55 protein-coding genes and 1 other annotated feature (1 of these 56 running past the window's edge) are annotated in these 57,671 nt (G+C 55.8%); of the genes, 22 read left to right on the top strand and 33 right to left on the bottom strand.

Going from position 1 to position 57,671, the window contains the following annotated elements; genetic code table 11:
• The 6 genes from IAE27_RS24160 to IAE27_RS24135 all read left to right on the top strand — a co-directional run.
• Positions 1–252: the end of a fimbria/pilus periplasmic chaperone gene (locus IAE27_RS24160; RefSeq protein ID WP_181879935.1), read on the top strand. 432 nt of this gene lie to the left of the window's left edge; only the last 252 of its 684 coding nucleotides appear in the window; the start codon falls outside the window, past its left edge; its stop codon occupies positions 250–252.
• A 71-nt stretch (positions 253–323) separates the two neighbouring features.
• A complete protein-coding gene (locus IAE27_RS24155; RefSeq protein ID WP_200092903.1) occupies positions 324–2,951 on the top strand; it encodes a fimbrial biogenesis usher protein in 2,628 nt (875 codons plus the stop codon).
• A 13-nt stretch (positions 2,952–2,964) separates the two neighbouring features.
• Positions 2,965–3,492 carry a fimbrial protein gene (locus tag IAE27_RS24150; RefSeq protein WP_200092914.1) on the top strand — a complete coding sequence of 176 codons (528 nt, stop codon included), beginning with the start codon at positions 2,965–2,967 and terminating at the stop codon, positions 3,490–3,492.
• Positions 3,493–3,504: 12 nt separating this feature from the next.
• Positions 3,505–4,005: a fimbrial protein gene (locus IAE27_RS24145; protein ID WP_032728434.1), complete on the top strand. Its 501-nt coding sequence runs from the start codon at positions 3,505–3,507 to the stop codon at positions 4,003–4,005.
• A 17-nt stretch (positions 4,006–4,022) separates the two neighbouring features.
• Positions 4,023–4,928 (top strand): fimbrial protein, encoded by a 906-nt coding sequence (locus tag IAE27_RS24140; RefSeq protein ID WP_004103588.1) that lies wholly within the window; start codon positions 4,023–4,025, stop codon positions 4,926–4,928.
• Positions 4,915–6,372 (top strand): EAL domain-containing protein, encoded by a 1,458-nt coding sequence (locus IAE27_RS24135; RefSeq protein ID WP_185939909.1) that lies wholly within the window; start codon positions 4,915–4,917, stop codon positions 6,370–6,372. The genes IAE27_RS24140 and IAE27_RS24135 overlap by 14 nt, the downstream gene beginning before the upstream one ends.
• A gap of 38 nt (positions 6,373–6,410) precedes the next feature.
• On the opposite strand, the gene IAE27_RS24130 is transcribed toward IAE27_RS24135, so the two are convergent.
• Both IAE27_RS24130 and IAE27_RS24125 read right to left on the bottom strand, forming a co-directional pair.
• On the bottom strand, positions 6,411–7,739 hold the full coding sequence (locus IAE27_RS24130; protein WP_023321262.1) for a 6-phospho-alpha-glucosidase: 1,329 nt from the start codon (positions 7,737–7,739) through the stop codon (positions 6,411–6,413).
• Positions 7,740–7,750: 11 nt separating this feature from the next.
• Positions 7,751–9,286, bottom strand: coding sequence for a PTS transporter subunit EIIC (locus IAE27_RS24125; RefSeq protein WP_200092902.1), 1,536 nt, complete (start codon positions 9,284–9,286; stop codon positions 7,751–7,753).
• Positions 9,287–9,545: 259 nt separating this feature from the next.
• Between IAE27_RS24125 and IAE27_RS24120 the strand changes: the two genes are divergently transcribed.
• The gene (locus IAE27_RS24120) at positions 9,546–10,244 is read left to right on the top strand and encodes a GntR family transcriptional regulator (RefSeq protein ID WP_070556794.1); all 699 of its coding nucleotides are present in this window, start codon (positions 9,546–9,548) and stop codon (positions 10,242–10,244) included.
• A 118-nt stretch (positions 10,245–10,362) separates the two neighbouring features.
• Here the strand turns inward: IAE27_RS24120 and IAE27_RS24115 are convergent, their stop codons facing one another.
• The 4 genes from IAE27_RS24115 to IAE27_RS24100 all read right to left on the bottom strand — a co-directional run bounded on the left by IAE27_RS24115 (position 10,363) and on the right by IAE27_RS24100 (position 13,676).
• Positions 10,363–10,701 (bottom strand): DUF1869 domain-containing protein, encoded by a 339-nt coding sequence (locus tag IAE27_RS24115; RefSeq protein WP_004113900.1) that lies wholly within the window; start codon positions 10,699–10,701, stop codon positions 10,363–10,365.
• 1 nt (position 10,702) lies between these two features.
• Positions 10,703–11,035, bottom strand: coding sequence for a DUF1971 domain-containing protein (locus IAE27_RS24110; protein ID WP_004103600.1), 333 nt, complete (start codon positions 11,033–11,035; stop codon positions 10,703–10,705).
• Positions 11,036–11,245: 210 nt separating this feature from the next.
• A complete protein-coding gene (locus IAE27_RS24105) occupies positions 11,246–13,168 on the bottom strand; it encodes a putative bifunctional diguanylate cyclase/phosphodiesterase (protein WP_004103601.1) in 1,923 nt (640 codons plus the stop codon).
• A gap of 10 nt (positions 13,169–13,178) precedes the next feature.
• Positions 13,179–13,676, bottom strand: coding sequence for a molybdopterin-dependent oxidoreductase (locus IAE27_RS24100; protein WP_004103602.1), 498 nt, complete (start codon positions 13,674–13,676; stop codon positions 13,179–13,181).
• Positions 13,677–13,979: 303 nt separating this feature from the next.
• Here IAE27_RS24100 and shiA point away from each other — a divergent pair, with 303 nt between their 5' ends.
• Together shiA and IAE27_RS24090 are read left to right on the top strand one after the other, a co-directional pair.
• On the top strand, positions 13,980–15,314 hold the full coding sequence (gene shiA / locus IAE27_RS24095; protein WP_064344233.1) for a shikimate transporter: 1,335 nt from the start codon (positions 13,980–13,982) through the stop codon (positions 15,312–15,314).
• Positions 15,315–15,323: 9 nt separating this feature from the next.
• On the top strand, positions 15,324–16,055 hold the full coding sequence (locus tag IAE27_RS24090) for a lipoyl protein ligase domain-containing protein (RefSeq protein WP_064370720.1): 732 nt from the start codon (positions 15,324–15,326) through the stop codon (positions 16,053–16,055).
• Here IAE27_RS24090 and IAE27_RS24085 read toward each other — a convergent pair.
• The gene (locus IAE27_RS24085; protein ID WP_016809173.1) at positions 16,048–16,965 is read right to left on the bottom strand and encodes a LysR family transcriptional regulator; all 918 of its coding nucleotides are present in this window, start codon (positions 16,963–16,965) and stop codon (positions 16,048–16,050) included. The genes IAE27_RS24090 and IAE27_RS24085 overlap by 8 nt on opposite strands.
• Before the next feature lie 113 nt (positions 16,966–17,078).
• Here IAE27_RS24085 and IAE27_RS24080 point away from each other — a divergent pair, with 113 nt between their 5' ends.
• Positions 17,079–17,468 carry a tautomerase family protein gene (locus IAE27_RS24080; RefSeq protein WP_200092901.1) on the top strand — a complete coding sequence of 130 codons (390 nt, stop codon included), beginning with the start codon at positions 17,079–17,081 and terminating at the stop codon, positions 17,466–17,468.
• Here IAE27_RS24080 and IAE27_RS24075 read toward each other — a convergent pair.
• The 6 genes from IAE27_RS24075 to IAE27_RS24050 form a co-directional block, all read right to left on the bottom strand.
• Complete coding sequence (locus IAE27_RS24075) at positions 17,465–18,469, bottom strand: LacI family DNA-binding transcriptional regulator (RefSeq protein WP_032744789.1); 1,005 nt, start codon at positions 18,467–18,469, stop codon at positions 17,465–17,467. The genes IAE27_RS24080 and IAE27_RS24075 overlap by 4 nt on opposite strands.
• 123 nt (positions 18,470–18,592) lie before the next feature.
• On the bottom strand, positions 18,593–19,534 hold the full coding sequence (locus IAE27_RS24070) for a sugar phosphate isomerase/epimerase family protein (protein WP_004103608.1): 942 nt from the start codon (positions 19,532–19,534) through the stop codon (positions 18,593–18,595).
• Positions 19,531–19,980, bottom strand: coding sequence for a PTS sugar transporter subunit IIA (locus IAE27_RS24065; RefSeq protein ID WP_070556796.1), 450 nt, complete (start codon positions 19,978–19,980; stop codon positions 19,531–19,533). Before IAE27_RS24065 ends, IAE27_RS24070 begins: the two co-directional genes overlap by 4 nt.
• A 23-nt stretch (positions 19,981–20,003) precedes the next feature.
• Positions 20,004–21,014, bottom strand: coding sequence for a Gfo/Idh/MocA family protein (locus tag IAE27_RS24060; protein WP_004113905.1), 1,011 nt, complete (start codon positions 21,012–21,014; stop codon positions 20,004–20,006).
• Positions 21,015–21,035: 21 nt separating this feature from the next.
• Positions 21,036–22,460, bottom strand: coding sequence for a sugar porter family MFS transporter (locus IAE27_RS24055; protein ID WP_016809178.1), 1,425 nt, complete (start codon positions 22,458–22,460; stop codon positions 21,036–21,038).
• A gap of 377 nt (positions 22,461–22,837) precedes the next feature.
• Positions 22,838–23,575, bottom strand: a complete 738-nt coding sequence (locus IAE27_RS24050) for an HPP family protein (protein ID WP_004103617.1) — start codon at positions 23,573–23,575, stop codon at positions 22,838–22,840.
• Positions 23,576–23,761: 186 nt separating this feature from the next.
• Between IAE27_RS24050 and IAE27_RS24045 the strand changes: the two genes are divergently transcribed.
• Entirely contained in the window at positions 23,762–24,871 is a 1,110-nt protein-coding gene (locus IAE27_RS24045; protein WP_200092900.1) for an adenosylhomocysteinase, read from the top strand.
• A gap of 210 nt (positions 24,872–25,081) precedes the next feature.
• Here IAE27_RS24045 and IAE27_RS24040 read toward each other — a convergent pair whose 3' ends face one another.
• The 8 genes from IAE27_RS24040 to dacD form a co-directional block, all read right to left on the bottom strand.
• The gene (locus IAE27_RS24040) at positions 25,082–25,234 is read right to left on the bottom strand and encodes a hypothetical protein (RefSeq protein WP_196550150.1); all 153 of its coding nucleotides are present in this window, start codon (positions 25,232–25,234) and stop codon (positions 25,082–25,084) included.
• Positions 25,235–25,481: 247 nt separating this feature from the next.
• A complete protein-coding gene (gene cobS, locus IAE27_RS24035; RefSeq protein WP_200092899.1) occupies positions 25,482–26,222 on the bottom strand; it encodes an adenosylcobinamide-GDP ribazoletransferase in 741 nt (246 codons plus the stop codon).
• Positions 26,223–26,265: 43 nt separating this feature from the next.
• On the bottom strand, positions 26,266–26,493 hold the full coding sequence (locus IAE27_RS24030) for a bifunctional adenosylcobinamide kinase/adenosylcobinamide-phosphate guanylyltransferase (protein WP_196550151.1): 228 nt from the start codon (positions 26,491–26,493) through the stop codon (positions 26,266–26,268).
• Between the two features lie 188 nt (positions 26,494–26,681).
• Positions 26,682–27,017, bottom strand: coding sequence for a DUF496 family protein (locus IAE27_RS24025; RefSeq protein ID WP_004103624.1), 336 nt, complete (start codon positions 27,015–27,017; stop codon positions 26,682–26,684).
• 168 nt (positions 27,018–27,185) lie between these two features.
• Positions 27,186–28,244: an FUSC family protein gene (locus IAE27_RS24020; protein ID WP_004103626.1), complete on the bottom strand. Its 1,059-nt coding sequence runs from the start codon at positions 28,242–28,244 to the stop codon at positions 27,186–27,188.
• Positions 28,245–28,340: 96 nt separating this feature from the next.
• A complete protein-coding gene (gene sbmC, locus IAE27_RS24015; RefSeq protein ID WP_023321266.1) occupies positions 28,341–28,814 on the bottom strand; it encodes a DNA gyrase inhibitor SbmC in 474 nt (157 codons plus the stop codon).
• Between the two features lie 126 nt (positions 28,815–28,940).
• Positions 28,941–30,377, bottom strand: a complete 1,437-nt coding sequence (locus IAE27_RS24010) for a capsule assembly Wzi family protein (RefSeq protein ID WP_200092898.1) — start codon at positions 30,375–30,377, stop codon at positions 28,941–28,943.
• A gap of 153 nt (positions 30,378–30,530) precedes the next feature.
• Positions 30,531–31,697 carry a serine-type D-Ala-D-Ala carboxypeptidase DacD gene (gene dacD, locus IAE27_RS24005; protein ID WP_032745156.1) on the bottom strand — a complete coding sequence of 389 codons (1,167 nt, stop codon included), beginning with the start codon at positions 31,695–31,697 and terminating at the stop codon, positions 30,531–30,533.
• Between the two features lie 180 nt (positions 31,698–31,877).
• On the opposite strand from dacD, the gene sbcB reads away from it, so the two are divergent.
• Positions 31,878–33,302, top strand: coding sequence for an exodeoxyribonuclease I (sbcB, locus tag IAE27_RS24000; protein ID WP_200092897.1), 1,425 nt, complete (start codon positions 31,878–31,880; stop codon positions 33,300–33,302).
• 105 nt (positions 33,303–33,407) lie between these two features.
• Here sbcB and fusA read toward each other — a convergent pair whose 3' ends face one another.
• Positions 33,408–35,510, bottom strand: coding sequence for an elongation factor G (gene fusA / locus IAE27_RS23995; RefSeq protein ID WP_200092895.1), 2,103 nt, complete (start codon positions 35,508–35,510; stop codon positions 33,408–33,410).
• 235 nt (positions 35,511–35,745) lie between these two features.
• Here fusA and IAE27_RS23990 point away from each other — a divergent pair, with 235 nt between their 5' ends.
• Positions 35,746–36,057, top strand: a complete 312-nt coding sequence (locus IAE27_RS23990; protein ID WP_004103633.1) for an ArsR/SmtB family transcription factor — start codon at positions 35,746–35,748, stop codon at positions 36,055–36,057.
• 251 nt (positions 36,058–36,308) lie between these two features.
• Here the strand turns inward: IAE27_RS23990 and IAE27_RS23985 are convergent, their stop codons facing one another.
• The 4 genes from IAE27_RS23985 to IAE27_RS23970 all read right to left on the bottom strand — a co-directional run bounded on the left by IAE27_RS23985 (position 36,309) and on the right by IAE27_RS23970 (position 39,708).
• On the bottom strand, positions 36,309–37,667 hold the full coding sequence (locus IAE27_RS23985) for an APC family permease (RefSeq protein ID WP_004103635.1): 1,359 nt from the start codon (positions 37,665–37,667) through the stop codon (positions 36,309–36,311).
• Positions 37,657–37,719, bottom strand: a complete 63-nt coding sequence (gene yoeI, locus IAE27_RS30005) for a membrane protein YoeI (RefSeq protein WP_096335043.1) — start codon at positions 37,717–37,719, stop codon at positions 37,657–37,659. The genes IAE27_RS23985 and yoeI overlap by 11 nt, the downstream gene beginning before the upstream one ends.
• A gap of 235 nt (positions 37,720–37,954) precedes the next feature.
• Complete coding sequence (locus tag IAE27_RS23975) at positions 37,955–38,845, bottom strand: LysR family transcriptional regulator (RefSeq protein WP_115239414.1); 891 nt, start codon at positions 38,843–38,845, stop codon at positions 37,955–37,957.
• Positions 38,846–38,883: 38 nt separating this feature from the next.
• Positions 38,884–39,708: an SDR family oxidoreductase gene (locus IAE27_RS23970; protein ID WP_004103637.1), complete on the bottom strand. Its 825-nt coding sequence runs from the start codon at positions 39,706–39,708 to the stop codon at positions 38,884–38,886.
• Positions 39,709–39,883: 175 nt separating this feature from the next.
• On the opposite strand from IAE27_RS23970, the gene hisL reads away from it, so the two are divergent.
• The 9 genes from hisL (at position 39,884) to hisIE (ending at position 47,118) form a co-directional block, all read left to right on the top strand.
• Positions 39,884–39,934: a his operon leader peptide gene (gene hisL, locus IAE27_RS23965; RefSeq protein ID WP_009654477.1), complete on the top strand. Its 51-nt coding sequence runs from the start codon at positions 39,884–39,886 to the stop codon at positions 39,932–39,934.
• Positions 39,910–40,032 (top strand) — a sequence feature (His leader region). (Overlaps the previous gene by 25 nt.)
• Positions 40,033–40,077: 45 nt before the next feature.
• Complete coding sequence (gene hisG, locus IAE27_RS23960; RefSeq protein ID WP_004113925.1) at positions 40,078–40,977, top strand: ATP phosphoribosyltransferase; 900 nt, start codon at positions 40,078–40,080, stop codon at positions 40,975–40,977.
• A gap of 39 nt (positions 40,978–41,016) precedes the next feature.
• Positions 41,017–42,321: a histidinol dehydrogenase gene (gene hisD / locus IAE27_RS23955; RefSeq protein ID WP_200092893.1), complete on the top strand. Its 1,305-nt coding sequence runs from the start codon at positions 41,017–41,019 to the stop codon at positions 42,319–42,321.
• Entirely contained in the window at positions 42,318–43,379 is a 1,062-nt protein-coding gene (gene hisC, locus IAE27_RS23950; RefSeq protein WP_023329852.1) for a histidinol-phosphate transaminase, read from the top strand. The genes hisD and hisC overlap by 4 nt, the downstream gene beginning before the upstream one ends.
• A complete protein-coding gene (gene hisB / locus IAE27_RS23945; protein WP_024274442.1) occupies positions 43,376–44,443 on the top strand; it encodes a bifunctional histidinol-phosphatase/imidazoleglycerol-phosphate dehydratase HisB in 1,068 nt (355 codons plus the stop codon). Before hisC ends, hisB begins: the two co-directional genes overlap by 4 nt.
• Positions 44,443–45,033 carry an imidazole glycerol phosphate synthase subunit HisH gene (gene hisH / locus IAE27_RS23940; RefSeq protein ID WP_004103646.1) on the top strand — a complete coding sequence of 197 codons (591 nt, stop codon included), beginning with the start codon at positions 44,443–44,445 and terminating at the stop codon, positions 45,031–45,033. Before hisB ends, hisH begins: the two co-directional genes overlap by 1 nt.
• Positions 45,033–45,770 carry a 1-(5-phosphoribosyl)-5-[(5-phosphoribosylamino)methylideneamino]imidazole-4-carboxamide isomerase gene (gene hisA / locus IAE27_RS23935; RefSeq protein ID WP_016809191.1) on the top strand — a complete coding sequence of 246 codons (738 nt, stop codon included), beginning with the start codon at positions 45,033–45,035 and terminating at the stop codon, positions 45,768–45,770. The genes hisH and hisA overlap by 1 nt, the downstream gene beginning before the upstream one ends.
• The gene (gene hisF / locus IAE27_RS23930) at positions 45,752–46,528 is read left to right on the top strand and encodes an imidazole glycerol phosphate synthase subunit HisF (protein WP_004113932.1); all 777 of its coding nucleotides are present in this window, start codon (positions 45,752–45,754) and stop codon (positions 46,526–46,528) included. Before hisA ends, hisF begins: the two co-directional genes overlap by 19 nt.
• Positions 46,522–47,118, top strand: a complete 597-nt coding sequence (hisIE, locus tag IAE27_RS23925; protein WP_004103655.1) for a bifunctional phosphoribosyl-AMP cyclohydrolase/phosphoribosyl-ATP diphosphatase HisIE — start codon at positions 46,522–46,524, stop codon at positions 47,116–47,118. Before hisF ends, hisIE begins: the two co-directional genes overlap by 7 nt.
• A gap of 41 nt (positions 47,119–47,159) precedes the next feature.
• On the opposite strand, the gene IAE27_RS23920 is transcribed toward hisIE, so the two are convergent.
• The 7 genes from IAE27_RS23920 to rfbK all read right to left on the bottom strand — a co-directional run.
• The gene (locus IAE27_RS23920) at positions 47,160–48,275 is read right to left on the bottom strand and encodes a glycosyltransferase family 4 protein (RefSeq protein WP_200092891.1); all 1,116 of its coding nucleotides are present in this window, start codon (positions 48,273–48,275) and stop codon (positions 47,160–47,162) included.
• 9 nt (positions 48,276–48,284) lie between these two features.
• On the bottom strand, positions 48,285–49,430 hold the full coding sequence (locus IAE27_RS23915; RefSeq protein WP_016809192.1) for a glycosyltransferase family 4 protein: 1,146 nt from the start codon (positions 49,428–49,430) through the stop codon (positions 48,285–48,287).
• Between the two features lie 65 nt (positions 49,431–49,495).
• Positions 49,496–53,134 carry a glycosyltransferase gene (locus tag IAE27_RS23910; RefSeq protein WP_200092890.1) on the bottom strand — a complete coding sequence of 1,213 codons (3,639 nt, stop codon included), beginning with the start codon at positions 53,132–53,134 and terminating at the stop codon, positions 49,496–49,498.
• Between the two features lie 2 nt (positions 53,135–53,136).
• Positions 53,137–54,417, bottom strand: coding sequence for a class I SAM-dependent methyltransferase (locus IAE27_RS23905; protein ID WP_070557341.1), 1,281 nt, complete (start codon positions 54,415–54,417; stop codon positions 53,137–53,139).
• The gene (gene wzt / locus IAE27_RS23900) at positions 54,417–55,631 is read right to left on the bottom strand and encodes an O8 family O-antigen export ABC transporter ATP-binding subunit (protein WP_115239409.1); all 1,215 of its coding nucleotides are present in this window, start codon (positions 55,629–55,631) and stop codon (positions 54,417–54,419) included. Before wzt ends, IAE27_RS23905 begins: the two co-directional genes overlap by 1 nt.
• Positions 55,631–56,425 carry an O8 family O-antigen export ABC transporter permease subunit gene (gene wzm, locus IAE27_RS23895; RefSeq protein ID WP_026055979.1) on the bottom strand — a complete coding sequence of 265 codons (795 nt, stop codon included), beginning with the start codon at positions 56,423–56,425 and terminating at the stop codon, positions 55,631–55,633. The genes wzt and wzm overlap by 1 nt, the downstream gene beginning before the upstream one ends.
• Position 56,426: 1 nt before the next feature.
• The coding region (rfbK, locus tag IAE27_RS23890; protein ID WP_200092889.1) for an O9 family phosphomannomutase RfbK at positions 56,427–57,671 on the bottom strand (1,245 nt) is incomplete at its 5' end.

Genomic DNA, 57,671 nt, shown 5'->3' with positions numbered 1-57,671 from the left:
CCGCCGGATCAGGCTGCGGAAAAGCTGAAATTTCGCCGCGGCGCAGGCACGCTTACGCTGATCAACCCCACTCCCTACTACCTGACGGTCACCGAACTCAACGCCGGTACCCGGGTGCTGAAAAATGCGCTGGTTCCGCCGATGGGTGAAGCCAGCGTCAGCTTACCCGCCGATGCGGGTCGCGAGATTACATACCGGACGATTAACGACTACGGCGCGCTGACTCCGCGGATGAAGGGCGCGACCCAATAACTGACGGGAGACCCATTCTCCCGGAAATAAAAATAAGAACTGACAGCCGGGCGACTTTTACCGGAGGGACTATGTCACATCTGAAATATGGACTCGACCACCTGGGCTCCCGGCGTGTTACTCCAGGAGCTGCTCGCGCATTTGCGCAGATCCCCCTTGCCCTTTTGCTGGCCTCACCGGCTTTTTACGCGCAGGCAGAACTCTATTTCAACCCACGTTTTTTAGCGGACGATCCCGCTGCCGTGGCGGATCTGTCCGGTTTTGAAAAAGGCCAGGAGCTGCCGCCGGGTACCTACCGCGCGGATATCTACCTCAATGACGGGTATATGGCCACCCGCGATATTACCTTTAATGTTGATGAAAAAGGCCACGGACTGGCACCCTGCCTGACGCGCGGACAGCTGGCCAGCATGGGCGTCAACACGTCCGCCATTACCGGTATCGATGTGATGGCGGCAGATGCCTGCATACCGTTAACCGAAATGATCAAAGACGCCACCACCCGCTTTGATGCCGGGCAGCAGCGGCTGTACCTGACCGTACCCCAGGCGTTTATGGGCAACCGCGCCCGCGGCTATATTCCGCCCGAGCTCTGGGACCACGGGATTAACGCCGGGCTGCTTAACTACAACTTCACCGGCAACAACGTCCATAACGACATCGGCGGCAGCAGCAACTACGCGTACCTGAACCTGCAGAGCGGGCTGAATCTCGGCGCCTGGCGTCTGCGCGATAACACCACCTGGAGCTACAGCAGCAGCGGCAGTTCGTCGACCAGTGAAAATAAATGGCAGCATATCAACTCGTGGCTTGAACGTGATATTACGCTACTGCGTTCGCGCCTCACGCTGGGCGACAGCTACACCAACGGCGACGTCTTCGACGGTATTAACTTCCGCGGCGCGCAGCTCGCCTCCGATGACAACATGCTGCCGGACAGCCAGAAGGGGTTTGCCCCGGTTATCCACGGGATTGCCCGTGGTACCGCTCAGGTGTCGGTGAAGCAGAACGGCTATGAGATCTACCAGAGCACGGTGCCCCCCGGCCCGTTCACCATCAACGATCTCTACTCCGCCGGCAACGGCGGCGACCTGCAGGTGACCATCAAAGAGGCCGACGGCAGCAGCCAGGTTTTCACCGTCCCTTACTCGTCCGTGCCGGTGCTCCAGCGCGAGGGCCATACCCGCTATGCGGTCACCGCCGGGGAGTACCGCAGCGGCAGCAATCAGCAGGAAAAACCGAAGTTCTTCCAGGGAACTTCGTTGCACGGTCTCCCGGCGGGCTGGACCCTGTACGGCGGCACCCAGCTGGCGGACCGCTACCGCGCCTTTAACCTCGGCGTCGGCAAAAACATGGGGGAGCTGGGGGCGCTGTCGCTGGATATCACCCAGGCCAACGCCACCCTGCCCGATGACAGCGAACATCAGGGGCAGTCGGTGCGTTTCCTCTATAACAAGTCGCTGACGAATACCGGCACCAACATTCAGCTGGTGGGCTACCGCTACTCGACGCGCGGCTATTTCAGCTTCGCCGACACCACCTACAACCGGATGAGCGGCTACAACGTCGAGACCCAGGACGGCGTGATTGAAGTGAAACCGAAGTTCACCGATTACTACAACCTCGCGTACAACAAGCGCGGCAGGGTACAGCTCAGCGTCACCCAGCAACTGGGGCGTACCGCCACGCTCTACCTGAGCGGCAGTCACCAGACCTACTGGGGAACCGGTAAGGCCGACCAGCAGCTTCAGGCCGGGCTTAACGCCGCCGTCGACGATATCAACTGGACCCTGAGCTACAGCCTGACCAGAAACGCCTGGCAGCAGGGGCGCGACCAGATGCTGGCGCTTAATGTCAATATTCCGTTCAGCCACTGGATGCGCTCCGACAGCAAATCGGCGTGGCGGCACGCCAGCGCCAGCTACAGCATGTCCAACGATCTGAACGGCAGGACCACCAGCCTTGCCGGCCTGTACGGCACGCTGCTGGAGGACAACAACCTGAGCTACAGCGTACAGACCGGCTACGCCGGCGGCGGCGATGGCAACAGCGGCGGCACCGGATACGCGGCGCTGAATTTCCGCGGCGGCTACGGTAACGCCAACGTCGGCTACAGCCGCAGCGACGGTATCAAACAGCTCTACTACGGCCTGAGCGGCGGCGTGCTGGCCCACGCTGACGGCGTCACCCTGAGCCAGCCGATGAACGACACGGTCGTGCTGATCAAAGCCCCCGGCGCGGATGGCGTGAAGGTAGAAAACCAGACCGGGGTACGGACCGACTGGCGCGGCTACGCCGTTCTGCCCTACGCCACCGAATACCGGGAAAACCGGGTGGCGCTGGACACCAATAGCCTGGCCGATAACGTCGATTTGGACGATGCGGTAGCCAGCGTAGTACCGACCCACGGCGCAATTGTCCGCGCGGAATTTAAGGCGCACGTCGGGCTCAAGCTGCTGATGTCGCTCATCTATAACGGGAAGCCGGTTCCCTTCGGCGCGCTGGTGACCTCTGACGACAGCCAGGGCAGCAGCATCGTCGCCGATAACGGCCAGGTCTACCTGAGCGGGATGCCGCTGGCGGGCAAGGTGCGGGCGAAATGGGGCGAGGGTCCGAACGCCAGCTGTGAGGCCAGCTACAGCCTGCCGCCGGAAAATCAGAACCAGACGCTGAGCCAGCTCTCCACGGAGTGCCGCTAAGGAAACCATGATGATGAGAAAAACCCTGTATCTGTTGAGCGCCCTCGTCTCGCTGGCGGCCAGCAACGCCGGCGCGGCGGACAGTACCATTACTATCAGCGGCTACGTTCGCGATAACGCCTGCGCCGTGGCGGGTGAATCAAAAGATTTTACCGTCGATCTGATGGATAACGCCGCAAAGCAATTCCATGCGGTTGGGGCAACCACGCCGCTGGTCCCCTTTCGTATTGTGCTGTCGCCCTGCGGTAGCTCGGTTACCGCGGTGAAGGTCGGCTTTGTTGGCGTTGCCGACAGCATCAATAGCGATCTATTAAAGCTCGACGGCGGGGCTTCGGCGGCGGCGGGGATGGGCGTGCAGATCCTTGACGCGCAGCAGACGATGCTGCCGCTCAACGCAGCCTCATCGGGCATAGCCTGGACCACGCTGACGCCCAGCCAGCCCAACACCCTGAACTTTTATGCCCGGCTAATGGCCACCCAGCTACCGGTCACCGCCGGGCACGTTAATGCAACCGCGACCTTCACGCTTGAATTTCAGTAACCGGAGGCTGAAATGAAATGGACTCATGCACCCTGGCTGCTGGCGGTAATGATGGCCTTCGCCAGCGCCCCCCGCGCCGCCGACGTGACCATTACCGTTAACGGTAAAGTGGTGGCTAAACCCTGCACGGTCTCCACCGCTAACGCCACCGTCGATCTCGGCGATCTTTATACCTTTAGCCTGGTCTCCGCCGGTTCTTCCTCACCCTGGCACAGCGTGGCGCTTAACCTGAGCAACTGTCCGATCGGCACCTCGCGGGTCACCGCCAGCTTTAGCGGCACGGCGGACGCCACCGGCTACTACAAAAACCAGGGTACCGCCGGCAACATCCAGCTTGAGCTGCAGGACAATGGCGGCACCACGCTGAACACCGGCGCGAGAAAAGAGGTCCAGGTGGATGACGCCACCCAGTCCGCCAGCTTCCCGCTACAGGTCAGAGCGCTAACGGTCAACGGCGGCGCTACCCAGGGAACGATTCAGGCGGTGATTAACGTCACCTATACCTACGCCTGAGCCAGGAGAACAGAGTAATGAAAAAGATAATCCCCCTTCTGATGACGCTGCTGCTGGCAGGCTGGTCGTTTAACGCCTGGTCTTTCGCCTGTAAAACCGCGGCGGGCGTGACCATTCCCATCGGCGGCGGCTCGGCGAACGTGTACGTAAACCTTGCGCCGGCGGTCAGCGTCGGGCAGAACCTGGTCGTGGATCTTTCGACACAGATTTTTTGTCATAACGATTTTCCGGAAACCATGACCGATTACGTGACCCTCCAGCGCGGATCGGCCTATGGCGGCGTGCTGTCGAGCTTTTCCGGTACCGTCAGGTATAACGGCACCAGCTACCCGTTCCCCACCACCAGCGAAACGGCGCGGATGACCTACAACTCGATAGTCGATAGACCCTGGCCTACCGTTCTCTATCTGACGCCCGTCAGCAGCGCAGGTGGGGTCGCCATTTCCGCCGGTTCGCTAATCGCTGTCCTGATCCTGCGCCAGACCAATAACAAGGATAACGACGACTTCCAGTTCGTGTGGAACATATACGCCAACAACGATGTCGTGGTGCCAACCGGCGGCTGCGACGTTTCTGCTCGCGATGTGACGGTGACGCTGCCGGAATATCCCGCTTCGGCCGCCATTCCGCTAACGGTTTACTGCGCGCAAAACCAGAACCTGGGCTACTACCTCTCCGGTACTACGGAGAACGCGGCCAATTCGATATTTACCAATACCGCATCGGCCTCTCCGGCCCTGGGGGTTGGCGTTCAGCTGACGCGCAACGGCAGCGTCGTTCCCGCGAATACCACGGTGTCGTTAGGCAACGTGGGAACCTCGGCGGTCAGCCTTGGCTTAACCGCCAACTATGCGCGCACCAGCGGACAGGTGACCGCGGGTAACGTGCAGTCAATTATCGGGGTGACTTTTGTTTACGAATAACCTCCCGGAGAGTGACGGCATCCTGTCGCCCTGTTCGCTGGTCACAGAGGGCCTGGTGCGGTTGATGGAAGACGGGGGCGCCCGGCCCGTGGTGTTAACCTCAGCGTCACCGACGCTGCCCCCTGACGTACGCCGTCTGGTGGTGTTTCTCCCTGAATCCCCTGTTCGGCTACTCTCAACCCTGAAGCGTGCCGCTATGCTGCTGGAACAGTCCGCAACGCCGCTACCGATGCTGTTTCTCAGCCGCAGCCCGGCCAGTTGGCTATGGTCCACCCTGCTACACCAGGTCGCAGAGCGGCGTCAGCTTTCCGCGGTGCGGGCGGCCGCCTCCGACCTCCCGGTCCCCTGTCTGGCGGCGCTACTGCGCGACGTCATACCCGAGGGATATCCTTCCCTTGAACAGCTGGCAGATGAAGAAGCGCGGGCATTGGGTAAGCGCCCTGCCGGGCTAACCCGGCCGGAGCTGAACGCCATCCTCGGTTTGCTCTGCGGATACCGCGCCAGCGATCAGGCCAAACGCCGCGGCATCAGCCACAAGACGCTCTACAATCAAAGAACCGCAGGATTGAAAAAAATGGTGGAACACCACCCGCAGATGGCCGCCCGCTTTCCCGGCAGTCAGATAAGAGAACAGAAAAGCGAGCCCATCGCCGCCCTTTGCGCTTTCGAGCGTGAATTTGTCCATGCAATCCATAGTCGACAAATTTTCCCGGTTTTCCAGCCCATAACCGATGAACATCGTCAGCTAAGGGGGATGGAGATCCTTGTCCGCTGGCGCCGGAACGGCAGCGTTTTGTTTCCCGCTGATTTTTTACCGCAGCTACGCTCGGAATATGCGTGGCTGGTGCTCACCGCGTTTGTGCTGCAGGAAGCCGTGCAGAATATCAATCTGTACAGTGGTGAATTTTATTTCGCGGTGAATATTCCCGCGGCTGTCGCCAGCAATGAAAACCTGATTCGCATGATGGAAACCGCGCGCCAGCAGCTGCGTCAGCCGCAAATATCGCCGCGGCTGGTGCTGGAGCTTGCCGAAAATGCCGACCTCAGCCGCCACGGGAAAATAGCCGGAAATATGGCCCGGCTACAGCAGCGCGGCTTCCGAATTATGCTTGATGACTGCTTCTCGCAAAGCAGCGTGCTGTTCCCGGTGCGGGCGTTGACGTTCAACGCCTACAAGCTGGATATGGGCATCATCAATGATATGCAGCGCGATGCGCACGCCCTGGCGCTGATTAAAAGCCTCATCTACTACTGCCGGCTGATCGGCAGCCGCTGTATTGCCGAAGGCGTAGATAGCCTGGAGAAATTCAACAAACTGAAAGCGCTGGGAGTCGACCATTTTCAGGGAAACGCCATCTCGGCGCCGGTTGACAGAGAAAACGTGGCGGAGGTCATACAGCAACTCTCCGGCGAAGCGGAGTATCCGTCCGGCATCGCAGTGTAGGTAACGCCCGATGAAATACATCGGGCGTTAGCAGCACTTTAGCTCAGCTCCGGCCAGTAACCACGATTGGCCTCGATCAGTTCATCGAGAATAGCTTTCGCAACCGACGCGCTCGGAACCGTTTTGGACAAGGTCAACGCCTGCCAGAGCTTTTGGTAGCTTCCTTCAACCCAGGCGTCGACAACCAGTTTTTCCACCGCCACCTGCTGCTCCATCAGCCCCTTTTGAAACAGCGGTATTTTCCCCATCGCCAGCGGTTCGGGACCGTTAACGCCGACCAGGCAAGGCACTTCAACCATCGCGGTCTCGTCAAAATTCGCGATAGCGCCGTTGTTCTCTACAATCAACAGCATTCTTTCTTGGGTATTAAAGGCGATGGCGCAGGCGAGATCGACAATAAAGGTGGCATGCGCCCCGGCATGGAAATGCGCCGCTTTGGCGCTCCGCCGGGCGACAATGTCTTTCGCCATATCGAATACCTCTTTCTCTCTCCCGGCCATCACCTCATTCGCGCGCGTAAAGTTCGGGTCCGAGTGGGCTACCTCGTAGTCGGCATAAAAATAGTATTTTAGGTAGGTATTGGGCAACGTGTCCGTATCCAGCGCAAAGACGTCCTTCACCTTTTTGAAGGTCTCAATCCAGCTTGGCGCTTTGTGCTGAAAATCCTCTTTCGGACTGCAATACCCCAGCTCAGACACATGCTTTTTTAACGTCGGCATTAAATCATTACCGGCCTTATCGGTAATGCTGGTCCACCAGCCGAAATGGTTGAGGCCGAAATAACGCACGTTCATCTCTTTACGTGATTTCAGACCAAGGATATCGGCGAATAATCCTTCAATTGCCACCGGCATATCGCAGATATTAATAATTTTAGCCGCTGGCCGTAATCGACGAGTGGCCTCGGCAACGATCGCCGCCGGATTGGAATAGTTGAGCATCCACGCGCCGGGGGAGTACGTTTCCATATAGTCAACCAGTTCAAGTACCCCGGCAATGGAACGCATACCATAAGCGATACCGCCAGGGCCACAGGTTTCCTGGCCAATCACGCCATGCTTAAGCGGTATTTTCTCGTCCTTTTCGCGCATCTCATAGAGGCCGACGCGAATATGGGCCATCACAAAATCAACGCCGGTAAAAGCTTCCTGCGGATCGGTGGTGTAGCTAAAAGCCACTTGCGGATAACGTTCAGCCACCAGAATCGCGCAGGCTTCACCGATCACGCGCTGGCGATCGTGATGATTATCATAGAGACGAATTTCGCTCAGCGGAAATCTGTCCATATTTTCCAGCAGCATCATAATAATCCCTGGAGTATAGGTACTGCCGCCGCCAGCTATCGTAACAACAAATTTATTTTGCATCTTCCACCTCATTATTCATGTACATCTAAATAGCGATCCACAGCATTACGGATTTTATTCACCCCTAAACCATAAATAACCTGAACGTGATTACCTTTGATAATGACGCTGGTACCGCCGCTGGTTTTCAGAATATGTTCCTGAATTAATGCCGGATCCCGCACGTCAACCCGAAGTCGGGTAAAACAATTGCCGACAGAACACACATTGTCTTTCCCGCCAAGCCCCTGAATGACCTGTTCACCGGAAGTCTTGGCTGGGGCACTTGCGCTCGCCGCTCGGCTTAGCGCCTCATCCTGTTGTTCCTGGCCTGGCGTGCGCATCCTGAAACGCAGAATCAGGAATTTACCGATAAAATACATCGCCGCTGTTTCCGCTAACCCCAGGGCGACAAAAACAGGCCAGCGCGTCAGATGGGCTCCCGCCGGTATGTTATAAACAATAAAATCGATAATGCCGTTGGTTGCGCAGACCCGAACATCGAGCAGCCACGCCAGCATCTGGAAAAAGCCATCCACTAACGAATAAACCAGCCATAACACCGGTGCGGTGAAGATAAATAAAAACTCAAAAGGTTCGGTTATCCCGACGAGGAAGGAGGTCACAATCAGCGGGATAAGCGTGACTTTCAACTTTTGTTTATTTTCAGGTTTCGCCGTCTTATAAAAGGCCAGGGCCATTCCGGCCGTGCCAAAAATTTTGACCATTCCATAGGTCAGGAATCGCGCCGAGTCGCTTAACGCTCCCCCGGTGTTACCGGCAATTTCAGCGAGGAAAATGGGCTTTGCTCCGACTATCGTCTGCCCATCAATTAACAGCTGTCCGCCAATAGAGGTAAAAACGAAGGGTGACCAAATGAGATGATGTAAACCGGTCGGGATAAGAAAACGATTGAGAAAACCATACAGAAAAACGCCGGCGGCGCCGAAAGTTTTCATGACGCCGGTCAGCGCCGATATACCGTGTTCAACAATTGGCCAGAAATAGACCGTGGCGATGGCAAACACGCCGACCAGCGGGATCATTACGATCAGAACCAGCTTACTGTTGCCATACATTGAGAATGCGCCGCGAAACTCGATATCGACAAAGCGGTTATGAATGAAAGCCATCGCGCAGCCCAGAATGATGCCAAGAAACACGCCCATATCGATGACCTGGAAACCGAAAATAAAGGTTTGCCCGCTGCCGTAAAGCTGCGCGTTGCTGCTCCCCTCAACAAGCCGCCCGGTCAGAGTAAGCCAGCTATTGTTGGCCGCCAGGTACATAAACCAGGTCATTGCGGCGACAAACGCGGCTTCCGCTTTGCGAGTTTTTGCCAGCCCGCTCGCCAGACCGAGGCAAAAGAAGAAGCCAAGATTGTTCATGATTGCCCAGAGCATACTGGAAACATATTTCCCCAGCAGGAAAAGCGAGCTGTCTTCTGCCACCCATAATTTATTGGTGGTCATACTGAGCAACGCAATCAATAGACCCACAACCGGCAGATATAAAACCGGCCCAATCATCGCCCTGGAAAAATCTTGTAATTTTTTTACCCCGACCATCCTCTTCCCCTCTCCTGCTTATCGACTGCCAGCGCTCAGAACTTGCGAATCAGCCTATGCGCCAGAGAGGATTAATCAGAGGAGATAAAGCGTCATCTGTGATGAAAGTCATATATCTTCGGAAGTAATAGATATATAAATAAAAACAAATAACTAGATGACCAGTTTATGAACACCTTGCGAATAAAAATATTAAATATAAAAATCATATAGTTACATTTATTCCCCAACAATTCACTTCGCTATGAGACATCTATAAGTGATATACAAATCCATTGCCGAACGGCTGAAAAATCGCATCAACAGCGATGAGTTTGAAGTCGGAGATGCGTTACCGAGCGAGAAAGCGTTAGCCAGCGAGCTACAGGTATCAGTGATGACCATCCGCAAAGCGCTAACGCTGCTGGAAAGGGAAAAATTGATCGTCAAACGCCACGGCAGTGGTTCATACGTTGCGCGAAAGAGCAATTATCACGGCGGGGAGCTTGATGGGTTCAACTATCAGATGCATATCGTTGGCGAGACCAACTATCGCAACAAGGTCATCGAGTTCACTATGCTCGATGCGCCTCTGGCCATCGCACAACAGTTAAAAATTGAGCCCGGAGAAAAAGTCTATTATGTCAGGCGCATTCGGATGATTGATGACGTGCCCATTCTGATAGAAAACAGCTATATACCGGTAGCGATTTTCCCATGGCTTAGCATCGGAAATCTGGAAAGGTCAAAATTTAACTACTTCAAGAAGGAGTGCAACATCACCATTCTGGAAAGCCACCGTAGCTATTCCCCGATTCTGGCCACCCGCGAACAAGCGGAACTCCTGCAGGTTGCGCAAAACAGCCTGCTGCTACGCGTGCAATCGATCAGCTATGCGCAGAATAATCTCATCGTCGATTTATCCGATATTTACCAAAATACCAATAAATACAATGTAAAACATATCACTCGCCGTTGAAGGATAGTTAAGCCCGGAGTTTCGGCTTCTCCAGCGGCGCGTCTCTCAGCCGTGATGCCCGCCAGCAGGTCTGCGGCAAGGTTGCGAAGCGGCAGCTGGCGGTTCGGCTCCGTTACGCTTACCAGCCGCAGACGTTAGTCTCTTCGTCGGACTCGTAGCCGCGCACGATATTAATCAGATCTTTTACCGCATCGGCAGCCGTCTGCGGATCCTGCAATTCAGCCAAAGTTGCAAATTCACTGTCGACCGACACGCCATTATTATTGTTGGTTACCGTTACGATAAATCCCTTATCCCCGGCGTTATCCACTGAGAGATCAGAAATAAGCTCAGCGATGGCCTGCGCCGCGATATCAGGCACGTACAGGGCCATGGGTTTAAGATACACTTTTTCTTTTTTATCTTTATTATTGCCGTTGATTACCGCTAACGCATAACCTTTATTTTCACTGTTCATATTATCCCTCGATAAGAATTTTAGGATCAACGTAAAAGTCGACGTTAAATACGGTGTCTTCCGTTAACGCCTCAATGCAGTGCCATTTTTCGGGTGGGAAAACGCCAAACTCCCCTTCAGCAATGGTCAGGGTTTCGACCGGATCCGGGCTGGTCTCATCAGCGTAGCCCAGATAGCGTATCGCGCCGCGCATCACCGACAGTCGTGGGTAGACGCCCTGCCGGGTGCCCGCGTCCAGATGCCGCTTCCAGATCGACGCTGGCGCCGTCTCTTTTGTCCACAGCGGGGTGCTACGGGTATGCACATAGTGGGTCGGGATGATGATTCGCTGCATGATTCTGCCTCTCTTTACGCCCGCTGCACGGGGCCGAAAACAGGAAGATATGTTGCATATCATATACCCCTTTTAATCACTGAGGGTATTATTTTTGGTCAAAATCGTTTCCTCCCTCTATTTCTACCCATTAGGGATTAGACCACTTACTAAAATAAATACGGGCGAATTCAGCTACGCTAAAGTCGCCCGCAAATAAACACAAATGACTTATTTCCCTGCTGAAGTAAGCGGCCCCGGTTTACCGATCAAATAGCCCTGAACCAGATCACAACCTAATTTTCGTAACGACTTCAGCTGTTCTTCCGTTTCGACGCCTTCTGCCACAATTCGCATATGCAGGCTTTTACCCATGCTGATGATCAGGCGCACGATATCCAGATCGTCTTGCTGATGGGGGATATTAATAACAAATGATCGATCGATTTTTATCTTATCAAACGGGAAATAGCTTAAACGCGAGAGCGACGAATAGCCGGTACCAAAGTCGTCAATAGAGATCTGCACGCCAAGCTCACGCAGCTGGCTCAGGATCTCTAACGAGCGGGTATTTTCATTAAATACGTCAGACTCGGTAATTTCCAAATCCAGCCGATACGGATCCAGCCCGGTTGTTCTTAAGATAGTTACCACGGTATCGGTCAGTGAACTGTTCATTAACTGAACCGGCGACACGTTAACCGACACCTTGAGCGGCGACGACCAGCTGGCGGCCGCTTCACAGGCGGTTTTTAATACCCACTCGCCCAACGCATTAATCAGGCCGATTTTCTCCGCCACCGGGATAAATTCCGTCGGCGGAACGCTGCCGCGTAGCGGATGAAACCATCGAACCAGCGCTTCATAGCCGTAGATTTCACCATTCATGGCATCGGCAATCGGCTGATAGTAAACCCTGAACTCCCCTCTCTCGAGCGCTTGCATCAGGTCATCTTCGAAAGATTTATTCTCCTGCTGGCGCTGAAGCATACCGGGGCGGAATATCTGGACGTAACCGGAGCCCTCTTTTTTCGCTTCATACAGCGCCAGGTCGGCGCATTTGTATAAATAGTCGGTGCGGCTTTCTCCGTCAGAGATGACAATCCCGATACAGGCACCGATCTGAATCTGCGAGTCGTAAATCTGATACGGCTGGCTAATCTTTTCCCGGATCACCGTTGCCCGCTCCAGCGCCATCTCTTCGCTAAGATCGTGGGTCACCAGAGCAAATTCGTCTCCCCCCAGCCGGTACAGCGTTTCTGACGTTTTACGAAAAAATGAGAGACGGCTGGCCAAATCCTGCAATAGCTTATCTCCGGCGTCATGACCCTGCGTGTCGTTGACGTCCTTGAAATTATCCAGATCGAACAACATAACCACCGCCGAGCCGTGATAGGGCCGCACCTGGTTAACCACCTCCTGCAGGCGTTGCCAGAAAGAGAGCCGGTTGGGCATCCCGGTCAGCGAATCATGATAGGCATCGTACTGCAGCCGACGGTTTTGCACCTGTAGCTTTTCTTTGGAAGCCTGCAGATCGGTAGCCAGTAATTTCATCCGCACGTGAGCGCGACGCAGGGTGTTATTCTGCTTCAGCATCAACATCCCGAGCGTGATACAGAGAATAATCAGCAGAATAGAAATGGCCGAATAGATGTAATAGAGGTTCTGTATTTTATCGTGGGTGAGATTAACCAGATTAAAATCCTGGGCGAGAGAGGTGGACGCGAGCGAGGTCAACGGCCCGTCCAGGGTGCTCATCTCTTGTAACATCAGCTTTAGCTGTGCTGTCGTCATGGTATCCAGCTGCTTATCCAGCCGGTCCAGAAGAGTAATCAGGCTGTCAACTATCGCCTTACGATGAGGATCTTTGCCGATAAACTTTCCCAAATCACCCTGCTGCAGCAGCGCAATCTGGCTCATCATGATTTCCAGACGCAGGCGCACCTCATCGTGGTCGCTTCCCTTTACCTCCAGTCCCATCGCACTCAGTCGCGCCTCAAGACGCATGTACTCGGAGACTATCTGGGAAACGGACCACGAATCAGTATAACGGGTTAATTTTTGCAGCTCACTTTGCCGCTCATGGACCAGATAAGTAATGTAACCGGTCACAATGAAGAGCGACAAAATAATGGCAGTGAGTATTCGATTCAAGATCAAACCCTTACTCAATTATAATCTTCGAAACCTGCCATGCCGAACGGGAATAATAAATCTGATTCTGCAATTCCGGGCTACTGTCGTAGGGATAAACAATAAATAAAGGCCCTTTATCACGAATGCGCATATATTCGCCGTTCATTTTTAAAGCCAAAATTACGGGAAATTTATGAAAGTCATCGATAGGAACAATGGTGGTGTAATCATTCAGCGCCAGCACCCGCGCCGACTTGCCTTTGGCACCGACTAAATCCATGAGTTTACTGAGGGAAACGCCGTCAAAGCGAACCTTTCCCGAATACCACGGGGTGGTTGTTACGATCGTTTCCATGCCCAGTTTTTCCAGTGCCGCCACATCAAAAACGGCGGTATCGCCCTCATTCGTATTAGTAATCAGGCCGGAAATAGTTAAAACGGGTTTACCCACGGGCGCCGGCAGTTTTTCTGCAAAAGCGGAAGGCAAAACCATGACACAAAATAAAGCTGCAAAAATTAAACGCATTTAACTCACCCTTCCGAAATTGGAGACTTGTTAATTGTAAACCATTTAAGTCATTTCTTAAAAGGTGTCCTCAGCGGGTACAAAAATTTAAATTAAACACAATAAGCCAAGTCCTAAGCTCGCATTCCTGTTGGCCCAGCCGGGCTGCACCCGGCCGGTCAGGCAAACGCTTAATGCCTTTAAACACGCAGAGCAGGTAAAAATCTTTTCACTTGCCCTTCTGCGCGGTAGTCTCAGGACAGGCGCGAATTCGGAAAGCGTCTCATTCCAATAATTAGAAACTCAGCAACAGACAGGACAGGTATGGAATCAACGTTAATTTCTCAGGGCCCCGGCAAGGAGGCATGTTCACTCAACCGCGCCCGCAGAGCGGCCTGGGGCAGCTTCGCCGGGGCCGTGGTCGACTGGTACGACTTTCTGCTCTATGGCATCACCGCCGCGCTGGTATTTAACCGGGAGTTTTTCCCGCAAATCAGCCCGGCAATGGGTACCCTCGCCGCGTTTGCCACCTTCGGCGTCGGTTTCCTCTTTCGCCCGCTGGGCGGCATTATCTTCGGTCATTTTGGCGATCGCCTCGGGCGCAAACGCATGCTGATGATGACGGTGTGGATGATGGGGATCGCTACCGCCTGCATCGGTCTCCTGCCCTCGTTCAACCAGATAGGCTGGTGGGCGCCAGTTCTGCTGGTTCTGCTGCGCGCCGTACAGGGTTTTGCGGTGGGCGGAGAGTGGGGCGGCGCAGCGCTGCTGGCGGTTGAGAGCGCGCCGAAAAATAAGAAAGCGTTCTACAGCAGTGGCGTGCAGGTGGGTTATGGCGTCGGATTGCTGCTCTCAACGGGGCTGGTGTCGCTGATAAGCGCCTGTACCACCGATGCGCAGTTCCTTAGCTGGGGCTGGCGTCTGCCGTTCTTGTTTAGCGTCATGCTGGTGCTGGCGGCGCTCTGGATCCGCAACGGCATGGCGGAATCTGCCGAATTTGAACAGCAGCAGCGCGAACAGCAGCAACAGCCGCAGAAAAAGCGTCTGCCGGTAGTAGAAGCGCTGTTCCGCCATCCGGGCGCGTTCTTAATGATTATCGGTCTGCGCCTGTGCGAACTGCTGACAATGTATATCGTTACCGCCTTCGCGCTTAACTACTCCACGCAGAATCTCGGTCTGCCGCGCGAGCTGTTTCTTAACATTGGCCTGCTTGTCGGGGCTATCAGCTGTCTGACGATCCCCTGCTTCGCCTGGCTGGCGGATCGCTTTGGCCGACGCCGCGTCTATATCACCGGAGCGCTGATCGGCACCCTCAGCGGTTTCCCGTTCTTTATGGCGCTCGAAAGCCAGTCATACTTCTGGATCCTGTTTTTCGCGCTCATGCTGGCGAATATTGCGCACGACATGGTGGTTTGCGTCCAGCAGCCGATGTTTACCGAAATGTTCGGCGCCAGCTATCGCTACAGCGGGGCCGGAGTGGGATATCAGGTCGCCAGCGTCGTCGGCGGCGGTTTTACGCCGTTTATTGCCGCCGCTCTGGTCACCCTATCCGGAGGCTCCTGGCATAGCGTTGCGATTTATTTGACCGTAGGTTGCCTGCTATCTGCCCTTACGGCGATGCTGATCAAACCTTGTCGCCACGGCGATGAACCGCTTTAAGGAGTTACCATGATTCAGGAGCCCTGCTGGCCGCAGCGCTTTCATCACCAGCAGCTGCCGCTTCACTACTGCGCCGATCCGACGCTTGCCGAGCAGCCGCTGTTTGACCGGGCACGCGACGGGGAAGCGGTGGCCCAGCTCTGGCAGGCCCCGCAGGGATTTGTGGTGCCGGGAAGCTATCGCAAATTTGCCGAACTCCCGGCGGTAAGCGATCAGTTTGCCAGCCGGGGATGGCCGGTCTGGCAGCGCCGCTCCGGCGGCGGCCTGGTCCCGCAGGGGCCGGGAATTGTCAATCTCAGCCTGGCCTGGCCGGTTTATCACTCGCTGGGCGAAGCCGCAGAGCCGATTTATCTTTTCCTCTGCGGCCTGTTGCAGCGTACGCTTTCAACCTTTGGCGTAGCCAGCCACTTTCAGGCAGTCAGCGGTTCATTTTGCGATGGTCGCTATAATCTGGCCTGCGGCGAAGGCGGGCAGGTGCGAAAAATAGCCGGCACGGCCCAGTACTGGCGCCCCATGCCGGCAGGACGGGGCCATGTGGTCCTCGCGCACGCGGTGATCCTGCTGGACGTCGAGCTGCAGGCTGCCCATCGGGCGGCCAATGATTTCGAAGCCCGGCTCGGCAGCGGACGGGTATACCGCGCCGAGAAAACCGTGACGCTTGCCGAACTTGTGACACAACCAGCCGATTTGCTCCCCCGCTTTCGCGAGGCGCTGGTGCAGGAGTTACAGAATATTAGCTGAAGGTCGTCTTCAGATAGCGGCTAAAGGTCTCTACTGCCCGCGATACGCGCGGCGCATAGGGGCGAATAACGTAGAGACTTTCCGCAAACACATCCACCGGCCGCCATTCCGGCAAGAGCTCCTGTACCAGCCCGCGGCCAATCGCCTCCCTGGCGCTAAAATCCGGCAGTAAGGCAATTCCCAGCCCCGCCAGCACCGCATCGCGCAGGGATTCGCTGTTATTGGTGGCGAAGGGTCCCTGCACCTTAACGCTCACCCGCTCATCGTTGCGCTCGAAGGTCCAGTGCGGGCTTTGCGGCCCGCGCGGGTAGGTCAGGCATTGATGCTGACGCAACGCGTCAGGCGAATCGGGGCGACCAAAGCGGCGAATATAGTCCGCCGAGGCGACCACCAGGGTTGCCGTACGGCACAGCGGCCAGGCTACGTGGGTCTCCGGCAGCAGCTCGCGACGACAGTGGCGAATGGCAATATCAAACCCTTCGCTGGCGAGCGACACCAGCCGATCGGTCACCTCCAGCTGCAGATGAAGCTGCGGGTGCTGATGCAGAAAAGGCGTGATGGCCGGAACCAGCTGCTGTCGAGAGAACGCCACCGGCGCGGTAAGGCGCAGCGTTCCGCGCAGCGGGCCGCCCTCATCGTCGCAGGTGCCGGTAAAAATCTCGCGGATCTGCCCAAACGGTTCGTTTAGTTCCGCCACCAGCCGCTGGCCATCTTCGCTTAGGGTCACGCTGCGGGTGGTGCGGTGCACCAGCGTCTTGCCGGTGACTCGCTCCAGTTCGCTTATTTTCTGGCTAATGGCGGACTTGCTGACCGCCAGCTTTTCCGCGGCGCGAGTATAGCTTTTTTGCTCCTCCAGTACCGTCAGCCAGTACAGGTGGGTCCAGTAAATGTCCGGGCGGATTTCGCTCATCATGATTGTTCACAGAGAAAAACAATGAGTTCAAATATAGCGGTTTTTACCGACTTCAGCACGAGGTAGCATCTCTTTCACCGAGGTAAATCCGACAATAAGGACCATCTGCTATGCCATTACTGACGTTTGATATCATTGAAGGACGCAGCGAAAACGAGATCAAAACCCTGCTGGATGCGGCACATCGCGCCGTTGTGCAGGCGTTCAAGGTGCCAGAGCGTGACCGCTACCAGATTGTTCACGAAAACAAAGCTCACCATATGATTATTGAGGATACCGGGCTGGGGCTGACGCGAACCCGGGACATAGTGGTGGTGAGGGTTTATACCAGCCCGCGCAGCGAAGCGCAGAAGCAGCTTTTTTATGCCACTCTGCAGGCTGAGCTTGAGGAGCACTGCGGTCTGAGCGGCGAGGATCTCATGATCTCGGTAATCAGCAACCACAAAGGGGACTGGAGTTTTGCTCACGGCGTAGCGCAGTATATTACCGGCGACCTTTAGCCCTGCCGACGATGCGACTGGCGCACGATGGGCTCCCCGGTGCGCCACGTCGCCGTCGGCCCTTCAGCAGCATCAATGAGCCGATTCAACGCCTCTTCCACCAGCCGCTCGCGTCGCTGATCGTAGGTCGTTAGCTGCCATTCCGGCGCCGCCGCCTCATCGATATTATCGAAACCGACGATACCCATCGTTAAATCGCGCTCGCGCAGCGCCTGAAGCGCGCCTATCGCCAGAATATCGTTTTCACAAAACAGGGCATCTACTCTTTCGCCTGCGGGCGTCGCGTCCAGATAGTCACTCATCGCCGCATATCCCCGTGTACGTAAATACTGGCCGGCAACCAGCAGAGTATCAAGCCGGCAGCCTGCCTGCTCCAGCGCCGCTTCGTATCCTTCCATCCTCATTAAATGGTGGGAAGCGGTATCCGGACCCTTCATATAGCCAAAAGTGCGATGCCCCTGCGCCAGTAGCAGTTCAGCAAGCTGTTTTCCGGCAAGCCGACCATCGATATTGACCACCTGGATTTCCGGATGATCGGTATTACGGCCAATCTGCACCAGCGGAACGCGATGAATTTCAGTGGCAATCGCGATAAGTTCCGGTGTCAGCACCGTGGCCATAAACAAGATACCGTCAACCTGGAGCTGGTAAGCCAGCGCCATCGCTGTGCGGGTGTTTTCTTCGTCGGTGACGTTAATCACCAGCGCCATGTAGCCGCGATTCTGCAGCTGGCGAGTCACTTCGTTAAGCAGCAGCACCATGTTGGGATTGCGTAACTCGTCGACCGCCACGCCAATAATATGCGTTTGCTTTTGCGTCAGGCTACGCGCCAGTAAATTTGGTCGATATCCCAGAATATTAGCGGCTTTCATCACCTCTTCCCGGGTTTTGGGCTGGATGGAGGCCCCGGGGGTAAATGCCCGGGAAACCGTCCATTTGGAGACGCCAGCGAGTAATGCAACGTCGCTGGCGGTCGCTTTTTGTCGTTTTGGGGCGCTCATACTCGGTTTTAACGTTCCTGATAAAAAACATCCAATAGAACGTAAAATACAGCAAGATAGAATCCGCTCAACAAAAAACGCGCCGCGTTCTCCCGCCCCCCGGAGGGAAAACGCGGCCCGTTGTCACTGACTTAATGTGGCGTTGAGGGCATCAATCGACGTCCGTAGCCCTGCTTCAACGCTCATCGTCAGGTCCTCCATCTCCAGCGACACATAACCGTTATATCCGGTCATGCGCAGCACCGAGAAGAACTCTTTCCACCACTTCAAATCCTGTCCACAGCCAACCGCCACGTAGTTCCAGGTGCGGGTTTTGGTCTGCGTGACCGGCTGGTATTCCAGTAAGCCGTCGACATCCGCCAGCCCGCGTTCAATACGCGCGTCTTTACCGTGGACGTGATAAATCACCCCTTCAAGCTTACGGGCTGCGGCAATCGGGTCTGCACCCATGGCGATCAGATGCGACGGATCGAGATTCATGCCGATTATGTCGCCAACCGCCTCACGCAGGCGCAGCAGCGTGCTCGGGTTGTAAACCAGCTGGCTGGGGAATTCCTCGAGAGCAATCTGTTCGATACCGTGTTCAGCCGCATGGCGGGTAAAAGCCTGCCACCAGGGAATAGCAACCTCGTTCCACTGGTAATCGATCACGCCTGGCATATAGTCCGGCCAGGAAACCGTCGAGGTGATCCAGTTAGGGATTTTATCGTCCGGCCCGCCGCCCGGCAGGCCGCTCATCATGACAATCTTTTTCACCCCCAACTTTGCCGCCAGCTCGACGGTACGATAGCTGCTGGCGGTATGCTTCTCGCCCAGCGCGCCGGGGGCCAGCGGGTTACCCGAACAGTTCAGCGCAACGATCTCCATTCCGCGCTTTTCCAGTTCTCCGCGAAACGCCGCCAGCGCTGCCGAAGAAGCCAGCAATTCTTCAGTTTTAACATGTGGACAAGGCGACCAACCGCCTGCGGTCATTTCCACGCCCGTAATGCCGTACTGCTTGACGCGATCGAGCATTTCCGGGAACGCCAGGCCGGCGAGAACATCGGTACAGAGTGCCAGTTTCATATTCTATCCTTCTTAAATGAGTGTCCTTCGAGGATCTGCATAAACGCGTCTTTGCTGTCGGCGCTGGCCAGCAGCGTGGTTTTCACTTCGTCATCAAGCAGGTCTGCCAGATCCGCTATAACATCAATGTGTTCATTATTTTTTGCCGCCACGGCGACCACAAGGAAAGCCACTTTCCCCTCCCCCCAGCCCACGCCATCCGGGAACTGAAACAGCTGGAAACCGGTTTGCCGCACCAGGTCGATCCCCTCTTTGCTACAGTGGGGCATCGCCACTCCCGCCCCGAGCCAGGTAGAGAGCGCCTTTTCGCGATCCACCATCGATTCAAAAAAACCCTCGCTGACGTAGCCGCTGGCCTGCAGGGAATCCGCGGCAATATGCAGCGCCTTTTTCTTTGAATTCGCCCGACAGCCAATAAAAATATCTTCTGGTTTCAGCGTTAACATGCGCCTCTCCCTTCGTTAATGGGTCAGCGGTAGAGCGCCGGACACTCCGGCAGAGAGACCGCGTGCTTTTCGCCATCCTTCAGCGATGCCAGGCCAGCATCGCATACCATCGCCACGACAAATCCGTCCCACGATGATGGCCCGCTCATCTCCGCCCCCAGGTTTACCCGGTCAACGAAATTCTGCACCTCGCGATCGTAGGCGGTGGCGAAACGTTCCATACAGGTTTTGGGGATAGCGCGGCTATAACCCTGTGCCGAACGGACGGTGGTGAGAGCCTGTTCGGTCAATGCGCTAATGGCATTTTCGCCAATCACTTCACAGCGAATGTCGTAACCATAATCGCAGTTAACAAACAGCTCATCATCAATACGTACGCCGGATTCGGTTTCAAAAATCACAATCAACGGATCCTGCAGATGCGCGCAGGCTCTGCGCGTTTTCTTCTGTGGTTTATCGACGCGTACCGAAACGATATTTTCGTTAAGCAGATAGCGGATAATATCGATCTCGTGGGTCGCCGAATCGTTAATCGCCATCTCCAGGGTGTAGCTTTCTGGCACGGAGGCGTTGCGATGTGCGCAATGGATGAGCAATATTTCCCCCAGTTCACCGCTATCCAGAGTCGCTTTAAGCTGGTTGTACCCTGGGTCGAAACGGCGCATAAAACCCAGCTGCAGCATACGTTTGCCGTAGGCCACTTCAGCATCAATAATCGCTTTGGCTTCATCCGCGGTTGGGGTCAGCGGCTTTTCGCAAAACACCGGTTTACCTGCCTTGATGGCCGCCAGAATTTGTTCTTTATGGACCGGACCAATAGAGCAAATAAAGATCGCATCCACGTCGTCCGATTGAATCATTTCGACCGCATCGTAATAGGGTTGAGCGCCATATTCGCGGGCAATAGTGTCGGTAACATTACGATTGATATCGCAGACGGCGCTGACCCTGGCGTTCTGAATCACCGTCTGAAAACGCTGGAGATGATCGCGCCCAATCATACCTAAACCAATTAAACCGATATTAACTGTCATATATTCCTCCATGTCGCTAAATCAGAATCTGAATTTTTGTTCAATTTGTTCAAGGGTTAAGCCACGGGTTTCCGGCAGGAACTTCACCAGCAGAATCAGCATTATGACGTTGGTTACCGCGAAGAAACCGAAGGTCATTCCGCCGCCGTAGCTGTTGAGTAAAATCGGGAAAATAGACTGAATGATGAAGTCAAATATCCATAAACCGAATACCGCAAAACCCATACCCAGACCGCGCATCCGCAGCGGGTAAATTTCCGCGAGCATCAGCCAGAACACCGGTGCGATCCAACCCTGCATAAAGGTCAGAAACATCAGCATCAGGGCAAGGATGATGTAGCTGGCGCCGGTAAAGTTGGCGTGCAAGCCACTGACGCCATCAACGGTTTCCATATGGAAGAAGAGCTTGAACGAGAGACCAATCAACACCAGGCTAAGGGTGACGCCGATCTGTCCGGTAAAGAACATTTTCCGTCGGGAATGCCTGCCAATTAACAGCATCCCTAGTAGCGTGGCCAGAATAGACACGACGCCATTAGCCACGGCGCCGGTCACCGCCGCCGCATCGCCAAGTCCGGTGGCTTTCAGCACCGTCGGCGCGTAGTACATAATGGTATTCACGCCGGTTACGCGCGTTGCCAGCACAATCATCAGCCCGATCAAAATCAGCTGCAGCACCCATTTTTTCTTCAGCTCGTCAACAAATCGGCCATGGTTGATGCCAATCTGACTCACCTGCTGGATATCGCGGATCTCCTGCTCCACCTCTTCAGGCCGACGAATCGTTTTCAGCACCGCAACCGCTTTGTCTATTTGCCCCTTACGCACGAAGAAGCGCGGAGACTCCGGCATTACCAGCATTCCAATCCACAGCAGCGCGCCGGGCAGCGCCGGAATAGCCAGCATCAGCCGCCAGTTGTGCGACATGTCGGGATAGAAATTGACGATGGAAGCGTTGACGGAGTAAGCGAGAAACTGCCCGGTGACGATCATCAGTTCGTTGACCGTCACCAGCCGTTCACGCTGCGCGGGCCGCGCCAGCTCTGAAATATAAATCGGCACCGTCACTGACGCACAACCAACCGCCAGGCCGAGGATAAAGCGGGCGATTATCATCGACGACATATCCCACGCGACGGCGGTACCGAGGGCGCCAAAGATAAAAATCACCGCTACCCACAGAATATTTTTCCGCCGCCCCTGGCGGTCGGACAGCCAGCCGCCGCCAACGGAGCCGATTGCCGCGCCGAATAATAAAAACGATGTCACCAGCCCTTCCTGCAGAGGAGTGAGGCCAAGATCGTTCTTCATGAAAATCAGCGCGCCGGAAATAACCCCGGTGTCATAGCCAAAACACAGCCCACCAATGGTTGAGACGAGGGTTATTAATCTGATTTTCTTATCATTATCTGTTTTACGACTTTCAGTTATCACATGATCGGTCATTTTGTTGTCCTGTCAGGGATGAGCGTTCTATCGTTTTGTTTTTATGAATAAAAAGATCACATTGCCGATCCAGATACGGCAGGTTCTGGCATCAGGAATACATTTGCACCTTTTTGCACCCGGGTGCATTATTTAACAACTTGTTATACTCTCACGGATTAAAAAATCCATAACAAGTTATTTTGAAATATTCATTTCGTTAAGGGCGTCAACTTTTTGCTCATTGAATGGCCAATTTTGTCGATCGCAGTCACGATCCGCAGAGCTTGCCGCTTTCGGGGGGAGCAAAATGCGTGGTTCAGGCTAATGGCTGGGGAGGAAGGCTATACGAAGGGGAACCCGTGGATTAATCCGCGTTCCCCAGAGAGCCAGGGACGTCAGGATCGCTGGGCGCTGGCGATACGCTGTCTGGCTTTTTGTTCAATATTTTCCAGCAGCTCCTGCACGTCGTCTTCATCAATGTCGAGAAACTGACCGTCCAGCAGGGCCGCATGAATATCTTCGCGCGTCACGGATATGCCCAGCGGCACCGCCTCCGCTTTCGCCTTCACTTCCTCCGCCGCCAGCGGATGCGGGTAGCGCCGTCCGACCAGGTTATTAAAAACAATGGCCAGCATCGCCAGCATCAATGAGTTGAGTAACACCGGGGTCAGAACAAAGTGATAGCCTTCGCTCTGTATCCCCGCCCCGCCGAGGATCGCCGTTAACGCCACCGCTCCGCCCGGCGGATGCAGGCAGCGCAGGAAATACATGCCGGCGATCGCCAACCCTGCCGCCACGCCGCAGGCCAGCGCCAGGTTCGGGATGGCGATTCCCACGGTCACGCCAATCAGCGCTGAAAGGACATTACCGCCGACTATCGACCACGGCTGGGCCAGTGGACTGCTCGGCACGCCAAACAGCAGCACCGCCGACGCGCCCATCGGGGCGATAAACCAGATATTGACCTCGCCTAATAACCAGTGGCTAAACATACTGGTGACCGCCAGCCCCGTCCCGGCGCCTATTGACGCCAGAACGATATGTTTTCTGGCGACCGGTAACGCGTGCGGCTTAAGGCGGCCAAGGAAAATGCGGATCCGTGAAAAGAGCGATCCGGGTAAAACGCTTAACATCGTGCAGCTCGCTTACGTCATAATAAGAACTTATGTTTCATTTTCTTTTTTTAACCTTATTTTAACAACCACACCTTTATCGCGGTTTTTCGTTATTCATTTTGTGAATGTAAAAAAGGCGCGCGCTACGTTAAAATCGCCCTTACGTCTGGGTATCAGTACTCTATGGATTGAAGGTCAAATACGTTGAATAACAAGATAAAATTAGAGAAAGAAATCGCATGGGCCAGCCAGAATATGCCGCGTACGCTTCGCCAGGTCGCCGCCCTGCCCGACCTCAGCCAGGTTCGTCTGGCCTGCTGTATGCACCTGGATATGAAAATGATCCCACTGGTGCAGAGAATTCTGGAAAAAGGGGCGAAGGTTTTCCTGACCACCTGTAACCCAACCACGGTGCAGGATGATGTGGTCGCCTGGCTGGTTGAGCGCGGCGCTGAGGCTTGCGCATGGCGTGATATGAGCGATGCCGACTGGCAGCAATCGTGGGAAAAAGCGATTGCCTGGCAGCCGACGCATCTGTGCGAAATGGGCGCGGATATAACAACCCTACTGCATCAGCGCGGGGAGTTCGGCAATGTTGTCGCCGGGCTTGAAGCGACAGGCTCTGGCGTTAGCCGCCTCGGCGATATTCGGCCCGGCTATCCGATTTTTAACTGGGATGATTTGCCGGTTAAGGAAGGTCTGCATAACCGTCATATGGTCGGCCTGACCGCGTGGCATACCTTCTTCCAGACGACCCACCTGACCCTGCATGAGAAAAAAGTAATGGTCATCGGCTATGGTCTGGTCGGCCAGGGGGTTGCGGCGGCGGCGAAGGCCTTCGGCGGCCAGGTCATGGTGGCGGAAATCGACCCGGCACGGAGATTACAGGCTGCCTACGACGGCTGGCACGTTGTTGAATTACAAGAGGCGATAGCTTCGGCGGACGTGGTGGCCACGGCTACCGGCGGCAAAAAAGTCGTTAACAGCCAGGCGCTTGATAAATGCAAAGATGGAGTGTTTATCCTCAACGTGGGTCACGTGGCGGAAGAGATTGATTGCGAGTACCTGCACCAGTTCAGCCATGAAGAGGTCATGCCCTATATCAACGCTTACCGGATGGGCCAGAAAACGATCTATCTGATGGCGAACGGTTCAATGCTCAACCTGACCGCGGGTTTTGGCGATAGCCTGAACGCCTTTGACGTCACCCTGGCGGTGATGGCCAGCGGCATCCAGCATATTGTGACCGACGGTATGACGGTGCCGGCAGACGTTTATCTGCTGCCGCAAAGCGTATGGCAAAAAGCGCTCTAAGCACATGCGCTGAGTAATTTTCCCGGAGGCGGCGCGCTGCGCCTGTCCGGGCTACCGGTCCGCAGACAGCGGTGAACTTGTAGCCCGGCTAAGCGCAGCGCCACCGGCAAGAAGCCACGCCGCTCCCTCACCTCAGCACATCCTCCGCTGGCGGTGCGAGCGCCTTGTCCGGGTTACCGGTCCGCAGACTGCTGTTAACCCGTAGCCCGGTCAGCGCAGCGCTACCGGGAAGAAGCCACGCCGCTCCCTCACCTCGGCACATTCCCCGCAGGCGGCGCGATGCGCCTTGTCCGGGTTACCGGCCCGCAGACTGCTGTTAACCTGTAGCCCGGCTAAGCGCAGCGCGAGCCGGGAAGAAATCATGCCGATCCCTCACCTCAGCACATCCTCCGCAGGCGGCGCGATGCGCCTTGTCCGGGTTACCTGCCCGCAGACTACGGTGGACTTGTAGCCCGGCTAAGCGCAGCGCCACCGGGAAGAAGCCACGCCGCTCCCTCACCTCAGCACATCCTCCGCTGGCGGTGCGAGCGCCTTGTCCGGGTTGCCGGCTCGCAGACTGCTGTTAACCCGTAGCCCGGTCAGCGCAGCGCCACCGGGAAGAAAGCAAATCTTACAGCAGGGCCAGCAAAAATATGACTTCACCGAGCTCAATCGCCGCGCCTAAGGTGTCGCCGGTTTGCCCGCCCAGAGTACGCTTTAGCGCCTGGCCTAGCGCCCAGACCAGCACCAGCGTGATAAGCGCTGCGCGCAGACCGTTAACGCCGAGCAGCAGCGTCGCCAGCGCCAGAGCGATCCCCATGGCGATCAGCGTCTGTTGCAGCGAGATTTTACCGATAAACAGATTGCCCAGCCCCTCTTCGCGCGCGTAGTGCTGACGGTACATCAGCAGCACAGCCATACCGCGGGCCACGGCGCAGGCGGCCGCCAGGGCGGCAACCGCAGACGTACCGCGCAGCGTGACCTCGCTGACCACCAGCACTTTTGCAATCAGCACAAAAATCAGCGCCAGCCCGCCGTGAGTGCCCAACCGACTGTCGCGCATAATCTCCAGCATCCGCTCGCGGCGGCGGGCAGAGAAAATGCCATCACAGGTATCCGCCAGCCCATCCAGATGGAAGCCGCCGGTCAACAGCGCCAGCGCCAGCACGCCGAGCAGCGCGGCAAGCGGGCCGCCGCACCAGGGCTGGAGCAGTATCACGACAACCCCCGCGATCGCCCCCAGCAGCAGGCCAACAAAGGGAAAAGTAACGATACTGCGTTGATATTGTTCAATTTCCAGCCCCTGAGACAAACGCGCCGGGACCGGCAAGCGGCTGATAAACGATAATGCGGCAAAAAATGGCTTAATCATGGAAAGATGACTCCTGTCGTTAAACCTTGCGACCAGCGGTTATTCACCGCCGCCGCCGAGCGTAACCTGACTTATCTGCGTAGCTGCTGCGTGGACGCTCTTCCAGCCGCCAGTGAGCCAGCCGGGTATCGCGGTGATGTTGAATGCGTGCAGCTATTTGGTTATCGGATATCCGGGAGGTAGCGATATAGATCGCCGAAACGAAAGAGTTGAGTAGAGATTGGGCATCACGGCGTAGGCCGCTAAGCGCGTCGCCGGTCATCAGTATCATCGCGGCGGCACCTGTTGCAGGGACAGCATGAGATAAAACCTTCCGATATCAATATGTTTACGGCGGAAGTATACCAAATTCCTGGGGAAAGGTTCAGCGTTACAGAGGCTGTTTTGCTAAGGAATGCGAGATGACGCAAGAGGAGGAATCACTCCGGCAGCGAGAGCCGCCGGAGCACGCAAACGGGATTACTCGGCAGATTTATCTTCTACTTTCGCTTCGCCCATTGCTTTCAGCTTTTTAGAGATATCGCGACGTTCTTTGGAGATCTCGGCGTTTTTAATGATGTAGTCGTCAACGCGATCTTCGTAATCGCTCTTCATGCTGGCAATGATGCCCTGGATAGCTTCAACGCTCATGCCCGGCTTGATGTAATCGCTCAGGTTGTCCAGCAGCAGTACGCGCTTCTGGTTATCACGGATCTTTTTCTCAACGTCCTGAATTTCACGCTGCAGTTTATTCTTGCGACGATACAGGCGAACAAACTCCAGTACGTCCTGGAAAGAAGGCTTAGTTGTTTCCATTTTTACACCCCTAATATTTGAGATTCGGATTCGCTAAAGCGACTGCTACATAGGGCTAACATAACTGTTAGCAGCCGCTGATGACAATGTTTTTTCCTTTGCCTTTATCATAACCCTAAACGCTGCTGAATCGAAGCAAGCGATGGGCAAACCGCGCGTATCTGGTCTTTATTTACGCAACGCCCGGCAGATTAAATGCGACAGCAGCTCAAGCTGCCGCGCCAGTTCGATGGTTAGCCAGACATAACCATGGATTGGCGTTTCAGAGAAATTGTCGTCCTGCTGCTCTTTGATGAGCTGGCGCAGCTCGGCCACAATTTCGTTGAGCTTTTCATTGTTAGCAAGAATCGGCTGCGGATTGCCCTCATACAATGCATGGGCGATAGTCAGCAACGTCTGCTGGGTCATTTGCTGCGTTTCGCGCAGCGTATGGGCATTCAGCATAACAAAATGGCCGGGACGCGATGCCCAGTAGGCGTTGATTTGCAGCTCCAGCATGCACACCAGATTCCGGCTAACGGTCTGGATCGCTTCAAAGATGGCCTTCTGGATATGCGTCTCTTTGCTGGCAGGCGTAATTAATCCGCGCATTTTGACCACATCGTTAAGCACCTTCTGCATATGCTTTTCCAGACGCGGACGCTCGACGAGATTCGGCGAGAAGCCCGCCTGATACAGACGGTTGAAGGCGGTGACGTAGCTGGCCATCTGGATGCGCCAGTGCAGGAAAGCCCGCTGCGGCCAGATACCGGTAAACAGCATAGCCAGCAGGGAGCCAAAGATAACGTCGCCGCTTCGCCATAGCGCGGTCGTCATATCGCCCGGCGGCGCGCCGACCACCACCGCCAGCGTGATGCCGATCAACAGCGCCTGGTAGGGCTTTTTACCTAACGCCAGCCAGCCGCAGAGGAACATCGCCACCGCGCACCACAGCAGCATAATGGGCAGAGAGATAAGTTCCAGCTTGAGCGCCACCAGCCCGAGCGCCGAGCCGAGGATCGTGCCGCCGATACGCTCAAACGCGCGCGGGACGACGTTTCCCCAGAAGGAGATAGGCCCCATCACCACCACCAGGGTGATGAGAGGCCAGGTACCTTCCGGCACGTTAAGCAGGCGCACCAGCACAAAGGTGAGCACAAAGGCCAATGCTATTCGCACGCCATGGACGATGCGGTAATGGCGATACAGCCGAATTTCAAATGGCTTAAGTGATTTATCCGCGCGCACAACCGACTCCGACACAACGAAAAGGGCAATTGTAACTGCTTTTTCGCCGCAAGCATCACGCGAATGTAAGAAACCTTGTCAATTAAAGGGATAAGTTCACTTCACTACGGGTTCAACCGCGATATACATATCAATGTCCCAGTAGCCGTCCTGGTTACCATCGTTAAGGTAGACTTCAAAACAGGGCTTCATCGCCATCTGATGCTCTGTGCTTTGCATCAGACTTTCGAAGAACTGATACCACGGAGTCGCAAAATCGAAATTCTCGACTCTGGCGCGGGCAACGGCATACTCGCCGCCGGCGATTTCGGTCATCATCACGCCTTCACTTCCTTCAGGGATCTGATAGTCTTCCGCCACCGTGACGGCGGTGTCGCAGCGTAGCTTTTCCGCCGGGACTTCGTCTGGATTGTCGTAGTAAACGGCCACCCACTCCTGCGCCGGAACCTGGCTGTTGTCGACCCACATCATCAGCTGTTCAAACCCCTGTTTAACCGTCTGTTCCCAGGGGCCGACCAGATGAAAACCGGCAATTTTCTTCTTGCCTACGGATTTAACGTTATAGTCCATGTTGCCTCCACCGTTGATAAAATACTGTATGTATATACATATAATCTAACAGTACAATCACCCATAGTATGTGCGGTAATTCACAAATCCGCGCGGCAAGAAGATTAAAAAAACGCCACCGGCGGGTTATAAACTGAACGGCAGTTCAATGCCGATGCTGGCCCCAACATCGTCGCTGGCGCTGTGGTTTGCATCGGTGTACCAGATGGAGGTATTCAGGCGAACCGTCGGCATGACATCGCCGCTCCAGCCCAGCTGTACGCCCTTCAGCGTGTCGGCGTGCGGGAAGGCTTTATTGATTCGCTGGTTCTTCGGATTGACTTCCGCGTAGACCAGGCGCGCGCTCCAGCGCTGATTTGCTTCGGTGACCAGCTCCACCTTACCGGCATACAGGCGTCCATCGCCGCCCATCGCATCGCCCAGCGGGTAGCCCTGCTGATAGTAGCCATCTTTATAGATAAAGTGGTTATAGATATAGTTGGTGCGTCCCATATTCGAGCGGGTATCGTGGGCTTCCAGATACCAGTTAACCGCATTGCTGTTCCACTGATGGTGCCCTTCCACGCCGCCAAGGTAGAGGTGCGCCGAGGGCAAGTATCCGGCTTCATCCTCGCCGATCATCTGGCCGTAAATGCTCACCGGCCAGCCCAAGGTTGGCGCCAGCTTCAGCTTGAAATCAAAACCGGCCAGCTGATTACCGGGATCGTCGGCCGATTCACCGGTGTTATCATTGCCGGTCAGGCCGTCCCAGAAGCTGCTGAATGATGAAGGTCGCCCTTCGCCGCCCCACTGCATAACGCGCGAAGCGCCCAGTTCCAGCGAGGAGATGGGCGAAAACGTCAGGCGACCGCCGAAGATTTTGGTATGCGGTACGGCGGCGTACTGGTTCATCTGGCTGGCGGAAAGTTGATACTGCCAGGGGCCAATCCAGCTTAGCCATGAGGTTTCCGGCGCCCGCTGTTCTGCACGCTGCAGCAGAAAACCGGTCATGGGACGCGCGGCATCGGAGCGAATCAAACTCCCTTCATAACCCGGTCCCCACCACTGCAGGATTTGCCCGAACGCCAGCCACTGGTTCCACAGTTTTACCGCGCCGTATGCGCCGTTGGCGTTTACGCTGGAGCCGTTGTCGATGCGTTTGTCGCCTTCAACATTGCCCTGTAGATGCAGATCCCACCATTCACCGCTGTTGTTCAGGGCGAGAGAAAGCGACTGGTCAGCGGGATAAGACTGGGCAAACCCCTGCGGAGTTCCCGGCTTATCAGTGGAACTGTAACCGGTAACGCGCACGTCGGCTTTGAGCGCCCTTAAACGCTGATTTACCCGACTCAGAACCACCCGCTCGGCGGATGTTGTCGGATGGGCATTGGCCAGCGCACGGTTAATCTCTTCTTCGCTCAAAGGCCAGGTGGACAAACTTAAAGAGAGGGTTCCGCGGTCGGATAACCAGGCTAAATCATTGCGGAATTCGTTATCGGCCAGAACAAGGCCAGAGGCAAAACCAGAGGTGCTAAAAACGGCGAAAAGTCCCAGAGAAAGCGCACTACGCGCAAAGTATTTCATCTTCCCAGCTCCATTTTGGGCGCACAAGCGCCAGGGGATTTCCTGAATGGTGACCGGGTAAGGTAAGGGATGGACACTAAACAAAGCGCCAACCGAAGCAGCATAATAATCAAACAGCTACGAGATGCCGCTCCAGGCGGAGCGGCGGAGAAGTTACAGTTTTTGATGCAGATAATCGCTAAAGCGCGACAGCATGCCGCCCTTGCCGACGCTTTCCAGCGTCACCAGCGGCCAGTGGGCGACGACTTTATCGCCATCATAAAGCGAGATTTCACCGACCCGCTGGTGGGCGGCAATCGGCGCTTCCAGCACTTTTTTATCCAGCACATATTTCGCCTTAATGCGCGAGACTTCCGATTTCGGCAGCGCTAACCAGAAGTCCTGATCGGTCCCCAGCCTAATCTGCTCTTTATCGCCATACCAGATACGCTCAACGCCGACCTGCTTGCCGTCCTGCAGGACCTGGACGGTATCGAAGTTTTGCTGGCCCCAGTGCAGCAGCTTCGCCGCCTGCTGTTCACGCCCTTTCGGGCTGTCGGCCCCCATGACTACCGCAATCAGCCGGCGCTGGCCGTCCACCGCGGAGGCAATCAGATTGAAGCCGGCGCCGGAGGTATGGCCGGTTTTCAGACCATCAACGTTCATGGTTTTATCCCACAGCAGGCCGTTGCGGTTCTGCTGGGTAATGCCGTTCCACGTCAGACTCTTCTGGCTGTACATATGATAAACGTCCGGCTCGCCGTGAATAATCGCCCGCGAGAGTACCGCCAGATCGTAGGCTGAGCTGTGCTGCCCCGGCGCGTCGAGGCCGTGAACGGTTTCAAAATGGGTATCCTGTAAATGCAGTTTGTCCACATAGCTGTTCATCAGCGCGACAAACTGCGGCTGGCCGCCGGCAACATAATCCGCCAGCGCCACGCAGGCATCGTTGCCGGAGTCAACGATGAGCCCGCGGCTCAAGTCGCGTACGCTAACCCGATCGCCAGGCTTAAGAAACATCAGGGAAGATCCCTTAAAGACCGGATTGCCCTGCGCCCAGGCGTCTTTACCGACGGTGACGATGTCGTCAAAGGTGATGCGGTGGCTGTCGATGGCGCGATCGACCACATAGCCGGTCATCAGTTTGGTCAGGCTGGCGGGATTGCGCTGCTGATGCTCGTTACCGGCGGTAAGGACCTGGCCGGTGGTGTAATCCATCAGCACCCAGGAACCGGCCTGAATGGAAGGCGGCGTCACGTTGACGGGAAAATCATTGGCGGCAAATGCGCAGGAAACGCTCGCAGCGAGCAAAGATACAGCAATAAACAAACGGCCTTTCAACGGCATATCCTCTAAATTGACAGATTCGCCGTCCTTTTTACGGAACTTCTCGTTTCATATCAGGGTTTAATTGCAAGAAAATATGACACTGGCGGTGTCAGGTAAAGCCGATACCCTTCTGATGGCCCGGCAAATCGTTTACCATGATGGCTGCTCGCCACCAGGGATAATGAACAGATTATGCAAGATAGCGCCAACCAGCCCGGATTTTTGTTTCACGATTACGAGACCTTCGGCACCAGCCCTTCGCTCGACCGGCCGTCGCAGTTTGCCGCCATCCGTACCGATGAAGACCTGAATGTCGTCGGCGAAACTGAAGTGTTCTACTGCAGGCTCGCCGACGACTATCTGCCGCAGCCGCAGGCGGTAATGGTCACCGGGATAACGCCGCAGGAGGCCAATGCCAAAGGCGACAACGAAGCCGCGTTTGCCCGCCGCGTTCACGATCTGTTCACGGTGCCGAAAACCTGCATCGTCGGCTACAACAACGTGCGCTTCGATGATGAAGTCACGCGCAATATCTTCTATCGCAATTTTTACGATCCTTACGCCTGGAGCTGGCAGCATGACAACTCCCGCTGGGATCTACTGGACGTGATGCGCGCCTGCTATGCGCTGCGCCCCGAGGGGATCAACTGGCCGGAAAATGATGAGGGCTTACCGAGCTTCCGGCTGGAGCATCTGACCGTCGCTAACGGCATCGAACACAGCAACGCCCACGACGCGATGGCCGACGTTTACGCCACTATCGCGATGGCAAAGCTGGTGAAGACTCAGCAGCCGCGCCTGTTCGACTATCTTTACGCCCACCGCAACAAGCGCAAGCTGGCGACGCTGATTGACGTGCCGCAGATCAAGCCGCTGGTGCATGTTTCCGGTATGTTCGGCGCGGCGCGCGGCAACACCAGCCTGGTCGCCCCGCTGGCGTGGCACCCGGATAACCGTAACGCGGTGATTATGGTCGACCTGGCCGGTGATATCGCCCCTCTGCTGGATCTGGATGCCGATGCCCTGCGCGAACGGCTGTATACGCCGAAAAGCGAGTTGGGCGATCTGGCTGCGGTGCCGATCAAGCTGGTCCACCTCAATAAGTGCCCGGTGCTGGCGCAGCAAAATACCCTGCGCCCGCAGGATGCTGACCGATTGGGCATCAATATCCAGCGCTGTCTGGAGAACGCCCAGCGGCTGCGGGCCAATCCGCAGGTGCGCGAGAAAGTGGTGGCGATTTATGCCGAAGCGGAGCCGTTTGTGCCGTCCGATAACGTCGATGCACAGCTGTATAACGGCTTTTTCAGCGATGCCGACCGCGCGGCGATGAAAATCGTACTCGAGACGGAGCCGCGCAATCTGCCGGCGCTGGACATTACCTTTGCCGACAAGCGTATTGAGCGTCTACTGTTCAACTATCGCGCGCGCAATTACCCGGGCACGCTGGATGAAGCCGAGCAGCAGCGCTGGTTGGAGCACCGTCGCCAGGTGTTTACGCCAGAGTTTTTGCAGGCCTACGCCGATGAGCTACAGATGCTGTATCAGCAATATGCGGATGATAAAGAGAAGCTGGCGCAGCTGAAGGCGCTGTGGCAGTACGCGCAGGATATTGTTTGACTGGAAGAAATTCCCGGGTTGCGGCTAACGCCTTACCCGGGCTACAAACGTTGGCAGGACTCGTATCCCGGGTAAGACGCCTCGCGTCGCACCCGGGAACGTAGTTTAGCCTTTGGCGCGGCTGGCGATAATCGCCTCAGCCACGTTGCGCGGGGCTTCCGCGTAGTGGTGGAATTCCATGCTGTAGGTCGCCCGGCCCTGGGACATTGAACGCAGCGTGGTGGAATAGCCAAACATCTCGGCCAGCGGCACGTCGGCGCGAATAATCTGGCTGCCGAACCGCTCCTCCATTCCCTGTACCATCCCGCGCCGGGAAGAGAGATCGCCCATAATATTGCCGGCGTACTCTTCCGGGGTCTCCACTTCCACATGCATCACCGGTTCAAGAATAACCGGGTCGGCCCTGCGCGCCCCTTCCTTGAAGCCGAATATCGCCGCCATCCGGAAAGCCATCTCCGAGGAGTCGACGTCGTGATACGAACCAAACGTCAGGGTCGCCTTAATATCCACCACCGGATATCCCGCCAGCACGCCGGTGCCCATCGCTTCGCGCAGCCCTTTTTCGACTGAAGGGATGTACTCGCGCGGCACCACGCCGCCTTTGGTCGCGTCCTCAAACACGAAACCGCTTCCCGGCGCCAGCGGTTCAAGGCTCAGCACCACGTGACCATACTGCCCTTTACCGCCGGACTGGCGAACAAACTTGCCTTCCACCTCTTTGACCGTTTTGCGGATCGTCTCGCGATAGGTCACCTGCGGGCGCCCGATATTCGCCTCGACGCCAAACTCGCGCTTCATGCGGTCAACGATAATCTCCAGATGCAGTTCGCCCATCCCGGAAATGATCGTCTGGCCGGACTCCTCGTCAGTATGCAGACGAAACGACGGATCTTCCGCCGCCAGCCGCTGCAGGGCGATGCCCATTTTCTCCTGATCGGCTTTGGTTTTCGGTTCAATCGCCAGCGAAATCACCGGCTCCGGGAACTCCATCCGTTCAAGGGTAGTCACCGCATCAGGGTCGCACAGCGTGTCGCCGGTGGTGACATCCTTCAGGCCGACGCAGGCGGCAATATCTCCGGCGTGCAGTTCGTCCACTTCATGGCGATCGTTGGCCTGCATCAGCACGATGCGGCCGATGCGCTCTTTCTTGCCTTTCACCGGATTCCACACCGCATCGCCTTTTTTCAGCGTCCCGGAATAGACGCGGATAAAGGTCAATTGGCCGACGTAGGGGTCGGTCATCAGTTTAAATGCCAGCGCCGAGAACGGTTCGTCGTCGCTCGGGTGACGTTCAGCGGGCTGCCCTTTCTCATCCACGCCCTGAATCGCCGGAATATCCAGCGGCGACGGCATCAGCTCAACCACCGCATCAAGCATCCGCTGCACGCCTTTGTTTTTAAACGCGCTGCCGCACAGCACTGCCTGGATTTCCCCCTTCACCGTGCGCTGACGCAGTCCGGCGACGATTTCCGCCTCGCTCAACTCGCCGGTTTCGAGATAGTTATCCATCAGTTCGTCGCTGGCTTCCGCCGCCGCCGAAACCATTTTTTCCCGCCACAACCGGGCGGTTTCCAGCAGTTCGTCGGGCACCGGCGCATAGCTGAAGGTCATTCCCTGGGTGGCGTCATCCCACAAAATGGCGCGCATTTTGATGAGATCCACCACGCCGGTGAAGTGCTCTTCGGCGCCCACCGGGATCACAATCGGTACCGGGTTCGCCTTCAGGCGATCGGTCATCATCTGCACCACGCGGAAAAAATCCGCGCCGGGGCGGTCCATCTTGTTGACGAAGGCCAGCCGCGGGACGTGGTATTTGTTCGCCTGGCGCCAGACGGTTTCCGACTGCGGCTGCACGCCGCCCACGGAGTCGTAAACCATGACCGCACCGTCCAGTACGCGCATAGAGCGCTCGACTTCAATGGTGAAATCCACGTGCCCGGGGGTATCGATGATATTAATCCGGTGTTGCTCAAAGCTGCGGTCCATACCGGGCCAGAAGCAGCTCACCGCCGCGGACGTAATGGTGATCCCACGCTCCTGTTCCTGCGCCATCCAGTCGGTAGTTGCCGCGCCATCGTGTACTTCCCCCAGCTTGTGGCTCATCCCGGTGTAAAACAGGATGCGCTCGGTGGTGGTGGTTTTGCCGGCATCGATATGCGCGGAGATACCGATGTTGCGATAACGTTCGAGGGGGATGGGTCGGGGCATGATGCGTCCTTAGTCATTTTGACTGTCAGTCAGCGGCCGGAATGAGCCGCCGTTCATTTAACGGCTTTCATCATAGTACAACTGTACGAGTATATTCGAACTATTTTTGCTATCGTTACGATTGGTATGGCTGCGACGACGCGCGTGGCTTTAGAAAAAGAGTTTGGGTATATTACCGGCCAGCCGCCGATAACGGCTGCTCGCGGATCTGCGCCGCCGCCGACACAGGAATATTATGATCGCCAATCACCCCGAACGTGAACAAATTCGCCTCGAAAATGTGCTTTTCGCCCTCGGTAACCCGCTGCGGCTTGAGATTATCCGGATCCTTGCCGACGGCAGCGAGCAGAGCTGTAACGCCCTGCGTCATGAAGATGTGGCGAAGTCGACCATGACTCACCACTGGCGCGTCTTGCGCGACAGCGGGGTGATCTGGCAGCGGCCTCAGGGGCGGGAGAATTTGATTTCGCTGCGCCGGGAAGATTTAGACGCGCGCTTTCCCGGCCTGCTGGATACGCTGCTTAAGGTGATGCAGCAGGAGAAGTAAATCGCCCACATTTCTGCTGAATCTGCCGGAGGCGATGCTGCGCCTCTATCCGGGCAACCACCCCGCAAAACCACACGAACTCGTGCCCGGGAATCCCGGGTTGCGGCGTACACGCCTTACCCGGGCTACCAGACCGTGGGCAGCGGTGAATCTGTAGCCCGGCTAAGCGTAGCGCGAGTCGGAAAGATCGACATCCGCCAGAAACAAAAAAGCCGGAGGTTTCCCTCCGGCTTTCTCATCACCAAACGCGATCAGGCAACGTCTTCGTACTGCGGTACCGGGTTGCGGAAGCTTTTGGTCACGCAGGCCAGGTAGACCAGACCAATACCGCCCCAGATCAGGCCGAGAACCATGGAGCTCTCTTCCAGGTTGATCCACAGCGCGCCGACGGTCAGCGCGCCGCACACCGGCAGAACCAGATAGTTGAAGTGGTCTTTCAGCGTCTTGTTGCGTTTTTCACGGATCCAGAACTGTGAGATCACCGACAGGTTAACGAAGGTGAACGCCACCAGCGCACCGAAGTTAATCAGCGCCGTTGCCGTCACGAGGTCGAATTTAATCGCCAGCAGCGCAATCGCGCCAACCAGCAGTACGTTCCACGCCGGAGTCCGCCATTTCGGATGCACGTAACCAAAGAAACGCGTCGGGAACACGCCGTCGCGGCCCATCACGTACATCAGACGGGAAACGCCCGCGTGCGCAGCCATGCCGGACGCCAGTACGGTGACGCTGGAGAAAATCAGCACGCCCCACTGGAAGGTTTTGCCCGCAACGTACAGCATGATTTCAGGCTGCGATGCGTCCGGATCCTTAAAGCGCGAGATATCCGGGAAGTACAGCTGCAGGAAGTAGGAAGCCCCGATAAAGATCAGGCCACCAATCAGCGCCGTCAGGAAGATAGCCTTCGGGATCACGCGCTCTGCGTCTTTGGTTTCTTCAGACAGCGAAGAGATACCGTCGAAGCCAAGGAACGAGAAGCAGAGAATGGTCGCACCGGTAATCATCGGCACCACGTGCGCGCCTTCAGACCAGAACGGACGGGTGCTGGTCAGCGTGCCCGCGCCTTCGCCGTGCATAACGCCGTAGATAATCAGGCCAACAATCACCGCTACGATACCCATCTGCAGGATAACGATCAGGGTGTTGAAGTTCGCCACGGTCTTAATGCTGCGCAGGTTGGAGATGGTCATAAAGGCCACCAGCGCAACAACAAAGATCCACGACGGAATGGAAGGCACCAGCGCTTCAAAGTAAATTTTTGCCAGCAGAATGTTGATCATCGGCATGAACAGATAGTCCAGCAGCGATGACCAGCCAACCATAAAGCCAACGGCCGGGCTAATGGATTTCTGTGCGTAGGTATAAGCGGAACCCGCCGACGGAAAACGGCGAACCAGTTTACCGTAGCTCAGCGCCGTGAAAAGAATGGCGATCAGCGCGAAGGCGTAAGCCGTCGCAACGTGACCATCAGTCAATCCAGAGACGATACCAAACGTATCGAACAGCGTCATTGGCTGCATATAGGCAAGGCCCATCATTACAACCGGAATCAACGTAAGCGTTTTACGTAATTCCACGCGAGAGGTTTTTGGAGTAGCGTTATGCGACATAGTTATCCCCTTTTACGGTGAACGCCAGCGCGTAAGCAAAAAATTGCCCCATTTCTTTGTATTCCTCAGCGACAACCACTGTCGGTTTTTAGTAAATATCTATCCGGTACGAAGCCCGGCCTCTTGGTATTGAATGATGTGTCTTTCAACCAAAAAAATAACCGACACTTTAAAAAAGCGTCGGCCAGTTTCTGATTTTCAGGACGCGTATTTTGCAACAACTACTGGCATGATGACAAGATGTTGCAAGGCTTAATAATTACGGCCAATCTCTAACAGATTAATATTCATACGATTTTAGTATTATAGACCTGATGGATAGCACTATTTGCTAATATCTCTGCTCGCCACCACTCGCCCGCCAGACCACCGCCCTCTTCATGCCAGCCAATCCACGCGCGATTTACCGGCGCAACCATCCTGGTTTGAATTATTCGCAGCTCGCCGCGCGCTAATAAAGGCTGCACCTGAAATAGCGGCAAATAGCCCCACCCCAGCCCGGCGCAAAGCAGCGTCAGCTGGCCGGAAAGATCGAATACCGTCAGGCTGTCCTGATTTTCTGCCTGCGGCAACGAGCCGCAGTTGGCAATCGCGCGATAACGGCGCAACGTGCGCCAGCTCAGCGGTTCGGTAATTTGCGCCAGCGGATGCTGGGGCGAAACGACAAATACCTGCGTCAGTTCACCGAGAAGCAGACAACCGTAGCCGCTTAGCGCCGGCGGGCCGCTCTGAACCCCGAGCAGCAGATCCGCCCGCCCTTCCGCCAGGGTCTGCCAGCCTGCTGCGAGGGTGTCACGGCGAAATTCCAGACGGGTGGCGTGATGCTGGCGATAAAACGCCGTTATCAGCGGCGCCAACAGGTGAAACGGGAAACCGCTATCAACGTTCAGCACCAGCCTGTCTTCCCAGCCCTGATGCAGCCTGACGGCCTGCTTTTCCAGCTCGCGGGCGGTATGCAGCACGTCCCGCCCTTTTTCCAACAGCATCTGACCGGTACGGGTAAAGCGCGCCCGGTGGCCGCTGCGATCGAGTAGTTGAATATTGAGGTCGCTTTCCAGCTTATGAATGGTATAGCTCAGCGCGGAGGGCGTTTTATAAAGCTTTGCCGAGGCGGCGGCAAAACTGCCCTCTTTGTCGAGGGCATCAAGAATGACGAGCACATCCAGCAGTGGTTTCATCGCTACCCCCTTACGGTACGCGATTCACCGCTGGCGGATCACTCCATCGGCATCACCAGCGGGTCGGGGTATTGGTATTCAAACCCCAGTTCGTTGCAAATACGGCTGCCATCCACGATCTTGCCGCTACCGTTTTCCGGGTTATCAGAGAAGACGGGAACGGGAAGCCCAAGCTCCCGGGCCATCAGCGGATAAAAGACGCCGCGCGCGGGATGCTTAGGCGCACATATATTATAGATGCGTCCGCCTTTCGGGGACTGCAATAACAGCTCGATCGCGGCGATCGCATCCTGGAGATGCACCAGGTTCACGCCGTGCTGGCCGTCCGGCGCGGATTTTCCGGCAAAGAAGCGCCCCGGGTGACGAGACGGCCCCACCAGCCCGGAAAGGCGCAGAATGTCCACCGAGGTGCCAGGAAGATTGTGCAGCCAGTCCTCCAGCTCTTTCAGCACTTGTCCGCTGGCGGTTTGCGGATTACGGGGCGAGCTCTCTTTCAGCGTGCCGCTGGCGTTGCCGTAGACGGAAGTCGAGCTGGTAAACAGGATGCGCGGCACGTGATGCGCGAGCGCGGTATCAACGATTTCCTGTACCGCCTGACGATAGAAGTCGTCTCCCGGCCCGGTCCGGCGCGCCGGCAGGGTAATCACCAGCGCGTCGACGTTCATTAATGCATCCAGATCCTCAGCGTCGCAGACCAGCTGCGGCTCCAGACGCAGCGGGTAGCTGTCGATACCGCACATCCGCGCCGCCTCTACGCCATCCTGGGTGGTCTTACTGCCGGTGACCTGCCATCCCCGCGACATCAACGACAGCGCAAGCGGCATACCCAGCCATCCTAATCCTACAATTGCGACCTTCTTCATCCCCTTGCTCCTGAATTTTCGCTGTGCTGACTTAAGGCTACGCCAGACGGCGGCAACTGACAATTTCTTCGGTCAATATGAAATGAATTAATGATAGAAAAAAGCCCTTGCTTTATGCGAGTGAAGTGGTTTAGGTTAAAAGGCATCAAATGCATAGTCATTCACAGAGAATTTTATGAACAGCGTTCAATTTAAAAACCACCATCATCACCATCATCCTGACTAGTCTTTCAGGCGATGTGTGCTGGAAGACATTTGGATCTTCCAGTGGTGCATGAACGCAAAGAGAGCCCCCGGAAGATTCACTTCCGGGGGCTTTTTTTTGGACCGCATTCGACAGATTCAGACAGGGTACAGAGGAAAATAACAATGTTAGACAACAGCCGTTTACGCATAGCTATTCAGAAATCAGGGCGTTTAAGCGAAGATTCACGCGAATTACTCAGCCGCTGCGGCATCAAAGTGAATCTGCACACCCAGCGCCTGATCGCGATGGCGGAAAATATGCCGATCGATATTCTGCGCGTGCGTGATGACGATATTCCTGGCCTTATCATGGACGGCGTGGTCGATTTGGGGATTATCGGTGAAAACGTGCTGGAAGAAGAGCTGCTGAGCCGCCGCGCCCAGGGCGAAGATCCGCGCTACTTTACCCTGCGCCGCCTCGACTTCGGCGGCTGCCGCCTGTCGCTGGCGACCCCGGCGGATGAACCCTGGGACGGCCCTGCGGCACTGGACGGCAAACGCATCGCGACCTCTTACCCGCACCTGCTGAAGCGCTACCTTGACCAGAAAGGCATCTCCTTTAAATCCTGCCTGCTGAACGGCTCGGTTGAAGTGGCCCCGCGCGCTGGCCTGGCCGACGCGATTTGCGACCTGGTCTCTACCGGCGCGACTCTCGAAGCGAACGGCCTGCGCGAAGTGGAAGTCATGTTCCGCTCCAAAGCCTGCCTGATCCAGCGCGACGGTGAGATGGCGGATAGCAAACAGCAGCTTATCGACCGCCTGCTGACCCGTATTCAGGGCGTGATTCAGGCTCGCGAATCGAAATACATCATGATGCACGCGCCCACCGAGCGCCTGGAAGAGGTTGTCGCCCTGCTGCCCGGCGCCGAGCGTCCGACCATCCTGCCGCTGGCGGGGGACAAGCAGCGCGTCGCCATGCACATGGTCAGCAGTGAAACCCTGTTCTGGGAAACCATGGAAAAACTGAAAGCGCTGGGCGCCAGCTCCATTCTGGTTCTGCCGATTGAGAAGATGATGGAGTAATCCGTCGGGTCGGTCACGGGACAAACAGGGGAAACAATCATGAGCTTCAACACAATTATCGACTGGAACGGCTGTGGCGCAGAACAACAGCAACAACTTTTAATGCGTCCGGCCATTTCCGCCTCCGAGAGCATCAGCAAAACGGTGGCGGAGATCCTGAATAATGTTAAAGACAACGGCGATGCGGCCCTGCGTGAATACGGCGCAAAGTTCGACAAAACCGAGGTCACAGCGCTGAAAGTTAGCGAAGAAGAGATTGCCGCCGCCGGTGCGCGCCTGAGCGACGAGCTCAAGCAGGCGATGGCCGTAGCGGTTAGAAATATCGAAACCTTTCACAACGCGCAGCGACTGCAGGCCGTAGATGTGGAAACCCTGCCGGGCGTGCGCTGCCAGCAGGTGACCCGCCCTATCGCCTCCGTCGGCTTATATATTCCCGGCGGCTCGGCGCCGCTGTTCTCAACGGTCCTGATGCTCGCCACGCCGGCGCGCATCGCGGGCTGCCAGCAGGTCGTGCTGTGCTCGCCACCGCCGATTGCCGATGAAATTCTCTATGCCGCCCAGCTATGCGGCGTGCGCAATATCTTTAACGTCGGCGGCGCGCAGGCAATTGCCGCCCTCGCCTTCGGCACGGAGTCGGTGACGAAAGTCGATAAAATCTTTGGCCCGGGCAACGCCTTCGTCACCGAGGCCAAGCGCCAGGTCAGCCAGCGTCTTGACGGCGCGGCTATCGATATGCCCGCCGGGCCATCGGAAGTGCTGGTGATCGCCGACAGCGGCGCAACCCCTGATTTCGTCGCCTCTGACCTGCTTTCCCAGGCGGAGCACGGCCCGGATTCGCAGGTGATCCTGCTGACGCCGGATAGCACGATGGCCACCCGCGTCGCCGAAGCCGTTGAGCGCCAGCTGTCCGCGCTGCCGCGTGCGGAAACCGCCCGTGAGGCGCTCTCCGCCAGCCGGATCATCGTGGCCCGCGATATCGCCCAGTGCGTGGAAATATCCAACCAGTACGGCCCTGAACACCTGATTATTCAGACCCGCAACGCTCGCGAACTGGTCGATGGCATCACCAGCGCCGGCTCGGTGTTCCTCGGCGACTGGTCGCCGGAATCCGCCGGGGATTATGCCTCCGGAACCAACCACGTGCTGCCGACCTACGGCTACACCGCGACCTGCTCCAGCCTCGGCCTGGCGGACTTTCAGAAACGCATGACCGTGCAGGAGCTGTCCTGCGACGGGTTCGCCGCCCTCGCTTCCACCATTGAGATACTGGCCGCCGCCGAGCGCCTGGACGCTCACAAAAACGCCGTTACGCTGCGCGTTGCAGCCCTTAAGGAGCAAGCATGAGCATCGAAGATTTAGCCCGCGCCAACGTCCGCGTGCTGACGCCGTATCAGTCTGCTCGCCGTCTGGGCGGTAAGGGCGACGTCTGGCTGAACGCCAATGAATTCCCCACCGCGGTTGCGTTCCAGCTGACCGAACAGACGCTGAACCGCTATCCGGAACCGCAGCCGAAAGCCGTCATTGAACGCTATGCGCAGTATGCTGGCGTTAAGCCGGAGCAGGTGCTGGTCAGCCGCGGCGCCGACGAAGGCATTGAACTACTGATCCGCGCCTTCTGCGAGCCGGGCCAGGACGCGGTGCTCTACTGCCCACCGACCTACGGCATGTACAGCGTCAGCGCCGAAACCATCGGCGTGACCTGTCGTACGGTGCCGACGCTCGCCGACTGGCAGCTGGATCTGCCGGGCATCGCAGCCAATCTTGACGGCGTGAAAGTGATTTTCGTCTGCAGCCCGAATAACCCGACCGGACAGATTATCAACCCGAAAGATTTCCGCACCCTGCTGGAGATGGCGCGCGGTAAAGCCATCGTGGTCGCGGATGAAGCCTATATTGAGTTCTGCCCGCAGGCGACGCTGGCAACCTGGCTGAACGAGTATCCGCATCTGGTGGTTCTGCGCACGCTGTCCAAGGCGTTTGCCCTGGCTGGACTGCGCTGCGGCTTTACCCTCGCCAACGTCGAGGTCATTAACGTACTGCTGAAAGTTATCGCGCCCTATCCGCTCTCGACGCCGGTCGCCGATATTGCCGCTCAGGCGCTGAGTGCGGAAGGGATTGCCGCCATGCGCGAGCGCGTGGCGCAGATCCTCAACGAACGCGATTATCTGGTCAGCCAGCTGCGCAGCATTGCCTGCGTGGAAGAGGTGTTCGCTTCCGAGACCAACTACGTACTGGCGCGGATCACCGCGTCCAGCGCGGTGTTTAAATCTTTGTGGGATCAGGGCATTATCTTACGTGACCAGAATAAACAACCTTCATTAAGCGGCTGTTTGCGTATCACTATCGGTACCCGTGCAGAGAGCCAGCGCGTCATTGACGCTTTGACTGCGGAGAATGTATGACCCAGAAGTTTCTCTTTATTGACCGTGACGGTACGCTGATTTCCGAACCACCGGTTGATTTTCAGGTAGACCGCTTCGATAAGCTGGCGTTTGAGCCGCAGGTGATCCCGGCCCTGCTCAAGCTGCAGCAGGAAGGGTATAAGCTGGTGATGATCACCAATCAGGACGGACTGGGAACCGCCAGCCTGCCGCAGGACGAGTTCGACGGCCCGCACAACCTGATGATGCAGATCTTCTCCTCACAGGGCGTCAACTTTGACGAGGTGCTGATTTGCCCGCATCTCCCGGCGGATAATTGCGACTGCCGCAAGCCGAAAACCAGACTGGTGCTGCCGTGGCTGGAGCAAGGGGTGATGGACACCGCCAATAGCTACGTGATTGGCGACCGGGCCACCGACATTCAGCTGGCGGATAACATGGGCATTACCGGACTGCGCTACGATCGCGAAACGCTTGACTGGCCGACCATTTGCGAACAACTGACCCGTCGCGACCGCTACGCCCACGTTGAGCGCATCACTAAAGAGACCCAGGTGGATGTCAAAGTGTGGCTCGATCGCGAAGGCGGCAGCAAAATCTCCACCGGCGTCGGCTTCTTCGATCATATGCTTGACCAAATTGCCACCCACGGCGGCTTCCGTCTGGAGGTCAAGGTCGGCGGCGACCTCTATATTGACGATCACCACACCGTGGAAGACACCGGCCTTGCGCTGGGCGAAGCGCTGAAGCTGGCGCTCGGCGACAAGCGCGGCATCGGCCGTTTCGGCTTTGTGCTGCCAATGGACGAGTGCCTGGCCCGCTGCGCGCTGGATATTTCTGGCCGCCCGCACCTTGAATACAAAGCTGATTTTACCTATCAGCGCGTTGGCGATCTGAGCACCGAGATGGTCGAACACTTCTTCCGCTCGCTCTCCTATACCATGGCGGTCACTCTGCACCTGAAAACCAAGGGCAAAAACGATCACCACCGCGTTGAGAGCCTGTTTAAGGCCTTCGGTCGCACGCTACGCCAGGCCATCCGCGTCCAGGGCGACACGCTGCCATCTTCGAAAGGGGTACTCTGATGAACGTGGTGATCCTCGATACCGGCTGCGCCAACCTCAATTCGGTGAAATCTGCGGTGAGCCGCCACGGCTACGAGCCGCAGGTCAGCCGTGACCCGGACGTGGTGCTGCGCGCCGATAAACTGTTTCTGCCGGGCGTAGGGACGGCTCAGGCGGCAATGGACCAGCTGCGCGAACGGGATTTAATCGATCTGATTAAAGCCTGCACCCAACCGGTGCTGGGCATTTGTCTCGGTATGCAGTTGCTGGGAAAACGCAGCGAAGAGAATAACGGCGTCGACCTGCTGGGTATTATCGACCAGGACGTGCCAAAAATGACCGACCACGGCCTGCCGCTGCCGCATATGGGCTGGAACCGGGTATATGCTAAAGCGGGCGATCGTCTGTTTCGCGGCATTGAAGACGGGGCGTATTTTTACTTCGTCCACAGCTACGCGATGCCGGTCAACGTTAACACCATCGCTCAGTGCAGCTACGGCGAGGCCTTCACCGCGGCGGTGCAGAAAGATAACTTTTTTGGCGTCCAGTTCCACCCTGAACGCTCCGGCAGCGCCGGGGCGCAGCTGCTGAAAAACTTCCTGGAGATGTGATGATCATTCCTGCTTTAGATTTAATTGACGGTACGGTCGTCCGTCTCCATCAGGGCGATTATGGCCAGCAGCGCGACTACGGCAACGATCCGCTGCCGCGCCTGCAATCCTATGCCGCGCAAGGGGCCGAAGTACTGCATCTCGTCGATTTGACCGGGGCGAAAGATCCGGCGAAGCGCCAGATCCCGCTGCTGAAAACGCTGGTTGCCGGCGTGAACGTGCCGGTGCAGGTCGGCGGCGGCGTGCGCACGGAAGAAGACGTGGCCGCCCTGCTTGACGCGGGCGTGGCGCGCGTGGTGGTGGGCTCGACGGCGGTGAAGTCGCCGGAAGTGGTGAAAGGCTGGTTTAAGCGTTTTGGCCCGCAGCATCTGGTGCTGGCGCTGGACGTACGGATCGATGCGCAAGGCAGCAAGCAGGTGGCCGTTAGCGGCTGGCAGGAGAATTCCGGCGTAACCCTGGAGGAGCTGGTGGAGAGCTATCAGTCCGTCGGCCTGCAGCACGTGCTATGTACCGATATTTCCCGCGACGGGACGCTGGCCGGGTCCAACGTCTCGCTGTATGAAGAAGTCTGCGCCCGCTATCCGCAGGTGGCGTTTCAGTCCTCCGGCGGCATTGGCGATCTGCATGATATCGCCGCGCTGCGCGGAACCGGGGTGCGCGGGGTGATTGTCGGCCGGGCGCTGCTGGAAGGTAAATTTAACGTAACGGAGGCCATTCAATGCTGGCAAAACGGATAATCCCCTGTCTTGACGTTCGCGACGGCCAGGTAGTGAAAGGCGTGCAGTTCCGTAATCACGAAATCATCGGCGATATTGTCCCGCTGGCAAAACGCTATGCCGACGAAGGCGCGGATGAGCTGGTGTTCTACGATATCACCGCCTCGAGCGACGGTCGCGTGGTGGATAAAAGCTGGGTATCGCGCGTTGCGGAAGTGATCGACATTCCCTTCTGCGTCGCCGGCGGCATTAAGTCGCTGGAAGAGGCGGCGCAAATCCTCTCCTTTGGCGCGGATAAAATCTCCATCAACTCCCCTGCCCTGGCGGACCCGACGCTGATTACTCGCCTGGCCGATCGGTTCGGGGTGCAGTGTATTGTCGTGGGTATCGATACCTGGTTTGACGCCGAAAGCGGGAAGTATCACGTCAATCAATATACCGGCGATGAGAGCCGTACGCGGGTGACGCAGTGGGAAACGCTGGACTGGGTGCAGGAAGTACAAAAGCGCGGGGCCGGCGAGATCGTCCTCAATATGATGAATCAGGACGGCGTGCGTAACGGCTACGATCTGCAGCAGTTAAGCAAGGTACGCGCCGTGTGCCACGTGCCGCTGATTGCATCCGGCGGTGCCGGGACTATGGAGCACTTCCTGGAAGCCTTCCGCGACGCCAACGTCGACGGCGCGCTGGCCGCCTCGGTGTTCCACAAGCAAATTATCAATATTGGTGAACTAAAAACGTACCTGGCAGCACAGGGCGTGGAGATTAGGGTATGTTAAGTGAACAGCTGGATTGGCAAAAAACCGACGGTCTGATGCCGGTCATCGTGCAGCACGCCGTTTCCGGGGAAGTGCTGATGCTGGGCTATATGAATCAGGATGCGCTGGCGAAAACCGAAGAGACCGGTAAAGTGACCTTTTATTCACGGACCAAACAGCGTCTGTGGACCAAGGGGGAAACGTCGGGTAATTTTCTCAACGTGGTGAGCATCACCCCGGATTGCGATAACGACACCCTGCTGGCGCTGGTAAATCCGATTGGCCCAACCTGCCATAAAGGCACATCGAGCTGCTTCGGTGAAACCGGCCACCAGTGGCTGTTTCTCTACCAGCTGGAGCAACTGTTGGCCGAACGCAAGCACGCTGACCCGGAGAGCTCTTACACCGCGAAGCTGTACGCTAGCGGCACCAAGCGCATTGCCCAGAAGGTGGGAGAAGAAGGCGTTGAGACCGCGCTGGCCGCCACGGTGCATGACCAGTTCGAGCTGAAGAATGAAGCGTCGGATTTGATGTATCACCTGCTGGTGCTGCTGCAGGATCAGGGGCTGAATTTAACGGACGTGATTAACAATCTTAAGAGCCGTCACTGATGCCTTGCGCCCCCGCGCTGGCGGGGGCGATTTGCGGCCTATCAGGGTTTCTGCTCCAGCAGCGTGCTGTAGAGATTCACGTAGGCATCAATCATATGTTCGGCGGTAAACATCTCCTCAAAGCGGCGACGTGAATTTGCGCCATAGCGCGCTGCCGTTTCATCACTGTGCCAGAGTTCGTTCATCGCTTCGACCAACGCTGCGCTGTTATCCGGCGGGATCACGCAACCATTGACCTTATCCTGGTTGATAAACGAGGTTCCGGTGCCAATTTCACACGAGATCAGCGGCCGGGCGAACCGCGCTCCTTCCAGTAAGGTAATGCCAAACGCCTCTGAGCGCAGGTGCGAGGGAAAGACCACCCCGCGGCACAGATGAAAGAGAATATATTTATCCTCATCGTTCAGCATGCCGGTGAATATCACGTTATTCAGGCCGCGCTGTACAGCCTCACGGCGAACTTCCGCTTCCAGCGGGCCGCCGCCGACAATAACGATCGGCAGTCGACTGCGCTCTGCGGCATCCAGCAGAATATGCAATCCCTTATAGTAACGAAATGCGCCGACAAAAAGGAAAAAGCGCTCGCCGACTTTCTCTCGCCAGTAAGCCAGGCGCTGCGGATTATGCTGCACATCCTTTTGCTCGAGGCCGAAGGGAATGACCACCGTTTTATCGAGGTATTTTTGCAGCGTCTGGCTGGAGGCTACGTAGTTTGGCGATGAGGCCACAATACAGTCAACGCTGGAGAGAAATTGCTCCTGCAGCGGTTGATATAATTTCATTAGCCGCTTTTGTTTCACAATATCGGAATGATAGGTGACAACGGTTTTCGCTTTAGGATGCGCCATCAGATGTAGCATATCCATAAAGGGAAACGGGAAATGATAGTTAATAATATCGTAGTTATCTTTAATTTTATTAAATCGCTTTAACGCGCCGAGTGAGAATGGCGTCGAGGCGATTTCAATTAATTGCTTATTATAGATAACCTGATGCTGTTCGTAAGCCACTGGCCCGGTATTTTTATCCGGGGAAAAGGTGAAGACGTCGGCCGCGATCCCCCGACGAGCGCAACCCTGGCACAACTGATAAATGACCTGTTCAATACCACCGTAGGTATTCGGATAATAGGTCTTATAGACGTGTAAAACTCTCAACTTGCACCCTTAGAGTAATTTATAGGCATCGATCGTCTGGGCCGTACAGGTTTCCCACGAAAACTGTTGTGCCTGAATAAAACCGCGCGCTACTGCTATCTCCCGCCAGTATTCATCCTGCAGACTTTGCAATATATGAGCGCTTATCGCGTCTACATCGTTAGGGTCGGATAACAACCCCGCATCCCCTGCCACTTCAGGTAATGATGTGACATTGGAGCATACTACTGGGATACCGCAAGACATTGCTTCAAGAATAGGTAATCCGAATCCTTCATAAAACGAAGGATAAATAAAGGTTCTGGCTGCCGCATATAAATACGGAAGATCGCCATCCGGGACATAACCCAGATAACGGATCCATCCTTCACGAGTCCCGCGTTCAACGATCTGCCACAGCGCATCATCTTCCCACCCACGATAACCGCTGAGAATCAGCGGGTAGCGCATGCGCGTCTCCATCGGCAGAAGCTGGTACGCCTGCAACAGGCCTCGAATATTTTTCCGCGGCTCCATCGTGCCGATGTAAAGCGCGTAGCGCTGCCACTCCAGTTGATATTTCTGCAGAACCGGCAGACATTCATCCGGGCTGCGCGGAATATAGTCGCCGCTGCAGGCAAGATGGGTCGTTACGATCCGATCGGCAGGATAGTTAAACAGCCGGATAATTTCGCTGCGGGAAAAGTCAGATACCGTCAAAATAAGCTTTGCCGTGTCCAGACTTTCGCGCAGTGACTTTTCCATATAACGCACCCGGTCCTTTGGATGAAATTCCGGACAGGTGAATATGGAGATATCATGAAATGTGGTTACGGCACGTTCCAGACGATGCGGCAGATAAAAGTTAGGCCCATGATAGATATAATCTTTATAATCGCGCAGCGCCCACGCCTGGCGACGCGGATGCAACACGCGATAGGCTTCAATCAATAACGGCTGACGGCGTAAAAAAGCCGCCAGCTTACCGTGATTGCTGGCTCGGGTATCCGCTTTATTTTCAATCTGGGGAATGCTGTCAATAAATGAAGAGCCGTGAAATAATTTTAGCTCTTCAATTTCGCTGGCCACCGCCAATCGTTTTACCAGTTCGAGGGAATAACGACCGATACCCGTTAATGGATATTTGATTGGCTCAGTTGCAAATATAATTTTCATAATGAATGGCACATCATTAAGCAGGCATCCCCTGCATTAAAAGGCAAAAAATGCAGGGGACTATTTTATTTAAAATATTTAGCTTTAGCTAAGCCTTGACACATATTAACCAGGCGACGGGATACGGCGTGATAATCATGCTGCTCCCGCCAGGCATCGGCTCGTTTCTGAGTAGCGCTGGCCCATGAATCCTGCTGACGAATGGAATGTAAAATCCGATCGATACCCTGGCTAATATCATCCACGCTGCATCCATCAAATTTAAAGACAGCATCATCCAGGTCATCAAATATCGCCAGCGGCGTAACGGCAACAGGCTTCTGCGTCGCCATACCGTAACGCACCGCCCCGCTCGCCGACTCGCCGGTATTCTGATAGGCAAAAATCAGCAGATCGGCTTCGGAAAGTAAGCGCAGACTTTCATCATCCGGCAGAAAATCATTATGCATTTCAATCAGATCGGTTACGCCCAGACGTTGAGAAGCGGCTTTAAGTTCCGCAACCAGATCGCGCGATTCACCCACCGGATATTCCGCATTCACCAGACGCAGACGAACCGGCTTGCCGGCCTGCTTAAGACGATGGACGGACTCAACAAGTTCCATCAATCCCTTATGCGGCAAACAAAAACCGTAGCTGGCGATTAAGGGTAATGCCTGCGGATTATTGCGCGGCGACGGTGCAGAATAATTAATTACCCCATGGGGGAACAAGGCAACATTGTCGGTGAGACCCAGCCCTTTCAGACGATTCATATCGGCAATGGAATGTACCAGCAATCGATCGCAAAGCGTCAGCGCATCCACCATTTTGGCAAGGCGGAAGTTCCATTCCGGCTCTTTTTGCGGATCCACCGTCGAATGCATCGCCATTACAACCACGCGTCCGGCATCATGCTGATGGCGAATAAACGCCGCCAGTTCACGATGATTGAAGAAACCGTAGTTAAACTGAATCACTAATACGTCAAGACGCAGCACATCGATTTGCTGCTGAAGATTTTCCAGATAGTTGTTCTCTTTACCGACTATCCAGTTACGCAGAACAAAATCTTCATCAGGATTAACTAAATCTTCCGCGCTGACCTGCGGAGCAAATATCACATCCGCGCCATGCGGCGCGCTTTCCACTAAATGCTGAGAATAGGTGGCAATACCGCACTTAGTGTTCCAGGTCGTCAACCAGCCGATGCGTGCCCGGTGTTGAGCGATATCAATGTGCGCCCGCAACGTCTTAACAGCCTGCTGAGAGCGCTCGGCGACTGCCGCCCAGGTAAATTGCGATAGAATGCGCTGACGCCCGGCATCCGCCATTTCCCGCAGTGCGGATTTATCCGTCGATGCAGCTTGCTGCAGGGCTTCCGTTAAATTATCGATATCCACGCTGGCCCAGGTGGATGCAAACAGGCCAAAGTGGGTTTTTACTCGAGTGAACTGATAATCCACCAGCCATGAATTTTGTGAATTCACAAAATCAAGCTGACCACTCCAGTTGGTGACAATCGCCGGGAGTCCGCTAAGCATTGCTTCAGCGATAGGCAGACCAAACCCCTCCGCGCATCCTGGCGCAACCAGCACGTCACAGCTTTCATAGAGGCCTTTCAGCTCCTCGGCCGACATATCCGCTTTAATCACCTCGACCAACGGATAGTCTGCAAACTCGCTTTGCGCTTGCGCAAGCCAGGCGTCTATTTCGTTATGCGGATTATCAAAGGTTTTAATGGTCAACGAGACGTTGTCACGGCGGGTAAACGCCCTGCCCCAGGCCTGCAGCATCGCCTGAACGCCCTTGCGCGGGAAGCAGGAAGAGACATGCAGGAAACGGAACATCCCCTCTGCGGCGCGGTTCAGGGGTTTTGCCGGGGTGTTCAGCCAATGATCGCAGCCGTTACCCACGACAAACGCCGGTACGCTTAGCCCGTTGTCGATCAAGACCTTACGAACGTGCTCGGATGTACACAGGACGCCATCCAGTTCACGATTGAATTCATGTATCCAGGGCTGCGGGAAGCCTGTTTCTTCCCAGGCATAGCAGTGAAGCAATTTAACCCGGGCATTCATATCCGCCACGCGCGGTGGGTAGATATTACGGCTGAGGATATCAACCTTTTTGCCCGCCTCAATTGAGCGGCATTTATTGTAAAAATTAAGCAGATCGCTATTTTCAGCCTGCGCCATAAATGCCGCATCAGGGGCAAAATCCCCCGGCCCTTCCGTCGAGTGCAGCAGCACATCGACGCCATCCCCCGCCAGCGCGCGGGCAAATTCACGATTCACAAGCGCCAGGCTGTATGAACTATCGAAAGGCCCTTCTACGCGCCAGTTTAGGGCATCGTCTTCAAGCTGATAGAGCTCAGCCGTTTTCAGGTTGAAATCCATGGCCGTCGCGCATAAACGTAAATCGCGATCTTCAGGCTGCCCTTGAGAAATGGCGAGGATGCGCTGAACCAGCGCCGCTGGTGAAGCGTGTGCTGCGCTTTTTCCCTGCACTGCGATGTTTTCAAACGCTTCCAGCGCCGTAACAGCGGCCTTATCCCATGAGAAATTTCGCGCCTGCTGCTGCGCCATCTCTTTCAGACGCGCCAGGAAATGCGCATCCGTCAGGCATTGGGTCATTTTTTCCCGAATAGAGGAGACGGAATACGGGTCAAACAGGGCATCAGGATTACCGATAACTTCAGGAATGCTGGTGACGTTCGAGCCAATAGCCGGCGCGCCGCACGACATTGCCTCCAGCACAGGCAGGCCAAAACCTTCATGTAACGAGGCAAAGATAAAGAGCTTACACAGCCGGTAAAGCTGAATCAGTTCGTTTTCCGGCACATAGCCGGTCAGTACCAACTCCCCCTGCTGCAGGCCATTCGCAGAGGCCAGGGATTCGAGATACTGACGATCGCCAATGGAAAGCTTACTGACGATCACCAACTGATGTGCGCGACGTAATTCATCACTGAGCCCGGAATAGGCCTCAATCAGACGTTTAAAGTTTTTACGCGAATCGAACCCACCCGGCGCATAGAGGACAAAATCGCGCTGAATGCTATAGTGGCCAAGAACCGTCTCTTTTTCGCTTGCGCTAACTTCTGCCATGCAAAACTGCGGGTCCGCCGCGGCGGCGATATTACGCACATGGTCGCCCTGCAGATGCAGGTGTTCAATCGCCTCCTGGGCGGTATAAGCGGAGTTAGTCAGCAGAAGATCGGCATTCTTTAACCATTCAACTTTCTGCAGGTAATAGGGCTTATAAACGTCGTCCAGCAGATAGGTTTCCGCCTGCACCAGCGGAATCAGATCGTGGTGCAGAACCGCCACTTTATAGCTACGGCTAAACTTATGCACGGATGTGACGGCATCATCGACGTGCCCTTCAAACAGGCTGGTGATGAAAACGACATCCGGGCGTAGCCCCTCAAGGAAGGCTTCACGCATCAGCTCCGCGCTTTCCCGACGCCATTCATTGCCTCTGTCCATCGCCCGCACCGGACCCGCAGCGTGCCAGATGACGATATTTTCTGCCGGCAGCAGATCGGCAAACTGCGCTTTCACGTCAGCGATGGATTCCCCCAGCATGGCGGATAAAGCGATGAAAACTTCGTGCTGGCTATTATTCCTGATAATCGCTCTGGCAATAGAAACACTATAACGACCGATGCCACGAAAGCGGCTTTCCGTCTGCGCGCCTTGTAAATCAATGACAATACGCATCGTTATTTCTCCGTATTTTTATTTTTTAATTCGTTATAAATACTCAACGCGCGACTTGTCATCTCTTCAGTGCCCACATCGTATCTTCTGGACTTCGCCATCATCATTGGATCCGTCGACACCAGCATCACGCGCTGGAACAGGCGCTGGAACAGTTGATAACTGCCGGTTTTCCTGAGGATCTTAAACAGATACACCTTTGATTTAGGATAGCGATGGAAAAAGACCAGCGAGAGCGCCATCCCTTTGCGCAATATTTTTCTTGCCGCACGCCGGCAGCGAACTTTAGCCCCTTCCTGACGCAACAGCTGGCGCTGGAAAGAGAGCCAGCGCAGCGGCTGTGTGACTCGCCATGAGCGGCTATTATGCAGATCGGCTACCTGCTGTTGAAGCTGGTGATTGTGCGCGACCAGCTGGTTTAATTCGCCAACCTGGCCCTGCAGTAGCTGAATACTCTGTGCCATTTCACCCATTTTCCGGGCGCAGGATTTATCGAGTGCCGCCAGCCGGGCGGCTGAAGCCGCCTGCTGTTCTTGCAGAATTGCGTCGTATCGCTCGCTTAAGGCATCCAACGTCAGACCGTACTGCTGAGTGAAAAGAGGCTCGAAGCTGGCGAGAACTTCTGGCAGCGCGTCTTTCTGCGCAATAATACTGTAATCGGGGCTGACGCCCTTCAGAACATCAACCAGTTTAATCGCCGCATCAGCGGCTTTCAGGGCATCCTTTTCCTGCAGACGTACAGTGATCGCGCGAGTGAATCCATAGTGGATGGGTAAAAATTCCAGCAACGGCGGCGGCAGCGGATGATGATGAGTGGGGTCCATATAGAATGAACAGGCTCCAACGCTCAGGTTCTCCGGGTTCGGCGTCTCAAGTATCAACAAACCGCCCGGTTTCAACACGCGCAGGGTATGCTTGACGAGCTGCTGTAAGACCTCGAAAGGCAGGTGTTCAGCAATATGGAATCCGGTCAGCGCGATAAGGCTTTCGTCTTCCTGCTGCTCGAGAAACTTCAGGCAGTCCATTTTCTGCACGTTCAGCCCAGCTTCCCGGGCGCGGGCCAGCATACCGTCATCAAGGTCAACGCCGATGTTAGCGATGCCGTTTTCATTCAGGATTTCCAGCCACTCTCCGCGGCCGCAGCCGATATCGGCAATCACCCCATCCGGATAGCGTGCTTTTAAGCGCGCCAGAAAAGGTAAATAGAAACTCAGGCGGCCTTTAATATCTTCGACCGTACCCCTGTGTCGTTCTTCAAATGAACGGTAAAACGACGAACCCATTAAGAAATCTCCAGTTCAGGCGGCAGCCAGGACACACCGACAAACTCTTTTTGATTCGTATTCACGACGTTGAATACTACCGCCAGATCGCGCCATTCATAATTTTTGCCCAGATGGGTACTTGAAGTATGTAACGCGACAGCAACGGAATAAGAACCTACGCCCAGGTTAGCGTCGAAAGAGAACATGAATGAGCGCTTTTCTCCTTTTTTCAGGGAGGTGAGCGCCTGATTCAGGTGATGCGTATTGGTTCCAAAGACAGGCTGTCCCAGGCGATCCTTGATCATATAACCCACCACCAGTTCAGGAATATCTTCCTTAACCTGAACATTGACTTGCAAGTGGACGCGCTCCCCTACTGCAGCAAACTCGGTCACATTACGCTGTTCATCCAGCAGGTTCACTTCAGCAATGGTTACCTCACCGGTGCCGGAAACAGTTTGCGTTTTGCCGTTGTGTTCGACCTGTTTAATAGACTGATTTTGCTTATCAGCCAGCAGCGCATTGTAGTAATCCATGACGGCTTCCGGCTCGCCTTCCATTTCAATGCGGCCTTTATTCAGCAAAATGGCGCGATCGCAGATGCTTTGGATCGCCTGCTTATCATGGGATACCAACAGTAGCGTTGTTCCTTCCTGGCGGAATTTGCGAATACGCTCGAAACTTTTATGCTGGAAATAAGCATCGCCAACGGAGAGCGCCTCATCGATGATCAGCACATCCGGGCGAATCGCCGTGGCCACGCTAAAGGCCAGACGCACCTGCATACCGCTTGAATAGACGCGTACCGGCTGATCGATATAGTCGCCAATTTCGGCAAACTCTTCGATCTCAGGCATCAGCTCGGTGATTTTGTCGGAAGACAGCCCCAGCAGCTGTCCTGACATATAGACGTTTTGGCGACCGGTAAAATCGGAGTGGAATCCCATGCCCAGCTCAAGTAACGCAGCCACACGCCCGGAGATTTCTATGCCTCCGGTCGTCGGCCTTGAGGTTCCGGTAATCAGCTTCAGCAAGGTACTTTTGCCCGCGCCGTTTATGCCGATGATGCCAACCGCCTCGCCGGGCGCGACTTCAAAGTTGATGTCGCTAAGGATCCATTTCAGATTGTGGCGCTTAGTATTAAAGGGGGATAACCATTCGATCAGTCGGCCAGTTTTTGAGTGATACTGACGATAGGCCTTGCCGACATTATTTACTCTGATATAGCTCATTATAATTCATCCACCATATCCGCCGCATGCTTGCGGAACATCCTGAAACCGATGACGCAGAAAATAACGGCAAGAGCCAGAACTGGCCATAGCGAATACCAGTTCGGCGCCTGGTGATAGGCGAATATCGACTGATAAGACTGCATGACGCGCGTCATTGGATTATACAGCAGCAGATTTTTCGCCCAGCCCGGCAATGAATTGAGGACATAGACGATTGGCGTAAACCAGAACCAGAACTGGAGCGCAACGCCCACCAGTTGACCAACATCGCGGAAAAAGACGTTCATGACGCCCAAAATCATGCCCAGGCCGCCGGCAAACAGCACCTGCAACAGAAGAACCGGAATTACCGAGAAAAACAGCCAGCCAGGGAAATTACCGGTGACGATAATAAAGATCAGGAACAGGCTAAAGATAATCGCGAAATTCAGGATCGCCGACAGAGTGACAATAATCGGCAGGCAGATTTTCGGAAAGCTTAGCTTTTTAATCAGGTTCGCGTTGTTAATAAAAACGCTCTGCCCTTTATCCAGCATTTCCGTAAAAAGTCCCCAGGTCAGTACGCCCGAACAGAGATAGATACTGTAGGCAAACGGACCGGTGTTATCCGGCATTCTGGCTTTCATGACTTCAGAAAAAACCAGGGTGTAAACCAGAATCATTGAGAGCGGCTGTAAAACCAGCCACAGCGCGCCCAGCATACTGGTTTGGTAGCGCGCCTGAAAATCGCGCTTAACGCTGCTCCAGATAAATCCCCGATAACGATAAATCGTCGTGAACAATTCTCTCACCTTATTCCCCGCTTAACAGGTGTAACAGCTCTGCTGTTTTTTCTTTCATCAGCGCAGGCGCTGCTTTTGACTCCACGTTGAGACGCACTACCGGCTCGGTGTTCGAGCTGCGCAGGTTAAAACGCCACTCCGGATATTCAATACTGATGCCGTCTGTGGTGTCCACGTTGACGGCATCCGGTTCATAGCGTTCACGGATGCGCGCAATTGCCGCCGCCGCGTTCTCCAGCTTGCGGTTTATTTCCCCCGACGCCGGGAACGCCGCCTGCCGGTCCGCCACCAGCGCCTTCAGCGGGCTGTTCTTCAGACACAGCAGCTCCGCCACCAGCAGCCACGGGATCATCCCGCTGTCGCAGTAGGCGAAATCGCGGAAATAGTGGTGTGCGCTCATCTCCCCGCCGTAAATCGCATCTTCCTGACGCATCCGCTCTTTAATGAACGCGTGCCCGGTCTTCGACATCACCGGCCTGCCGCCGCTGCGGGTCACCATATCCACCGTATTCCACGTCAGACGCGGGTCGTGAATAATCCGGGCACCCGGCTGCTTCTGCAGGAACGCTTCCGCCAGCAGGCCAACAATATAATAGCCTTCGATAAATTCTGCATCGTTATCAAACATAAAGCAGCGGTCGAAGTCACCGTCAAAGGCGATACCCATGTCCGCGCCGTGCTCGCGCACCGCATCCGCGGTGTCCTGACGGCACTCCGGCAGCAGCGGGTTCGGGATACCGTTCGGGAAGTGGCCGTCCGGCTGGTGATGCACCTTGATAAAGGTCACCGGCACGCCTGCCGCCACAAAACGTTTCTCCACTTCATCAATCACGTGACCGGCTGCGCCGTTGCCGGAGTTCACCACCAGCTTCAGCGGACGGGTGAAGCTGGCCAGGTTCACGTAGCCCATCAGGTGGTCCACGTACTCCTGCAGCACCGATATCTGTCGCAGGGTGCCGCGACGGGACGCGTCCACCGGCGCAAACTGGTTCTCTTCCGCCAGGCGCTGGATATCGCGCAGCCCGGTGTCGCCGCTGATGGGCTTCGCGTTTTCACGCACCAGCTTCATGCCGTTGTAGTTCATCGGGTTATGGCTGGCCGTCACCTCTATCCCGCCGTCCACGCCCAGGTGGAAGGTGGCGAAGTAAATCTCTTCGGTCCCGCTCAGACCAATATCCAGCACGTCCGTTCCCGCATCCATCAGGCCTCTGGCCAGCGCCAGCTTCAGCGACTCGCTGGTCAGACGCACATCGCC

The organism is Klebsiella sp. S69, from assembly GCF_016516145.1.
GTDB lineage: Bacteria > Pseudomonadota > Gammaproteobacteria > Enterobacterales > Enterobacteriaceae > Klebsiella > Klebsiella oxytoca.
Note: the sequence above shows the minus strand (reverse complement) of the source record. Positions and strands in the feature narration are given on the sequence as shown.

Bases quoted from the DNA above. Each gene is read 5' to 3' on its own strand.
- IAE27_RS24075 (WP_032744789.1), bottom strand. From the start codon at position 18,469: ATGAGCGCCCCAAAACGACAAAAAGCGACCGCCAGCGACGTTGCATTA.
- wzt (WP_115239409.1), bottom strand. From the start codon at position 55,631: ATGAGCTATATCAGAGTAAATAATGTCGGCAAGGCCTATCGTCAGTAT.
- cobS (WP_200092899.1), bottom strand. From the start codon at position 26,222: ATGATTAAGCCATTTTTTGCCGCATTATCGTTTATCAGCCGCTTGCCG.
- IAE27_RS23990 (WP_004103633.1), top strand. From the start codon at position 35,746: ATGATCGCCAATCACCCCGAACGTGAACAAATTCGCCTCGAAAATGTG.
- IAE27_RS24065 (WP_070556796.1), bottom strand. From the start codon at position 19,980: ATGTTAACGCTGAAACCAGAAGATATTTTTATTGGCTGTCGGGCGAAT.
- IAE27_RS24115 (WP_004113900.1), bottom strand. From the start codon at position 10,701: ATGAACAGTGAAAATAAAGGTTATGCGTTAGCGGTAATCAACGGCAAT.
- IAE27_RS24060 (WP_004113905.1), bottom strand. From the start codon at position 21,014: ATGACAGTTAATATCGGTTTAATTGGTTTAGGTATGATTGGGCGCGAT.
- shiA (WP_064344233.1), top strand. From the start codon at position 13,980: ATGGAATCAACGTTAATTTCTCAGGGCCCCGGCAAGGAGGCATGTTCA.
- IAE27_RS24130 (WP_023321262.1), bottom strand. From the start codon at position 7,739: ATGCAAAATAAATTTGTTGTTACGATAGCTGGCGGCGGCAGTACCTAT.
- IAE27_RS24080 (WP_200092901.1), top strand. From the start codon at position 17,079: ATGCCATTACTGACGTTTGATATCATTGAAGGACGCAGCGAAAACGAG.
- hisA (WP_016809191.1), top strand. From the start codon at position 45,033: ATGATCATTCCTGCTTTAGATTTAATTGACGGTACGGTCGTCCGTCTC.
- hisB (WP_024274442.1), top strand. From the start codon at position 43,376: ATGACCCAGAAGTTTCTCTTTATTGACCGTGACGGTACGCTGATTTCC.
- hisIE (WP_004103655.1), top strand. From the start codon at position 46,522: ATGTTAAGTGAACAGCTGGATTGGCAAAAAACCGACGGTCTGATGCCG.
- IAE27_RS23905 (WP_070557341.1), bottom strand. From the start codon at position 54,417: ATGGGTTCGTCGTTTTACCGTTCATTTGAAGAACGACACAGGGGTACG.
- IAE27_RS24090 (WP_064370720.1), top strand. From the start codon at position 15,324: ATGATTCAGGAGCCCTGCTGGCCGCAGCGCTTTCATCACCAGCAGCTG.
- IAE27_RS24055 (WP_016809178.1), bottom strand. From the start codon at position 22,460: ATGACCGATCATGTGATAACTGAAAGTCGTAAAACAGATAATGATAAG.
- IAE27_RS23970 (WP_004103637.1), bottom strand. From the start codon at position 39,708: ATGAAGAAGGTCGCAATTGTAGGATTAGGATGGCTGGGTATGCCGCTT.
- sbcB (WP_200092897.1), top strand. From the start codon at position 31,878: ATGCAAGATAGCGCCAACCAGCCCGGATTTTTGTTTCACGATTACGAG.
- IAE27_RS24140 (WP_004103588.1), top strand. From the start codon at position 4,023: ATGAAAAAGATAATCCCCCTTCTGATGACGCTGCTGCTGGCAGGCTGG.
- IAE27_RS24010 (WP_200092898.1), bottom strand. From the start codon at position 30,377: ATGAAATACTTTGCGCGTAGTGCGCTTTCTCTGGGACTTTTCGCCGTT.
- IAE27_RS24145 (WP_032728434.1), top strand. From the start codon at position 3,505: ATGAAATGGACTCATGCACCCTGGCTGCTGGCGGTAATGATGGCCTTC.
- hisD (WP_200092893.1), top strand. From the start codon at position 41,017: ATGAGCTTCAACACAATTATCGACTGGAACGGCTGTGGCGCAGAACAA.
- IAE27_RS23975 (WP_115239414.1), bottom strand. From the start codon at position 38,845: ATGAAACCACTGCTGGATGTGCTCGTCATTCTTGATGCCCTCGACAAA.
- IAE27_RS24125 (WP_200092902.1), bottom strand. From the start codon at position 9,286: ATGGTCGGGGTAAAAAAATTACAAGATTTTTCCAGGGCGATGATTGGG.
- fusA (WP_200092895.1), bottom strand. From the start codon at position 35,510: ATGCCCCGACCCATCCCCCTCGAACGTTATCGCAACATCGGTATCTCC.
- hisG (WP_004113925.1), top strand. From the start codon at position 40,078: ATGTTAGACAACAGCCGTTTACGCATAGCTATTCAGAAATCAGGGCGT.
- IAE27_RS23985 (WP_004103635.1), bottom strand. From the start codon at position 37,667: ATGTCGCATAACGCTACTCCAAAAACCTCTCGCGTGGAATTACGTAAA.
- IAE27_RS24030 (WP_196550151.1), bottom strand. From the start codon at position 26,493: ATGATACTGATGACCGGCGACGCGCTTAGCGGCCTACGCCGTGATGCC.
- IAE27_RS24110 (WP_004103600.1), bottom strand. From the start codon at position 11,035: ATGCAGCGAATCATCATCCCGACCCACTATGTGCATACCCGTAGCACC.
- IAE27_RS24040 (WP_196550150.1), bottom strand. From the start codon at position 25,234: ATGATTTCTTCCCGGCTCGCGCTGCGCTTAGCCGGGCTACAGGTTAAC.
- IAE27_RS24050 (WP_004103617.1), bottom strand. From the start codon at position 23,575: ATGTTAAGCGTTTTACCCGGATCGCTCTTTTCACGGATCCGCATTTTC.
- hisH (WP_004103646.1), top strand. From the start codon at position 44,443: ATGAACGTGGTGATCCTCGATACCGGCTGCGCCAACCTCAATTCGGTG.
- sbmC (WP_023321266.1), bottom strand. From the start codon at position 28,814: ATGGACTATAACGTTAAATCCGTAGGCAAGAAGAAAATTGCCGGTTTT.
- hisC (WP_023329852.1), top strand. From the start codon at position 42,318: ATGAGCATCGAAGATTTAGCCCGCGCCAACGTCCGCGTGCTGACGCCG.
- IAE27_RS24100 (WP_004103602.1), bottom strand. From the start codon at position 13,676: ATGCGTTTAATTTTTGCAGCTTTATTTTGTGTCATGGTTTTGCCTTCC.
- hisF (WP_004113932.1), top strand. From the start codon at position 45,752: ATGCTGGCAAAACGGATAATCCCCTGTCTTGACGTTCGCGACGGCCAG.
- IAE27_RS24155 (WP_200092903.1), top strand. From the start codon at position 324: ATGTCACATCTGAAATATGGACTCGACCACCTGGGCTCCCGGCGTGTT.
- IAE27_RS24085 (WP_016809173.1), bottom strand. From the start codon at position 16,965: ATGAGCGAAATCCGCCCGGACATTTACTGGACCCACCTGTACTGGCTG.
- IAE27_RS24150 (WP_200092914.1), top strand. From the start codon at position 2,965: ATGAGAAAAACCCTGTATCTGTTGAGCGCCCTCGTCTCGCTGGCGGCC.
- IAE27_RS24025 (WP_004103624.1), bottom strand. From the start codon at position 27,017: ATGGAAACAACTAAGCCTTCTTTCCAGGACGTACTGGAGTTTGTTCGC.
- IAE27_RS23915 (WP_016809192.1), bottom strand. From the start codon at position 49,430: ATGAAAATTATATTTGCAACTGAGCCAATCAAATATCCATTAACGGGT.
- IAE27_RS24070 (WP_004103608.1), bottom strand. From the start codon at position 19,534: ATGAAACTGGCACTCTGTACCGATGTTCTCGCCGGCCTGGCGTTCCCG.
- IAE27_RS23910 (WP_200092890.1), bottom strand. From the start codon at position 53,134: ATGCGTATTGTCATTGATTTACAAGGCGCGCAGACGGAAAGCCGCTTT.